General features: G+C 55.0%; 53 protein-coding genes and 1 pseudogene (1 of these 54 running past the window's edge). 21 read left to right on the top strand and 33 right to left on the bottom strand.

The genetic code is table 11. The features are described 5' to 3' along the window. On the bottom strand, window positions 1–343 hold the 5' end (the start) of the coding sequence (gene hflK / locus FIV35_RS02530) for a protease modulator HflK (protein ID WP_034139883.1). The gene continues 1,583 nt to the left of window position 1, outside the view; 343 of the gene's 1,926 nt are visible here — the first part of the coding sequence; its start codon is at window positions 341–343; its stop codon lies off the left edge, out of view. Between the two features lie 269 nt (window positions 344–612). Between hflK and FIV35_RS02525 the strand changes: the two genes are divergently transcribed. From FIV35_RS02525 to pbpC, 8 genes are all read left to right on the top strand, one after another. Next, window positions 613–1,236, top strand: a complete 624-nt coding sequence (locus FIV35_RS02525) for a CDP-alcohol phosphatidyltransferase family protein (RefSeq protein WP_034139884.1) — start codon at window positions 613–615, stop codon at window positions 1,234–1,236. 11 nt (window positions 1,237–1,247) lie between these two features. Next, window positions 1,248–3,002: a bifunctional alpha/beta hydrolase/class I SAM-dependent methyltransferase gene (locus FIV35_RS02520; protein WP_083377929.1), complete on the top strand. Its 1,755-nt coding sequence runs from the start codon at window positions 1,248–1,250 to the stop codon at window positions 3,000–3,002. 2 nt (window positions 3,003–3,004) lie between these two features. Then, window positions 3,005–4,303 carry a phosphatase PAP2/dual specificity phosphatase family protein gene (locus FIV35_RS02515; RefSeq protein WP_034139886.1) on the top strand — a complete coding sequence of 433 codons (1,299 nt, stop codon included), beginning with the start codon at window positions 3,005–3,007 and terminating at the stop codon, window positions 4,301–4,303. Then, window positions 4,293–4,736 carry a hypothetical protein gene (locus FIV35_RS02510; protein ID WP_034139887.1) on the top strand — a complete coding sequence of 148 codons (444 nt, stop codon included), beginning with the start codon at window positions 4,293–4,295 and terminating at the stop codon, window positions 4,734–4,736. Before FIV35_RS02515 ends, FIV35_RS02510 begins: the two co-directional genes overlap by 11 nt. Before the next feature lie 9 nt (window positions 4,737–4,745). Next, window positions 4,746–5,366 (top strand): lysophospholipid acyltransferase family protein, encoded by a 621-nt coding sequence (locus FIV35_RS02505; RefSeq protein ID WP_034101581.1) that lies wholly within the window; start codon window positions 4,746–4,748, stop codon window positions 5,364–5,366. Window position 5,367: 1 nt separating this feature from the next. Continuing rightward, a complete protein-coding gene (locus FIV35_RS02500) occupies window positions 5,368–6,300 on the top strand; it encodes a phosphatidate cytidylyltransferase (protein WP_034101582.1) in 933 nt (310 codons plus the stop codon). 112 nt (window positions 6,301–6,412) lie between these two features. Beyond that, a complete protein-coding gene (locus FIV35_RS02495) occupies window positions 6,413–12,229 on the top strand; it encodes an alpha-2-macroglobulin (RefSeq protein WP_034139888.1) in 5,817 nt (1,938 codons plus the stop codon). After that, window positions 12,210–14,507, top strand: a complete 2,298-nt coding sequence (gene pbpC, locus FIV35_RS02490) for a penicillin-binding protein 1C (protein ID WP_034139889.1) — start codon at window positions 12,210–12,212, stop codon at window positions 14,505–14,507. The genes FIV35_RS02495 and pbpC overlap by 20 nt, the downstream gene beginning before the upstream one ends. A gap of 257 nt (window positions 14,508–14,764) precedes the next feature. On the opposite strand, the gene FIV35_RS02485 is transcribed toward pbpC, so the two are convergent. Together FIV35_RS02485 and FIV35_RS02480 are read right to left on the bottom strand one after the other, a co-directional pair. Then, window positions 14,765–15,205 (bottom strand): DUF6957 family protein, encoded by a 441-nt coding sequence (locus FIV35_RS02485; RefSeq protein WP_130205488.1) that lies wholly within the window; start codon window positions 15,203–15,205, stop codon window positions 14,765–14,767. A gap of 321 nt (window positions 15,206–15,526) precedes the next feature. Then, complete coding sequence (locus FIV35_RS02480) at window positions 15,527–16,165, bottom strand: antitoxin Xre/MbcA/ParS toxin-binding domain-containing protein (protein ID WP_231980882.1); 639 nt, start codon at window positions 16,163–16,165, stop codon at window positions 15,527–15,529. 227 nt (window positions 16,166–16,392) lie between these two features. Here FIV35_RS02480 and FIV35_RS02475 point away from each other — a divergent pair, with 227 nt between their 5' ends. Beyond that, complete coding sequence (locus tag FIV35_RS02475; RefSeq protein ID WP_010565120.1) at window positions 16,393–16,941, top strand: 3'-5' exonuclease; 549 nt, start codon at window positions 16,393–16,395, stop codon at window positions 16,939–16,941. A 28-nt stretch (window positions 16,942–16,969) separates the two neighbouring features. Here FIV35_RS02475 and FIV35_RS02470 read toward each other — a convergent pair whose 3' ends face one another. The 12 genes from FIV35_RS02470 to FIV35_RS02415 form a co-directional block, all read right to left on the bottom strand. Further along, window positions 16,970–17,452, bottom strand: a complete 483-nt coding sequence (locus FIV35_RS02470) for a Mov34/MPN/PAD-1 family protein (RefSeq protein WP_034139891.1) — start codon at window positions 17,450–17,452, stop codon at window positions 16,970–16,972. Further along, the gene (locus tag FIV35_RS02465; protein ID WP_034139892.1) at window positions 17,449–19,233 is read right to left on the bottom strand and encodes a ThiF family adenylyltransferase; all 1,785 of its coding nucleotides are present in this window, start codon (window positions 19,231–19,233) and stop codon (window positions 17,449–17,451) included. Before FIV35_RS02465 ends, FIV35_RS02470 begins: the two co-directional genes overlap by 4 nt. Then, window positions 19,217–20,467: a nucleotidyltransferase domain-containing protein gene (locus FIV35_RS02460; protein WP_034139893.1), complete on the bottom strand. Its 1,251-nt coding sequence runs from the start codon at window positions 20,465–20,467 to the stop codon at window positions 19,217–19,219. Before FIV35_RS02460 ends, FIV35_RS02465 begins: the two co-directional genes overlap by 17 nt. After that, window positions 20,468–21,634, bottom strand: a complete 1,167-nt coding sequence (locus tag FIV35_RS02455; RefSeq protein ID WP_034139894.1) for an SAVED domain-containing protein — start codon at window positions 21,632–21,634, stop codon at window positions 20,468–20,470. A 355-nt stretch (window positions 21,635–21,989) separates the two neighbouring features. Continuing rightward, window positions 21,990–25,133 carry an efflux RND transporter permease subunit gene (locus FIV35_RS02450; RefSeq protein ID WP_034139895.1) on the bottom strand — a complete coding sequence of 1,048 codons (3,144 nt, stop codon included), beginning with the start codon at window positions 25,131–25,133 and terminating at the stop codon, window positions 21,990–21,992. Beyond that, window positions 25,130–26,614, bottom strand: a complete 1,485-nt coding sequence (locus FIV35_RS02445) for an efflux RND transporter periplasmic adaptor subunit (protein WP_020302972.1) — start codon at window positions 26,612–26,614, stop codon at window positions 25,130–25,132. The genes FIV35_RS02450 and FIV35_RS02445 overlap by 4 nt, the downstream gene beginning before the upstream one ends. Beyond that, entirely contained in the window at window positions 26,611–27,867 is a 1,257-nt protein-coding gene (locus FIV35_RS02440; RefSeq protein ID WP_020302971.1) for a TolC family protein, read from the bottom strand. Before FIV35_RS02440 ends, FIV35_RS02445 begins: the two co-directional genes overlap by 4 nt. Window positions 27,868–27,966: 99 nt before the next feature. Next, entirely contained in the window at window positions 27,967–28,308 is a 342-nt protein-coding gene (locus FIV35_RS29840) for a hypothetical protein (RefSeq protein ID WP_080761501.1), read from the bottom strand. A 74-nt stretch (window positions 28,309–28,382) separates the two neighbouring features. Next, window positions 28,383–29,321, bottom strand: coding sequence for a copper homeostasis membrane protein CopD (gene copD, locus FIV35_RS02430; protein WP_016963494.1), 939 nt, complete (start codon window positions 29,319–29,321; stop codon window positions 28,383–28,385). Between the two features lie 3 nt (window positions 29,322–29,324). Further along, window positions 29,325–29,708, bottom strand: a complete 384-nt coding sequence (gene copC / locus FIV35_RS02425) for a copper homeostasis periplasmic binding protein CopC (protein ID WP_008437424.1) — start codon at window positions 29,706–29,708, stop codon at window positions 29,325–29,327. Window positions 29,709–30,067: 359 nt separating this feature from the next. Beyond that, window positions 30,068–31,456, bottom strand: coding sequence for a copper resistance membrane spanning protein CopS (gene copS, locus FIV35_RS02420; RefSeq protein WP_032905000.1), 1,389 nt, complete (start codon window positions 31,454–31,456; stop codon window positions 30,068–30,070). Next, window positions 31,453–32,148 (bottom strand): heavy metal response regulator transcription factor, encoded by a 696-nt coding sequence (locus tag FIV35_RS02415; protein WP_008437429.1) that lies wholly within the window; start codon window positions 32,146–32,148, stop codon window positions 31,453–31,455. Before FIV35_RS02415 ends, copS begins: the two co-directional genes overlap by 4 nt. A 204-nt stretch (window positions 32,149–32,352) precedes the next feature. On the opposite strand from FIV35_RS02415, the gene FIV35_RS02410 reads away from it, so the two are divergent. From FIV35_RS02410 to FIV35_RS02390, 5 genes are all read left to right on the top strand, one after another. Continuing rightward, a complete protein-coding gene (locus tag FIV35_RS02410) occupies window positions 32,353–32,706 on the top strand; it encodes a co-regulatory protein PtrA N-terminal domain-containing protein (protein WP_016963496.1) in 354 nt (117 codons plus the stop codon). Between the two features lie 166 nt (window positions 32,707–32,872). Further along, a complete protein-coding gene (locus FIV35_RS02405) occupies window positions 32,873–33,409 on the top strand; it encodes a cupredoxin domain-containing protein (RefSeq protein WP_016963497.1) in 537 nt (178 codons plus the stop codon). A gap of 94 nt (window positions 33,410–33,503) precedes the next feature. After that, on the top strand, window positions 33,504–33,749 hold the full coding sequence (locus FIV35_RS02400; protein WP_146374936.1) for a DUF2933 domain-containing protein: 246 nt from the start codon (window positions 33,504–33,506) through the stop codon (window positions 33,747–33,749). A 2-nt stretch (window positions 33,750–33,751) separates the two neighbouring features. Then, entirely contained in the window at window positions 33,752–36,109 is a 2,358-nt protein-coding gene (locus FIV35_RS02395; protein WP_080761503.1) for a heavy metal translocating P-type ATPase, read from the top strand. Window positions 36,110–36,220: 111 nt separating this feature from the next. Then, window positions 36,221–36,421: a heavy-metal-associated domain-containing protein gene (locus tag FIV35_RS02390; RefSeq protein WP_034139896.1), complete on the top strand. Its 201-nt coding sequence runs from the start codon at window positions 36,221–36,223 to the stop codon at window positions 36,419–36,421. Between the two features lie 30 nt (window positions 36,422–36,451). Here FIV35_RS02390 and flgB read toward each other — a convergent pair whose 3' ends face one another. Next, window positions 36,452–36,865 (bottom strand): flagellar basal body rod protein FlgB, encoded by a 414-nt coding sequence (flgB, locus tag FIV35_RS02385; protein WP_080761504.1) that lies wholly within the window; start codon window positions 36,863–36,865, stop codon window positions 36,452–36,454. Window positions 36,866–37,250: 385 nt separating this feature from the next. Here flgB and FIV35_RS02380 point away from each other — a divergent pair, with 385 nt between their 5' ends. From FIV35_RS02380 to FIV35_RS02360, 5 genes are all read left to right on the top strand, one after another. Next, window positions 37,251–37,457 (top strand): co-regulatory protein PtrA N-terminal domain-containing protein, encoded by a 207-nt coding sequence (locus FIV35_RS02380; protein ID WP_010565102.1) that lies wholly within the window; start codon window positions 37,251–37,253, stop codon window positions 37,455–37,457. A gap of 178 nt (window positions 37,458–37,635) precedes the next feature. Continuing rightward, complete coding sequence (locus tag FIV35_RS02375) at window positions 37,636–39,564, top strand: copper resistance system multicopper oxidase (protein WP_034139897.1); 1,929 nt, start codon at window positions 37,636–37,638, stop codon at window positions 39,562–39,564. 12 nt (window positions 39,565–39,576) lie between these two features. Next, complete coding sequence (locus FIV35_RS02370; protein ID WP_140915309.1) at window positions 39,577–39,822, top strand: hypothetical protein; 246 nt, start codon at window positions 39,577–39,579, stop codon at window positions 39,820–39,822. After that, window positions 39,794–40,858, top strand: a complete 1,065-nt coding sequence (locus FIV35_RS02365; RefSeq protein WP_019334905.1) for a copper resistance protein B — start codon at window positions 39,794–39,796, stop codon at window positions 40,856–40,858. Before FIV35_RS02370 ends, FIV35_RS02365 begins: the two co-directional genes overlap by 29 nt. A gap of 162 nt (window positions 40,859–41,020) precedes the next feature. Further along, entirely contained in the window at window positions 41,021–41,488 is a 468-nt protein-coding gene (locus FIV35_RS02360) for a DUF411 domain-containing protein (protein WP_019334904.1), read from the top strand. 325 nt (window positions 41,489–41,813) lie between these two features. Here FIV35_RS02360 and FIV35_RS02355 read toward each other — a convergent pair whose 3' ends face one another. The 13 genes from FIV35_RS02355 to FIV35_RS02295 form a co-directional block, all read right to left on the bottom strand. Then, window positions 41,814–41,996 (bottom strand): DUF1289 domain-containing protein, encoded by a 183-nt coding sequence (locus FIV35_RS02355; protein ID WP_017341650.1) that lies wholly within the window; start codon window positions 41,994–41,996, stop codon window positions 41,814–41,816. Window positions 41,997–42,039: 43 nt separating this feature from the next. Then, a complete protein-coding gene (gene dmeF, locus FIV35_RS02350; protein ID WP_034139898.1) occupies window positions 42,040–43,005 on the bottom strand; it encodes a CDF family Co(II)/Ni(II) efflux transporter DmeF in 966 nt (321 codons plus the stop codon). An 11-nt stretch (window positions 43,006–43,016) separates the two neighbouring features. Next, a complete protein-coding gene (locus FIV35_RS02345; protein ID WP_034139899.1) occupies window positions 43,017–43,292 on the bottom strand; it encodes a metal/formaldehyde-sensitive transcriptional repressor in 276 nt (91 codons plus the stop codon). Window positions 43,293–43,585: 293 nt separating this feature from the next. Further along, window positions 43,586–44,911 (bottom strand): OprD family porin, encoded by a 1,326-nt coding sequence (locus FIV35_RS02340; protein WP_034139900.1) that lies wholly within the window; start codon window positions 44,909–44,911, stop codon window positions 43,586–43,588. Between the two features lie 216 nt (window positions 44,912–45,127). Continuing rightward, window positions 45,128–45,460, bottom strand: a complete 333-nt coding sequence (locus FIV35_RS02335) for a DUF2790 domain-containing protein (protein ID WP_033902856.1) — start codon at window positions 45,458–45,460, stop codon at window positions 45,128–45,130. Window positions 45,461–45,777: 317 nt separating this feature from the next. Then, complete coding sequence (locus FIV35_RS02330) at window positions 45,778–47,040, bottom strand: hypothetical protein (RefSeq protein ID WP_017341663.1); 1,263 nt, start codon at window positions 47,038–47,040, stop codon at window positions 45,778–45,780. A gap of 2 nt (window positions 47,041–47,042) precedes the next feature. Next, complete coding sequence (locus FIV35_RS02325) at window positions 47,043–48,176, bottom strand: nucleoid-associated protein (RefSeq protein WP_032901562.1); 1,134 nt, start codon at window positions 48,174–48,176, stop codon at window positions 47,043–47,045. A 302-nt stretch (window positions 48,177–48,478) separates the two neighbouring features. Continuing rightward, window positions 48,479–48,901, bottom strand: a complete 423-nt coding sequence (gene arsC, locus FIV35_RS02320; protein ID WP_032901560.1) for an arsenate reductase (glutaredoxin) — start codon at window positions 48,899–48,901, stop codon at window positions 48,479–48,481. Between the two features lie 25 nt (window positions 48,902–48,926). Then, window positions 48,927–49,640: an arsenical resistance protein ArsH gene (gene arsH, locus FIV35_RS02315; protein WP_032901559.1), complete on the bottom strand. Its 714-nt coding sequence runs from the start codon at window positions 49,638–49,640 to the stop codon at window positions 48,927–48,929. Window positions 49,641–49,686: 46 nt separating this feature from the next. Continuing rightward, window positions 49,687–50,157, bottom strand: coding sequence for an arsenate reductase ArsC (locus tag FIV35_RS02310; RefSeq protein ID WP_032901558.1), 471 nt, complete (start codon window positions 50,155–50,157; stop codon window positions 49,687–49,689). Window positions 50,158–50,173: 16 nt separating this feature from the next. Further along, the gene (locus FIV35_RS02305; protein WP_034139901.1) at window positions 50,174–51,457 is read right to left on the bottom strand and encodes an arsenic transporter; all 1,284 of its coding nucleotides are present in this window, start codon (window positions 51,455–51,457) and stop codon (window positions 50,174–50,176) included. Between the two features lie 25 nt (window positions 51,458–51,482). Next, entirely contained in the window at window positions 51,483–51,839 is a 357-nt protein-coding gene (locus FIV35_RS02300) for a metalloregulator ArsR/SmtB family transcription factor (protein ID WP_032901556.1), read from the bottom strand. After that, entirely contained in the window at window positions 51,836–52,258 is a 423-nt protein-coding gene (locus FIV35_RS02295; RefSeq protein WP_080761505.1) for an arsenate reductase ArsC, read from the bottom strand. The genes FIV35_RS02300 and FIV35_RS02295 overlap by 4 nt, the downstream gene beginning before the upstream one ends. 379 nt (window positions 52,259–52,637) lie before the next feature. Here FIV35_RS02295 and FIV35_RS02290 point away from each other — a divergent pair, with 379 nt between their 5' ends. Further along, the gene (locus tag FIV35_RS02290) at window positions 52,638–53,135 is read left to right on the top strand and encodes a MarR family winged helix-turn-helix transcriptional regulator (protein ID WP_032901576.1); all 498 of its coding nucleotides are present in this window, start codon (window positions 52,638–52,640) and stop codon (window positions 53,133–53,135) included. Window positions 53,136–53,188: 53 nt separating this feature from the next. Next, window positions 53,189–53,746: an arsinothricin resistance N-acetyltransferase ArsN1 family A gene (locus FIV35_RS02285; protein ID WP_019334872.1), complete on the top strand. Its 558-nt coding sequence runs from the start codon at window positions 53,189–53,191 to the stop codon at window positions 53,744–53,746. Between the two features lie 385 nt (window positions 53,747–54,131). Here the strand turns inward: FIV35_RS02285 and FIV35_RS02280 are convergent, their stop codons facing one another. The 4 genes and pseudogenes from FIV35_RS02280 to FIV35_RS02270 all read right to left on the bottom strand — a co-directional run. Beyond that, window positions 54,132–55,805 (bottom strand): TniQ family protein, encoded by a 1,674-nt coding sequence (locus FIV35_RS02280; protein ID WP_080761506.1) that lies wholly within the window; start codon window positions 55,803–55,805, stop codon window positions 54,132–54,134. Window positions 55,806–56,121: 316 nt separating this feature from the next. Continuing rightward, complete coding sequence (locus FIV35_RS02275) at window positions 56,122–57,324, bottom strand: TnsD family Tn7-like transposition protein (protein WP_231980940.1); 1,203 nt, start codon at window positions 57,322–57,324, stop codon at window positions 56,122–56,124. A 9-nt stretch (window positions 57,325–57,333) separates the two neighbouring features. Next, window positions 57,334–57,618: pseudogene (locus tag FIV35_RS30220) on the bottom strand (TniQ family protein); the annotation flags it as partial. Further along, window positions 57,575–57,671: transposase domain-containing protein (locus FIV35_RS02270; protein WP_146374934.1), on the bottom strand; the 97-nt coding region annotated here is incomplete at its 5' end. The pseudogene FIV35_RS30220 and the gene FIV35_RS02270, both read right to left, overlap by 44 nt.

Raw genomic sequence — 57,671 nt, 5'->3', positions numbered from 1 at the left:
AGCGCTCGAACAGCCGCGCCGACCAGCCGTCGGACGCCTCGGAGGAGGCGCTGGGCTCAGCCGTCGTCGGCTCCAGCGCCTGCGCGCGCCAATCCGCCACCCACCATGCCGATTGCAACCCAGCCACCAGCACCAGCAACGCCGAAGCGCAATTGATCAACACCACCGGCCAGATCGACAGCGGCGCAAACAGCGCGACAAACAACGCCAGTACCCAGCCGGTCACCGCCAGCACCGTCAGGCTGATACCGGCCTGGCGCAATCGACGGGCATGGAACAGCCCCTGCTGAAAACGCGGCAGGCCCTCCACCGAGGCGCCGTCAGCTTCTAGATCCACTTGCATCCCAACACGCCTGCTCGTACACAATTCGTTACGATATAACACAGAGCGTGAAATTTTTGTTCGCTTTGGGAGGGGCTTGCCCCCGATGAGGTTGGGTCAGCCTACACATGCATCGACTGCCAGGCAGCTATCGGAGGCAAGCCCCCTCCCACCGTTGAGTGTCAGTCAAGAGCGTGATTAAACCCCCATAAACACGCGCTATCACTGGTGCAGGCCCGGAATAATCGGCACACTCCAGCGGGCTCACGGACAAGGAAGCGTCACCTCCCATGATTTCGATCTATCAGCTCAAACCGCGGTTTCAAAACCTGCTGCGTCCCCTCGTGCAGCGCCTCTACGACAACGGCACCACCGCCAACCAGATCACCGTGCTGGCCGGTGTTATTTCACTGCTGGTCGGCCTGTTGATCGCCGGCTTTGCCCAACACTTGTGGCTGTTTGCGCTGATCCCGCTGTGGATGATCCTGCGCATGGCGCTCAATGCCATCGACGGCATGCTCGCGCGGGAATTCGGCCAGCAGTCGCGCCTGGGTGCATACCTCAATGAACTGTGCGACGTGATCGCCGACAGCGCGCTGATCCTGCCGTTTGCGCTGATCCCCGGCGTCAGCCTGGCGCCGGTGTTGCTGGTGGCGTTGCTGGCGGTGTTCAGCGAATACGCCGGCGTGCTGGGCCCGATGGTCGGTGCATCGCGCCGCTACGACGGGCCGATGGGCAAAAGCGACCGGGCCTTTGTGCTGGGCGTGTTGGCCACCGGTGTGGCGCTCGGCTGGTTGGGGGCCGGTTGGGTCGACACGGTGATGTGGCTGGTCGCCGCGCTGCTGGCCTACACCTTGGTCAACCGTGTGCGCCAAGGCATTAAAGAAGCTCAAACCACCTCCCCTTCTGCATAAAGGATTCTGCGATGCGCGAACAGCAAGAGCACACCTTCAGTACCCATGATGGCGTCGAGCTTTTCTATCGGCACTGGCCGGCCACCGCCCCAGCGGGCGGCGAGCCGCGTAAGGCAATCGTGTTGTTCCATCGCGGCCATGAGCATTCGGGGCGTATCGCGCATTTGGTCGACGAACTCGACCTGCCTCAGTTCGACTTCTTCGCCTGGGACGCCCGTGGCCATGGTCAGTCACCCGGCGAACGCGGCGACAGCCCCAGTTTTGCTACCAGTGCTCGCGATGTGCAGACCTTTTGCGACCATATCGGCGTCACCTACGGCATTGAGCAAGACAACTTCGCCGTGGTCGCCCAAAGTGTCGGCGCGGTGATCGCTGCCACCTGGGTACATGATTACGCGCCGAAAATCCGCGCGCTGGTGCTCGCCTCCCCGGCGTTCAAGGTCAAGCTGTATGTGCCGTTCGCGCGGCCGGGCCTGGCCTTGATGCGCAAGTTTCGCGGCAACTTTTTCGTCAACAGCTATGTGAAGGCCAAGTTCCTCAGCCACGACCCGGAGCGCGTGGCGTCCTACGACAGCGACCCGCTGATCACCAAGGCGATTTCGGTCAACGTACTGCTGGGCCTGTACGAAGCTGCCGACCGGGTAGTAGCCGACGCCCAGGCGATCCAGGTGCCAACTCAGTTGCTGGTGTCCGGCGCCGACTTCGTGGTGCACCGCAAACCCCAGCAGCAGTTTTTCGACCGCCTCGGCAGCCTGAAAAAAGAACTGCATATCCTCCCCGGTTTCTTTCACGACACCCTCGGCGAACGCGACCGCGCGGTGGCGGTGAGCAGCGCACGGCGGTTTATTCTGCAGAACTTCACCCAACCGCTGGACCGCGCTTCGCTGCTGGATGCCGACAAACTGGGCGCCACCTGCGCCGAGTCCGAAGCCCTCGCCGCACCGCTGCCGCGCAACTCCCTGCGTGACCTGTACTGGCGCATGACCCGCGCCAGCATGGGCCTGGGCAAGAACCTGTCCGAAGGGGTCAAGCTGGGCTTCGACACCGGTTTCGACTCGGGCAGCACCCTGGATTACGTATACCGCAACACCCCCACCGGCAAAGGCGCCCTGGGGCGGATGATCGACACCAATTACCTCAACTCCATCGGCTGGCGCGGCATTCGCCAACGCAAGTTGAACGTCGAAGAACTGCTGCGCCTGGCCATGGCCAAGTTGCGCGATGAACAGCGCGCGGTGCGCATCGTCGACATCGCCGCCGGCCATGGCCGTTACATCCTAGAGGCGTTGCAAGGGGTGACGCCGCTGCCGGAATCAATCCTGCTGCGCGACTACAGCGACATCAACGTGCGCGACGGTGGCGCGCTGATCCGCGAAAAGGGCCTGGGGGATATCGCGCAGTTCGTCAAAGGCGACGCGTTTGACCGCCAGGATCTGGCGGCGCTGGACCCCAAGCCGACCCTGGCCGTGGTGTCCGGGCTGTACGAATTGTTCGCCGATAACGCCATGGTCGGCGGCTCGCTGGCCGGCTTGGCCGAGGCGGTGGAGCCTGGCGGTTATCTGGTCTACACCGGCCAGCCATGGCACCCGCAGCTGGAGCTGATCGCCCGTGCGCTGACCAGCCATCGCCAGGGTCAAGCCTGGGTCATGCGTCGGCGCAGCCAGGCGGAAATGGACCAACTGGTGGAGGCCGCCGGTTTCCGCAAGATTACCCAGCGCGTGGATGAGTGGGGCATTTTCACAGTGTCCCTGGCCCAGAAGATCTGATCATGCGCGAACCCGGCCTGTTAAAGCCTGCCGTTCTGTGGCTGCTACTGTTGGCACCGCTGTTTTTCAGCACCTACGGCTTTGCCACCTGGGTCACCAGCCAGCGCAGCGATGTCGGCACACTGGTGTTCGATTGGGAAAGCCATATGCCCTTTTGGGCCTGGACCATCGTGCCCTACTGGTCCATTGACCTGCTGTATGGCTTCTCCCTGCTGCTGCCCAACAGCCGCCATGAGTTGAAACAACACGCCCTGCGTTTGCTGTCCGCCCAGGTCATCGCTGTCAGTTGCTTTTTGATCTGGCCGCTGCGCTTCACTTTCGAGCGGCCCGAACTGGATGGCGTATTCGGCTGGTTGTTTGCCGTACTGGCGGGCTTCGACAAACCCTTCAACCAGGCGCCCTCGCTGCATATCGCGCTGCTGGTGATTCTGTGGGTGATGTACCAGCGGCACGCTCAAGGCGTGTGGCGCTGGGTGGTGCATGGCTGGTTCGCCTTGATCGGTATTTCGGTACTGACTACTTATCAACACCACTTTATCGACTTACCCACAGGCGCCCTTGCCGGCTGGCTGTGCGTGTGGTTATGGCCGGTGGAGCACCCGAGCCCGCTGCTGAATGCCCACCTGGCCCGCGACCCTAAGCGCTGGCGACTGGGGTTGTGCTACGGGCTGATGGCCATGGCCCTGGCAATACTGGCCTTGGCGTTTGGCGGCGGCTGGTTATGGCTGCTGTGGCCGTCGGTGTCGCTGGCGTTGGTCAGTACGAACTATTGCGCGCTGGGCGCTGCCGGTTTTCAAAAACGCAGCGATGGTCGACTGACGCCAGCCGCTCGCTGGCTGTACGCACCTTACCTGGCCGGGGCGTGGATAAATTCGCGGCTGTGGACACGCAAACATCCCCAGCCGGATCTGATTGTGGATAACGTCTGGCTCGGGCGAATTCCCACAATTGGCGAGCAAACTTCCTTCAACGCCATCGTCGATCTATGCGCAGAGTTACCGATTCATCCACAGGGTCGTGCCTATCAGTGCATTCCGGTGTTGGACCTGACCACGCCCACACCCGCCGAATGCCTGCAAGCGGCCCAGGCCATCGAGCGTTTGCACGACGACGGCCCATTGCTGGTGTGCTGCGCCCTGGGTTATTCGCGCAGCGCCACCGCCGTCGCCGCCTGGTTGCTAAACAGCGGGCGCGCCGCAACGGTGGATGAGGCGCTGGCTATGATTCGTACAGCGCGGGCCGAAGTGGTCCTGCATCCTGCTCACCGTTTAGCCCTGGAGGGTTTGCCCCATGCCCGCTGATATGGAACTCCAGATCGTCGCCAGCCTGCTGCGCCGTGGCCGCTCGCTGGATCAGTTATCCACAGGCCTTACGCTGGTCGGTGTATTGTTCGGCCTCGCTCAGTTGCTGATGGCCAGCGTGTCGCCGATCTGCCTGTTGATCAGCCTGTGGATGATTATTCTTGGGTTGCTGCAAAAGTATTGGGCGCTGCGCGTGGCCTTCGATGCGGACCTGTTTGCGTTGCTGGCCCGCGACACCGAACGCACCGCCGACCTCGACCAAGCGCTGCAAAGCCTGGGCCTGCAATCGGCCAAGCGCGCCGGCCGGCCTTGGGCCGAGCGCCGGCGCGGTGCCCTCAAACTGCTGCGCAAACAAGCCTGGTTGCTAGGCGCGCAAGCCCTGCTGACCCTGGCCGTGATCCTCGCCAGCCCTTGGCTGCCTTTTGCCGGATAAGGAATTCCCATGTTCGAACCTGTGGTTGCCACGCTGATTACCTCCATGGCCCGCACCGTCACCGGCGCCCGCAGCCTGTGGCTGGGTTGCGCGCCGGTGCCGGTGCAACGTATCTACTTCGCCAACCACAGCAGCCACGGCGACTTTGTGCTGCTGTGGGCCTCGCTGCCGCAAAATCTGCGCGCATTCACGCGCCCCGTGGCCGGTAGCGACTACTGGAACAAGAGCGCCCTGCGTCGCTACATCATCAACCGCGTATTCAATGGCGTGCTGATTGATCGGGAGCGCAAAGAGCCTGTGGATAACCCCTTGCAGCCGATGCTCGATGCCCTTGAGGGCGGCGATTCACTGATCATTTTTCCCGAAGGCACGCGCAATCTGGAAGACGGACTGCTGCCATTCAAAAGCGGCCTGTACCACCTGGCAAAAAGTTACCCACAGGCCGAACTGGTGCCGGTGTGGATAGCCAACCTCAACCGGGTCATGCCCAAGGGCCGAGTTCTGCCGCTGCCGCTGCTGTGTACCACCAGCTTCGGCGCACCGCTGCACCTGGAGGACGGCGAAGACAAAGCCACGTTCCTCGCCCGTACCCGCGATGCCTTGCTCGCCCTCGCCCCGGAGCATTTCTGATATGCCTAGCCAAACCCTGATGTTGTTCGGCGGGATCGGCGCGATCCTGGTGCTGGCGTCGTTGATCGGGCTGATCCTCAAACTGCGCACCCGTGGCACGCCAAACGCGGTGATCGACAACCTCAACGCACGCATCAATGCCTGGTGGGTGATGGTGGTGGTGATCGGCATTGCCTTCTGGCTCGGCACCGGCGCGGTGATCCTGTTGTTCTACGCCGTGTCGTTCTATGCCCTGCGCGAATTCCTGACCCTCACGCCCACCCGACGCAGCGACTACCCCGCGCTGGTGGCCGCGTTCTACCTGGCGCTGCCGCTGCAATACCTGCTGATTTACTCGGACTGGTACGGCTTGTTCTCGATCTTTATCCCGGTGTACGTGTTCCTGCTGCTGCCGATCCTCGCGTCCCTCGGCGGCGACAGTACGCACTTTCTGGAGCGCGCGTCGAAAGTGCAGTGGGGGCTGATGATCGCGGTGTTCTGCGTGTCGTTCGTGCCGGCGCTATTGACCCTCGACATTCCCGGCTACGAAGGCCGCAACCTGCTGCTGATCGCCTACCTGGTGATCGTGGTGCAACTGTCGGACGTGCTGCAGTACGTGTGCGGCAAGTTATTCGGCAAACGTAAGATCGCGCCCAACCTGTCGCCGTCCAAAACCGTGGAAGGCTTCGTCGGCGGCATTCTGCTGTCCTCCTTGATCGGCGCGGCGTTGTGGTGGACCACGCCGTTCAACCCGTGGCAGTCATTCCTGATCGCCTTGCTGATCAATCTGCTCGGCTTCGCCGGCGGGATTGTGATGTCGGCGATCAAGCGCGACCGGGGGGTGAAGGACTGGGGGCATATGATCGAAGGTCATGGCGGCATGTTGGATCGGCTGGATTCGGTGTGTTTTGCTGCGCCGATTTTCTTTCATCTGGTGCGCTACTGGTGGACCTGACATCACCGCACTTAAACAGCTAATGATCAAAAAGTGGGAGGGGTAAAACCCTCCCACTTTTTGTTACAAAGACCCGTGTAAGATACGCCGCACTCAGCCAGGGATGCTCACCATGTTCGATTCGCTTAAAGCCATCAGCCGCCGTGTTGTGGGTGTGTTTCTGACACTGGTGGGGGCCGTGTTTGGCCAGTGGCATCCGCCGCGCTGGCTGCGTGCTATTGGCCATGGCCTGGCGAATCTGGGCCGCAAGGCGCGTGCTTATCCACGCCAAGCCGGTGCCGGGATTTTGGGCCTGATGCTGCTGGCGGCCATGGGCTTTTATGGTTGGCAGTGGTATTCCAACCTGCCGCAGCCGCACACCGTGGGCTATTCGCTGCACAAACCCAATCTGACCGACTACACACAGCCATCCCCCGTTGTGGATAACTTGCAGGTGCGTTTTGCCGAATCGGTGGCCCCATTGGCGGCCATCGGCAAACCGGTGAGCGAAGGCATCAGCCTCAAACCTGCCGTGGCCGGCACCTGGCGCTGGGCCGATGACCGCACCTTGTTGTTCGTACCGGAGAAAGACTGGCCTGTGGATGCGGGTTACACCCTGGACCTGGCTAAGAAAAACCTGCTGGCCGATGGCGTATTGCTCAGCCAATACAGCAGCCAGTTTTCCACCCAGCCCTTCCGCGCCACCCTGGCGCAAAACGAGTTGTATCAAGACCCGTCCAACCCGACGCTAAAACAGCTGGTGGCGACCTTCCATTTTTCCCACCCGGTAGATGAAGACAGCCTACGTAAGCGCGTGTCGGTCATCCTCGGCAACGGCCTGGCGTACCGTGATGCGCAGCTGCCCAATCGCCCGGAAATCACCTTCGACGAGCACAAACTCAACGCCTACGTGCGCTCCGCCGCACTGGCCACGCCGCTGGAAAGCACGCCCGTCAGTGCCAAGTTGGATGAAGGCATCAAGGCCCGCGACGGTGGCAACGCCAGCACTGCACCGCTGATAGCGGAAGTGACCGTGCCCGGGCGTTATCGCCTGACGTTTACCGGTGCCGAAGTGAGCTTTGTGGACAATGCGCGCGGCGAGCCGGAGCCGGTGCTGATGTTCAGCAGTTCCAGCGCCGTAGCCGATGACACCATCGCCGGTAAGGTACAGGCCTGGCTGTTGCCAGAAAAAGCCGAGGACGACACCCGTCCCTACACCACCGTCGACATTGACGATGCCCTGCTCGCCCGCAGCACCAAAGTCAGCCTCACCCACGTGCCCAGCGTGGAACCGCTGAACACCCTGCACGCGTTCAAGTTCAAGGCCCCGGCCGGCCGGGCCCTTTATGTGCGCGTACCCGCCAATTTGGAAGCTATCGGCGGCTACTTGGCGAAAAATCCCACGGCGTCCTTGGTAAGCATGCCGGCGTATCCGCGCACGTTGCAGTTTCTGTCCGACGGCGCGTTGCTCAGCCTCAACGGCGAAAAGCGCTTGGGCTTCATGGCCCGTGGCGTGCCCGGCGCCCATGTGGAAATTGCGCGCCTGCTGCCTAATCAACTGCAGCACCTGGTGGACCAGAGCAGCGGCAGCTTCGCCCGCCCTAATTTTGGTAATGAGTACTTCGATCGCATGGTCGAGCGTCAGGCTCTGGACATTCCCCTGTCGTCCAATGACCCGGCCAAAACCGTCTACGACAATGTGGACCTGAGCCACTACCTCACCGCCAACGGCGGCCGGCGCGGTATTTTTGTACTTAAGCTCAGCCCCCAGGATGAACAGGCCGAACGCACCTTCGACTATGACCGCAGCGGCACCCGCGACCTGCGGTTTATCGTGGTGACCGACCTGGGCATCATCGCCAAACGTTCCAGCGATGGCAGCCACGATGTGTATGTACAATCCATCGGCAGCGGTTCTCCGGTGGCCGATGCGCAGGTCGACATCATCGGTCGCAACGGCCTGCCGGTCGCCAGTGGCCATTCGGATGCCGAAGGCCACGCGCATTTCGCCAAGCTCGATGAACTGCGCCGTGAGAAAACGCCGCTGATGTATGTGGTCACTCGCGGCAATGACCAGTCCTTCCTGCCCATTGCCCGTCAGTCCCAACAACTGGATTTATCGCGTTTTGATGTAGGCGGTTTGGAAGAAGACGGTGCGATCGATCGCCTCAGCGCTTACCTGTTCACCGACCGCGGCCTGTACCGGCCCGGCGAAACCGCGCACCTGGGCATGATCGTGCGCAGTGGTAACTGGAAAGGCGCCCTGCAAGGCTTGCCGGTGGAACTGCAAATCACCGATCCACGCGGCCTGGAAGTGATCCGCCAGCCGCTGAAGCTGTCCGCCAGCGGTTTTGAGAGTTTTGATTTCCCCAGCAGCGAAGTCGCCCCCGCCGGGGATTACACCGCGACGCTGCAGCTGATCGGCCAGAAACAGACGCGCACCGACCTGGGCAGCGTCAACTTCAAGGTGCGTGACTTCGAACCGGACCGCATGAAAGTCAGCCTGAGCCTGCACGACACCCCGGTGGCGGGTTGGATTGCGCCGGACCAAGTGGTGGCCAAGGTCACTGCCATGCACCTGTTCGGCGCACCGGCGGCGGACCGTCGCGTCACCGGCAAAATGTCCCTGAGCCCGACGCTCGCGGCCTTTGATCGCTACCCCGATTACCGCTTCCGTCTTAACGACTCCTTGGAGGACGCAAGCACCGAAGACCTCGCCGAAAGCACACTCGACGACAACGGCCAAGCCGTGCTCGACCTCAACCTGCAACGTTTCGCCAACAGCACTTACCGCCTGCAAGTGATGACCCAGGTGTATGAAGCCGAGGGCGGTCGCAATGTGGCAGCGCAGAGTGCCTTGCTGGTGTCGTCCGCGCCCTACCTGGTGGGTGTGAAAAGTCAGGATTCGCTGTCGTACGTCGCCAAGGATGCGCCGCGCCAGGTGCAATGGCTGGCCGTGGCGCCGGACCTCACGCCGCTGGCGGTGGATGGCCTGACCAGCGAAGTGGTCGAGCACCGCTATGTCTCGGTGCTGGTGAAACAATCCAACGGTACCTACAAGTACGAGTCGCGCATCAAGAACATCAGCCAGCCGGCCTCACCGCTGGCGATGACCAAGGACGGCGCCACACAGACGTTGAACACCGCGACACCGGGCGACTTCACCCTGCAAGTCAAGGACGCCAACGGCAACCTGCTCAACCAGATCGACTATAGCGTCGCTGGCCATGGTAATACCTCACGCTCTCTGGAGCGCAACGCCGAACTGCAATTGCGCTTGGATAAACGCAGCTATGCCACCGGTGACGAGATCGCCATCAGCCTGCGGGCGCCGTACACCGGGGCGGGTCTGATCACCATCGAACGCGACAAGGTCTACACCCAGCAGTGGTTCAAGGCCGACAGCACCACCAGCGTGCAACATATCCGCGTACCTGCGGGCCTTGAGGGCAATGCCTACGTTAACGTGCAGTTCGTACGCGATATGGGCTCGCCGGAGGTGTACATGAGCCCGTTGTCCTACGGGGTGGTGCCGTTCAGCATCAACCTGGATGCACGGCGCATGGCGTTGAAAGTGGAAGGCCCGGCGAAGATCGAGCCGGGGCAGACATTGGACATCAAAGTCAGTACCGATCGGCCGGGCCGTGCAGTGGTGTACGCGGTGGACGAAGGCATCTTGCAGGTGGCGCGCTATCAGACGCCGGACCCGCTGGGGTTCTTCTTCCAGAAGCGCGCGTTGGAGGTCGGCACCAGTCAGATCCTTGACCTGATCCTGCCGGAATTCAGCCGCCTGCTCAGTGGGGCGGCGCCCGGTGGCGATACGGAAGGCGCCCTGGCCAATCATCTCAACCCGTTCAAGCGCAAACACCAGCCACCAGTGGCCTGGTGGTCCGGCCTGGTGGATTTGCCGGCCGGTGAAACCGTGCTGCACTACCAGGTGCCGGACAGCTTCAACGGCAAGTTGCACCTGTTTGCGGTGGCGGTAGACAGCGACAGCGTTGGCGTCAGCGAAGCCAACACCGAAGTGCGCGGCCCCATCGTGATCACGCCAAACGTACCCGCCTTCGTGGCGCCGGGTGACGTGTTCAATGTCAGCGCCGGGGTGTTCAGCAACCTCGATGCCGCGGCGGACGTGAAGTTTGAACTGCAAACCAGCACCGGTCTGGTGGTACAGGGTGACAAGGGCAGCACGTTGTCCTTGCAACCGCGCAAGGAAGGCACCGCCGAATTCAAGATCAAGGTCGGCGAAACCCTGGGTTCGGCAGACCTGCGCTTTGTCGCGGTGCTGCCGGACGGCAAACGTATTCAAGTGGCCGAAACCACGTCGATCCGTCCTCTGAGCGAGCATCGCGTGGCCCTGAGCCTGGGTCGCTTCGACACCGCTAGCAAAGAACTGAAACCGACCCGCGAACTGTTCGGCCAACTGCGCGACGTGCAACTGGGCGTGGCTGCTTCGCCGCTGGTATGGGCCAACGGCCTCAAGCATTACTTGGATGACTACGGCTACGCGTGCACCGAGCAATTGGTGTCCAAGGCCATGCCGGCGTTGATCTGGGGCGGCACGGCACCAGAGGCCGAGCAAGCCTTCGGCAGTGCGGTACGCATGCTGCGCCAGCGCCAGAACCAGGCCGGTGGCTTCGGTTTGTGGGCTGCCAACCCCGACGTGGCGCCGTACGCCAGCCTATACGCCACCGACTTCCTGATCGAAGCCAAGGAGCGCGGGCTGCCGGTACCGGAAGACCTGTTGGTTCGCTCGAATGCTTATCTGACAGACCTGGCCAATGGTCCTAGCGAAGGCCTGTCGGAATTGCGCAATCGCGCTTACGCCAGTTACCTGTTGAGCCGTCAGGGGATTCTGGTCAGCGGCGCCTTGAGCGATATCCGCGAACGTTACGAAAGCTACTTCAAGGACACCTGGCAGAACGACCTGGGCGCAGCTTACTTGGCCGCCAGCTACAAGCTGCTCAAGCAGGATCGGCAGGCCGACGCCTTGTTTCGCAAGATCCCATGGCGCGCCCTTGTGGATAAGTGGGACAGCGACGGCCTGTATTACGACCCGCTGATACACGATGCTGAGCACCTGCACCTGCTGGCCCGTCACTTCCCGCAAATGCTGGACGACGTACCGACAGCGTTGCTGGATAAACTCGGCAAGCGCCTCAACGAACAGCGCTACAACTCGCTGTCGGCGGCCCTGCTGCTGCGCGCCCTGGACAACTACGGCCAGCGGGCGCAAAGCGACATGACCCTCAAGGCCAGCGCCTGGTTGAGCGACAAGCAGCAACAGCTGTTGGAGATGGCCGGCCAGCCGCCGCGCGCTGCCGTGCCGGCGACCACGAAGAAGCTGGTGATGGAGAAGTCCGACGGCCCGGCGGCGTTTTACATGCTCAGCGAAGCCGGTTTCGACAAGGGTGCCAAGCTCAAGCCGATCAACAATGGCCTGGAAATCATCCACGAGTACCTCGACCTCAAGGGCGAGCCCGTAAGCAAGGTGGCCGTGGGCGATGAATTCTTGGTGCGCCTGCGTCTGCGTGCCACTGACCGTGACAAAGTGCAGCAAGTGGCGGTGGTCGATCTGCTGCCTGGCGGCGTCGAGCCTGTGTATAACTTGCCGCCGGAGCCGGAAGCGGCGAGCACTGAGGAAAGTGAAGGCGAAGGTGACGACGCCGAGTACGTGGAAACCAGTGAAGACAGCCAAGAGGCGGACACGTGGCAAGCCCCCATCGGCGAAACCGAGCTGAGTAATTGGCAGCCGGACTATGTGGACGTACGCGATGATCGAGTGGTGCTGTACGGCACTGCCCTGCGTGACGCAGGCACCTTCGTGTACCGCGTGCGCGCCACCAACGCGGGGACCTTCAATACCCCACCGGCCTACGCCGAAGGCATGTACGAAACCACCCTTCAAGGGCGCGGCAAAGTAGGCCAGCTTGAAATTACCAAGCCTTAAGCGCCTGACGCCGCTGCTCGCAGCGGCGGTGGTGGCGGCGGGGCTGCGCCTGTGGCCCCATGCCCCGCTGGAACAGGCCGCTACCTCATCGCGGGTGGTGCTGGCCGACGACGGTTCGCTATTGCGCATGACCTTGGCGGATGACGGCCAATACCGTCTATGGCTACCGCTGGAGCGGATATCGCCTTCATTGATCGAAGCCTTATTGCTCAAGGAGGATCGCAACTTCTACTGGCATCCGGGGATCAATCCCCCGGCATTGCTGCGCGCGGCCCTTGCTACCTACAGCGGCGGCCAACGCCAGGGTGGGTCGACCCTGAGCATGCAACTGGCGCGGCGCCTGTGGGACCTGAACACTCGCCAGGTACCGGGCAAGTTGCAGCAGATGGCCTTGGCGCTGTGGCTGGAGGCGCGCTACAGCAAGCACGACATCCTTGAGGCCTACCTCAACCTGGCGCCCATGGGCGGCAATATCGAGGGGGCCGAGGCGGCCAGTCGTATCTACTTCGGTAAATCGGCAGCGCAGTTATCGCTGTCCGAAGCGCTGGCGCTGGCGGTGATTCCGCAGCAACCGGGGCGGCGTGCGCGCTTCGGGCCGTCGCTGCAAAACGCACGGCTGCGCTTGATGGCCGACTGGCGCGAGACTTATCCACAAGACCCGCGCAACGACAGTCTGCTCGACCTGCCGCTGGAGGCGCGCAATCGCCAGCAGATCCCGTTTCTGGCGCCGCACCTGAGCGAACAGCTGCTGGCCTCCGAGACCGGCACGCAAATCAACAGCACCCTCAACCTGCCGCTCCAGCAATTGCTGGAACGTCTGATCAGCGGCTTTATTGCCGAGCGCCGCAGCACCGGCGTGGAAAACGCCACGGCCATCCTGATCGACAGCCGCGACCAGAGCGTCAAGGCGCTGGTGGGCTCGGCGGATTACTTATCCACAGGCATCCATGGCCAGGTCAATGGCGTGTTGTCGCGACGCTCGCCGGGGTCGACGCTCAAGCCGTTTCTATACGGGCTGGCGCTGGACCAAGGGATTATCCATCCCATGAGTATCCTCAAGGATTTGCCCAGTAACTTCGGCTACTTCCAGCCGGAAAATTTCGACGGCAGCTTTGTCGGCCCGCTGACGGCGCGGGATGCTTTGATCCGTAGTCGCAATATCCCAGCGGTGTGGCTGGCCAGCCAGGTCAAGTCGCCGTCGTTGTATGGTTTGCTGCAACGCGCCGGCATCAAAGGCCTGCGCGATGAGAGCCATTACGGCCTGGCCCTCGCCCTTGGCGGCGGCGAAATGACTCCGGAAGAGTTGGCGAGGCTGTACGTGATGCTAGCGGGTGACGGGCATCTGCGACCGTTGCGCTATGTGCAGGAACAGCCGCCATCCACAGGCGTGCAATTGCTCACCCCTCAGGCCGCCTTCATGGTGCGCGACATGCTGCGCCGCAACCCGCGTCCGGATGGCCTGCCCGCTCGCCATTGGCGCACCGCATGGAAAACCGGCACGTCCTGGGGCTTTCATGATGCGTGGAGCGCCGGCCTGGTGGGTCCGTATGTGTTGGTGGTGTGGGTAGGTAACTTCGACGGGCGCCCGAACCCGGCGTTTATCGGCGCCAAGACCGCCGCGCCGCTGTTCTTCCGTATCGCCGACGCCTTGCCCCTGGCCTTGCCCAACGTGGTGATCAAACCCGACAAACCGCCCGCCGGGCTGGTGCGCATCGACGTCTGCGCCGCCTCCGGCGAACTGCCCAACCGCTGGTGCCCGCAAACCCGCAAGACCTGGTACATCCCTGGCGTCTCACCGATTCGCGTGTCCAACCTGCACCGCCCGGTACTTATCGACACCCGCACCGGCAAAGCGGCGTGCCCACCGTTCGAGGCGCAATACACCCGCGAGGAAGTCTTCGAATTCTGGCCCAGCGACGTACAACGCCTGTACCGCGCCGCCGGCCTGCCGCGCCGCACACCGCCCAACGTGATGAAGAACTGCCAGCCCAACCGCATCAGCGACCAGAGCGAAGCGCCGCAGATTCGTTCGCCGTTGACCCAAGTGAGCTACCAACTGCGCCTGTCCCAGCCCCAGGAAAGCATTCCGCTGAACGCGAACGCGGCCAGCGACGCGGTGACCCTGTACTGGTTTGCTGACCAAACGTTGATCGGCCAGGGCCCACCACAGGCCACGCTGAATTGGCGACCGGGAAAGTCGGGGGAGTATCGGTTGCGGGTCAGCGACGATCAGGGGCGCAGTGCGAGTCGGGGGTTGCGGGTGGAGTTTGTGCCTTAGGGAGGGTTGGCAGTGGAGACCCGAACGGGCGTGGTTATCAACAACATAGTTTGACACAGCCCCTCCCGTAAATCGGGGTCTGTAGGATGATTCGGGGTAAAGGCAACAACAACATAGATTGACACAGATGGGTCGCACTTCAAATACGGGGCTCGATTGGTAACAACATAGATTGACACTACATCGAGAGCGTTCATTCAGGCCGAAATATTATGTGAGCGCGACCGGTCACTCACCTGTGCGGAAATAGCGTTTTTTCAGCACAGGCTCAGTGCGATGTTTAAATCCGTGCGCAACCTTCGACCGGACCCCATCAGCACATAAACTGTGTTTTTTGTTCGAAATAAGCAGTCGTGAGTGAAGGAAACACCCAGCGTTGTTCGGACCCAATCACCAGGCGGGAAGCGGCCTTTACTGTCTTGGATAACGGTCAAAGCGTAAACGAGAGCAGGAATTAGCTGTCTATCCGTAATGGCTTTTCGCTGACGTGTTGTAATGTCGAGATCCAAAATTGCCCAATCAGCAACAAGACAATAGGCACGGGAAGGAAAATGCAGACTGGCGAGGGACACTGCATCTGAGGGGGCGAGTTGGCATCCGTTTATTTTATCGCCTGCAGAAAGCACTGAAACATAATCTGCCAAATTCATTTGTAACTCCTGCCGATCAAAAAAACCGATTCGAACGAGAAGCATCATTCAGCTTAGCTCCCAGCGGATCACCAGGTTCCGATGCCGACGGATAGCAGCAGGGTGATCTCATGGCTGTTCCGTCTTCTCCCTTCATCTCACTGAACGGGATGATTTCTATCGAGCTGACACCAGATAAAGTGGTTTGCGCCAGTACCCAGCTATGCCATTGCCGTGCGTGAACCCTACCTAGCGGTAGGTGCCGATGTGGGTGAAACCTAGTGCTTCATGGATGCCCGTGCATGCCGGATTCGGCAAGGCGACGCCGGTATAGGCGCATGAAATCCATGTTACTTAAGGAGCGGTAGAAGCCGTTTGGCTGCGGCTGAATCAAAATGACATGCCCTCAGACACTTGAATCAGCATTTCTTCGACTAGATGTGTGCCAAAGGTTGTAGTGACCATCGCCGATGGGCTTTCTCCCAAAAAACGGGCTTTGGGTTTGGAAAGCCATTGTTTGGCCTTCCCTTTGTCACCGAAGATCACCTCGGCCATGGCGGTAATATGTGCAAACCGGAACAGGCGATCGCTCTCATGCAACGTTAAAAGCTGATTGGCTGACAGTTTTGTTTTGAGCGTTTTGGGTTGAATGATTCTGTCGCGTTCTTCGTCGCTGAGGGTTCCATCATCACAAAGCATTTTGATCAGGCTGACCGAGAAGCCAGCTACTATCATGTCGTGAATGTCCAGATCCGAAGCATTGACAGCGATATGAAGAAGCGTCTCCAGCCGCATGCGGTAAGCATGATAGGCATCCTGACGCAGGACGCCTGCAAACATGGGCCGCACTGATGTTGCGTTGCGCACGGGCGTCAGGACTAATGTGCCATTCAATACCGTTAGCTCCAGGTCGTCCCCAACACCTAACCTCATTTGGTCAAGCAACTCTTGAGGCAGATCAATGATGATGTCGCCAGTATCGTCCTCAGTTTTCTGGCATTTGACTATCCAGCGCTCAGTTTCACTCATGATCGTCCGGCCCTCATCCGCCATCAGAGAATGACACACATCATTATGCTTGGGCCCAGAGCTGACCAAAGGAACGTGCACTCCTCCGGTAGACATGCACTGCCGCTGCTCGAACGCCGGATAGCGAGTGCAACAGCAAAAAATGGGGCAATGGCTTTGCCGCCTTTCCACCGTCACATGGTTACGAGCTTGAGCGTGATCTGGCAACTACACGAAAAGGATATGACATGAACCCTGATGAGCTTTATGTTTCCGTCGACGTCGAGACTTCTGGACCTATACCAGGCGAATACAGTCTGCTTTCCATTGGAGCTTGCCTTGTAGATCAACCTGCCACGTCCATCTATCTTGAACTACGACCTGACAGTCCAAAACACGACCCAGAAGCACTGGCAGTATCGGGGCTGAGTCTGGAGAAGCTGGAGCGCGAAGGACTCACTCCGCAACAGGCGATGCTGACATTTGGTGAATGGCTGAAATCATCCTGCCAAACGGGGCAGAAGGTCATTTTCGTAGGACTCAATGCACCGTTTGACTGGTCATTCGTCAACTACTACTTCCACAAATACTTGGAAACCAACCCCTTTGGTTTTACCGCTATCGACATGAAGGCCTACTTCATGGGAGCTGTAGGTTGCAGCTGGCAGGAAACAAAATCATCCAAGATGACCGCTGCGCTGAAGCCACTCAGCGAACCGAACCATAACGCATTGGATGATGCTCGCTTTCAGGCAGAGCTCTTCGCGCTAATGCTGGCGGGTAAGGGTAACCGCTGACGTGCCTCCCATGGCACCGACTTGAAGCTTATCTAAGCCAGGTTGCCTCAACATATCTGCCGCCCCTGAACGACCAAGCCTTGATGCCTTCTGGTTTTTCGGACTTGCCAACGATAACGGCTATTGGGTGCGGCAGATCCTGTGTGTAACGCGCAGCAAATCTGGAGAAACTTCCTATGTCTGCCGGAGAAATCACCGGAACAGATTGGGGATGCGTATGCCAATAGCCCACCAGCCGTAACCCTTGTTCGTTGGCAGCTTGGATCTCCTGACGGCACCGCTCCGCATCCAACTCTAGCCAAGACCAGCCTGACCGATCGGCGCGATGAGGCAACGTGGCCAAGGCCAGCAGCAATCCTTTCGGATTAACCGGGTTGACGAATAACTGTCCCCCTCGCTCCACGCCAAAAAGGCCCTGCCGGTGACAATCCAAGATGTCCGCGACAGCTTGCGACACCAATAGCTCGGAATCCACCTCCGCCCATCTCCAGCGCCAAGCGATATCCGTCATACCATTTCATCCTTAGGTTCCGGCCATCCACGCTCGAGTAGGAGTTGCTGCGCCCCCTCTGGCAGTTTGGGCCCAAGGTATTGGCCTCCCAGGCTCAGCACATCTTCAGGTCTGTAAATGCTGCTGACCCAAGATGCAGTGGCGATGTTGCCAGTCAATGCGCGAAGGGCCGTGTGCGACACCATAGAGGCAATATTGGTCATCCCCAGTGATCCGCCTGGAATAAAGCTCTCCCCACACGCTGGCAGTGGAACCACACCTCCTCCCGGCCACTGTGTAAACTTATGAAGAAAATCGCCGATGTCCGTGAATAAATGACGGCCATCAAAGGTACCGGCTGGTGCGAATAGCGCGTGGCCTACCTGGGTATACGGTTCGCTCCAGGCTTGTAAAAGTCCCCAAGAAACGCCGCTGGATTTGGCTCGCCATACAGTGACCTCCGACTGCCAGTCCGCTGTCGTAATCACCACAAGATCTGCGTTATCGAACACTTCTGGTTTGCTGCTCATAACTACTTCGGCGAAAGTCGAATAAGCGGTGCATTCTGTAGTCGGAAGATCTAACAGAATCTTGTCCCTCAACGCTGAGGCTTTCAGCCTCCCTAGGCTATCCGCTCCCAGAACGTGCCTACCCAGATTGGCTGACACCAGAGTGTCAGGATCGATGAGGGTAAGGTGGCCGACACCGGAGCGTGCCAATTGTATTGCCACCGCACTGCCTAACGAGCCAACGCCAACACAAACAACCCGAGCATTTTCAAGGTGCTTTGCAGTGCCGCTTATATCGCGGGACAGAATGGACGCACGATCAAGCACGTCTAGGGCAGTTGCGCGGACAAGTGCCGGAGGATGTGCATTTGCGATGGCTGGCCGGCGGCGCGCTGTGCGCAAGCCAAACTTTGCCCCCCGCTCTTGCTGTACGCCAAGCGAGCGCACATTGAGGCAATAAGTTGGAGCATCCGTCCCCCCAGGAAGCTCCAGGACAATCCATCGACTCGCCAACGTTCCATGCAGCTCAAACCATGCCAGCAATTGCTCGGCATCGTCTGGTTGAAGGTGTGGCGTGAGCCACAGCAATAAATCTTCTGGATCCGGGGTGCGGATATCCGGATAAGTCTGAAGCTTGACGTAAAAACCAGGAGTTTCCGCCGCGCGAATGACAGCGGAGCGCCCGACAACCCGTCGGTAATGCCCTTTGAGTGCAGCTACGTTCGAAGCTAGCCAAACCGTTTCCTGACCGGATGGCACAGCCCGGCGCGGATCGCTGAGAGCAAACAACTGCGAGGCGGCCTGAGGTCGATCCAAAAGTAAGAGGTTCTGGAATGACTGACCGTGCTGAAAAGACCAGTAGGTAGTGATCTCATTCTGAAATTCGATATCGCGCGTTGCCTGGCTTGATCCCCTCTTGGACAACGAAACGATCTGGGCCAAGCGAGCAAGACTGTCCTCTACCACGACCTCCGGGGAGCCCATAATGGGGCGCTCCTGAAAGCCATGAAGGCAAAGCCCCGACTTGGTGGCATGCGGCCAAACCAGCCATGGAGAGGGTTCGACGTTCAGCCGCAGGAGCCCACGGGGAAAGTTGGAGGGGAAACCTATACGCAGTCGCCGCTCCTGCCCCGTGTAATCGATGGGCAAGGGGAAGTGAAAGCACGCCGCTTCGTCAGCCCGCATGGGTGCGGGCTGGAGCAATGCATCGGCAGCATCCTGACCTAGGGTGTCTCGCAGTGCGGCGATTCCGCGCTGCAATGGCGTCTTAATAGGGTCAGCCAAGGCGTCCAACTGGCTTTACGCTCGACTGAGAGGTTCCGCCACCGCTGGCCCCTCCGAAGAGCGAACCCATCGAAGCAGAGTTTCGAGTGGTGCCATCCGGTCGGCCGGGCATCGTCCAATTCGCAGGGATCTCATTGTTCACTGCCGTAATGAATGCCGGTGCAATACCGAAATTCTTTTTCATTGCCTCGGCAAAGGAATCGTTGGATTCAAAACTTTCCAAACCCAATGACAAAGATGCACCGGCATCCGCATGCCACTTGGCAAATGCTTGGCGATAGCCTTGCCCCTCACCCGGCCGATTCCACTTCTCTGCAAAGTTTTCGCCGTTATCGGCAGGGTTGCAGACATAGCAGTCGCTACCTCTATGCGCGATGTGCTGCGGCATTCTGCGAACGATTTCCAAAATTGCATCGAGCGGAGCCAGAGGCTTCGACTGCGACTCCTTTACGACATCAAGGTATGCGTGCGTGGCCAGGGTGGTGATGACCGCAGATATTGGGCGAGTATCAGCGCTCCTTGTCTTGATGGCCCATTCATCGCGATGACGCTTGAGTAGCTTAATGGTCGCACGCAGGGGATCTTGATCGATGTAATCCTGATAATGCGGCAAAGGATCTTGTGTCGCGGCATCAAGCATCCGCTGGCTCTTGGCAACTACCAAGCTTTCCAGAGAGATTTCTTGGGCAGAAGCAACCTGCAACCAGTTCGAGTAAGGGATAGGGCTGCTTGCTTTCCACCCTGTGACCCGATCCGGAACCTCCAGCTTACCCTCGCCGTTTGCTTCGCCGTTTCCGTTGATCGCGCGGGCAGGCGTGACATCGATGTGGAAACCTGGATTTTCGTCGGCATAAACGATCCGGATGCCACGACGTAATTGCTTAACTTCTTCTTGAACGCGGGAGCCTTCCCGAAAACGCTGCTCAATCGCTTCTAGAACTTCCTTTGCACCAGCGCCCTGAGCGTGAGGGAGCCAAATAATCGCGTCCGCATCAATGGTGTCCAGATCCGCAGGCGCGCCGGGGATTGGCTTGATGGTCGTTCTCAGCCGCATCGAGCCTTGAACGAAAATATGGGCCTCAGCGAGCAGCGGGTTGTCGGAAGCCGAGAGGATTTTTTCCAGTTGGGAGTAGCGGTCATTGATTTTTTCGTACTGCGCTTCCGACAGCGAGATTTCCCGCGCGGCGCGAAGCAGAAAATATTCCCAACTGCTGCGCTTGGTCTGTTCGTTGCTCAAAAGCATTTACCTAGCCTCCTGGGCCACCAAGCCCAATTGCAGTGTTTGCGTAAACCGATCTTGGTTTTCTTTGTCCCGATCGAAGATCAGGTATGTATGTTGATGCTGTGTTGTGAGCAACGCGCCAAACTCGATGGCCAATGCCGCAGGAATGGCGGCGAAGACGTGGATAGGGTCAGGAGTGAGAGCCTCAAGCTGGCTCAGTCGTATTTGAAGTACGTCGCGAAAGGCATGAATCACCCGACGGTTCTGTACCATCGCGTAGCTTGGTTCTGGGATCGACAGCTCTGCAATACGTGCACCGGGTAGAGCGTCGATCACGTCGCGAACTGGAACTTGCGCAGAAATGGAGAGCACCAACGCCAGTGGGCCATCGCCGTTGGGTGGAGGCGTAAACAGAAAACTAGGCGGCTCAGCAGACTGATCGGGCCAGCGCAAAAGATGCTCGCGGTGAAAAGAGAAGATCAGGCGTTTGGAACGGTCGCCGATACTCTGGCCCAACATCATCAAGGCCGGAATGTCGGCCAAGCCGACTACTGCTAGCGCGGGCGAGTCGCCATAGGTGCCGCCGCGACGCTTGAGTTGCTGCTCCAGCTCATACTGGATGCTGTCTTTGACGTTCTGCCAATAGGCAGCGTCCCTGCCGCGCGGTCCGGGCGCAGGGAAGGCAATTTTGATGCCTTGATCGAAGGCGGTTAATCCCTCCGCAGACATCGCAGTCAACAGATCGCGAACGGGAATATCGTTGATCGTCTGGAAATGCTGACTCTGGACAATGAGAGGAATCGCTCTGCCACCATCAGGGGTCGTTGCGGCGATTCGGATGCGCTCTAGGTATGCTTGGTGTAAACCACTCAAATCATTTTCAGGATAACCGTCTGCGTCACGATCAATTTTGTCATGACAGCCTGGGCACAGGAGCATCAGGTTAGCAGTATCGTTCGTGTGCGCCTCAGCATCATGATCCGCGCGTCCCCGAGGGCCTTTGGGACTGGCGGGCAGGATATGCGCCACTTCGCCCCATTTCATTGGCTTGCCGGCACGATAATCGAACGTCAGATCCGTGCCGCACAGTTCACAATGACCAGCGGTCTGTGTCCATACGATCCGCTTCGTCTCATCATTTGTGTTGAAACGCCCGCTTGCGGGTTTAGCGTCTTCTTGTTCTGCCATTCCGACCGACCCCAGAGAAACATCCATGATTGAAAATGATGATGGCAAGATAAAATCATATTAAGGTCATTCGCCTCGATTTCAAGAGTGATCTGAGGGTGACGAATGCTGAGTCGGCTTTGAGCAGGATGCTGTTTTTGGCTCATCGAAACGCAGTGGCGGCAGCGTTCGTTTTTCTGGCAAGTGCAGGTGGGTAACGGCACTGACCACAGCGTATGTATCGAAATTAGCGAGTTTATGCAAAAGACATAAACTTGCTAATTTCGATACATACCGCGCGTAGGACCGATGAAAACGGGCTGTGCAGCTCAAACGAGGCTGCAAGCGCAGCCCCTTTTGTATGCATTTTTACGCGTCAGTGCTTGCCAGACTCAACGGACAAGTGTCGACGACGCATGAGGTGATAGGCCGCCGGGATCACAAACAGCGATAGCAAGGGCGCCGTAACCATACCTCCAATCATCGGGGCGGCAATGCGGCTCATCACCTCGCTGCCGGTACCGCTTCCCAAAAGTATTGGTAACAAACCAGCGATAACCACCGCAACGGTCATGGCCTTGGGTCGAACGCGCTGCACAGCGCCTTCACGAATCGCGGCCATCAACCCGCGTTCTGTGTTGTCACCGAGGTCTTGACGCTCGGCCCAGGCATTTTTCAGGTAGAGCAGCATGATCACGCCAAATTCGGCAGAAACACCGGCCAAGGCGATGAAGCCGACCCCGGTGGCGACCGACAGGTTGAACCCCAACAGATAGAGGAACCATGCCCCGCCAGTCAGGGCGAATGGCAGAGTGGCCATGATCAGCAGGGCCTCATCGAAGCGGGCAAAAGTCAGGTAGAGCAGCACGAAGATGATCAACAGCGTGGCAGGCACCACCAATTTGAGTCGTGCGTTGGCCCTTTCGAGAAACTCGAACTGCCCTGAGTAACTCAGGCTCATGCCGGGCTGCAACTTGACCTGTTCACTGACGACCCGACGCAGGTCGGCGACTACCGAGGCAATGTCCCGGCCACGCACGTCGATGTATACCCAACCGGAGGGCCGTGCATTCTCGCTCTTGAGCATCGGTGGGCCGTCGCTGACCTTGACCTTCGCCACAGTGCCGAGGGTGATCTGGCTCCCTAGCGGGGTGTAGATCGGCAACTGCTCCAGGGCGCCGAGCGAGTCACGCCACTCCCGAGGGTAACGCACGTTGATCGGGAAACGTGCGAGCCCTTCAATGGTCTCCCCGACGTTCTCACCGCCGATAGCACCGGCCACGATGGATTGCACATCGGCGATATTCAGTCCGTAGCGGGCGGCGGCTTTGCGGTCGATATCCACATCGATATAGCGACCACCGGTCAGTCGCTCGGCCAGAGCCGAACTGACACCGGGTACGCCCTTAGCCACTCGCTCGACCGCCTGAGTCGCGGCATCGATCTCCGTCAGGTTGGTGCCGGCAACTTTCACCCCAATAGGACTCTTGATCCCCGTAGCCAGCATGTCGATTCGGTTGCGAATCGGTGGTATCCAGATATTGGTCAGCCCAGGAACTCGCACCACTCGATCCAGCTCTTCCACTAGCTTTTCTTGGGTCATGCCTGGGCGCCACTGTTCGTGTGGTTTGAATTGGATGGTGGTCTCGAACATTTCCAAAGGTGCGGGGTCAGTCGCGGTTTCAGCGCGGCCGGCTTTTCCGAAAACGTGTTCGACCTCTGGAACTGTCTTTATCAGACGGTCAGTCTGTTGAAGCAGTTGCGCGGCCTTCTGCGCCGATAATCCAGGCAGAGCTGATGGCATATAGAGCAGGTCGCCTTCGTCCAGCGGGGGAAGAAACTCACCACCCAGACGAGAGATCGGCCACAACGCGCTGACAAAGACTAGCAACGCAACCAGCAGTGTTATTTTAGGTCGACGTAATACGGCGTCCAGAGCGGGCTCGTAGATCCGGATCAACCAGCGATTTAACGGATTCTGTTGCTCATTGGGAATTCGTCCACGGATCCAATACCCCATCAACACCGGTACGAGAGTTACCGACAGTCCAGCCGCTGCGGCCATAGCGTAGGTTTTGGTAAACGCTAACGGGCCGAATAGACGTCCTTCCTGGGCCTCCAGCGTGAACACCGGAATGAACGACAGGGTGATGATCAGCAGACAGAAGAACAATGCAGGTCCTACCTCGGCAGCCGCTTCAGTCATCACGTGCCAATGACGTTCACCTTTCAGTTCCTCCCCAGGATTGGCCACGTGCCAAGCCTCGACCTTCTTGTGGGCATTTTCAATCATCACCACGGCAGCGTCGACCATAGCGCCGATGGCGATGGCAATCCCGCCAAGGGACATGATGTTGGCGTTGATACCCTGATAGCGCATCACGATGAAGGCGATCAGCACCCCAACCGGCAGGGAAATGATTGCCACCAGAGATGAACGCAGGTGCCAGAGAAAGATTCCGCAAACCAACGCGACGATGATGAACTCTTCGATCAGCTTGTGGCTGAGGTTTTCCACGGCACGATCAATCAACTTGCTGCGGTCGTAGGTGGTGACGATTTCAACCCCCGCCGGCAGACTGCTTTTCAGCTCGTCGAGTTTGGTCTTGACCGCCGCAATGGTTTCACGAGCATTCTTCCCGCTGCGCAGAATCACCACGCCGCCGACGGTCTCACCTTCACCGTCGAGTTCGGTAATGCCTCGACGCATCTCAGGCCCTAACTGAATCGTGGCAACATCGCCCAACGTGACCGGCACACTGCCCGTGCCCAGTTTGAGCGGGATAGCGCGAAAGTCATTGAGCGTCTTTAGGTAGCCGGAAGCTCGTACGATGAACTCTGTCTCCGCCATTTCCAGCACGGCTCCACCGGTTTCCTGATTGGCTTTGCCGATCGCCTCGGTCACCTCAGACTGCGTGATACCCAAGTTCGCCAACTTTAGCGGATCGAGCTGGACCTGATACTGTTTGACCATGCCACCTACGGTGGCCACTTCCGCAACGTTCGGCAGCGTCTTGAGCTCGAATTTGAGAAACCAGTCCTGTAGGGCTCGCAGTTGCGCCAGATCGTGCCCACCGCTGCGATCAACCAACGCGTACTGGAAAATCCAGCCAACGCCAGTGGCATCAGGTCCTAAGGCTGGCTTAGCACTGGCTGGTAGGCGGCTTTGTATCTGGCTCAGGTATTCCAACACCCGCGAGCGGGCCCAGTACAAGTCAGTTCCGTCTTCGAACAGCACATAAACGAAGCTTTCGCCAAAGAAGGAGTAACCGCGCATAGTCTTGGCCCCAGGTACTGAGAGCATGGTGGTTGCCAGTGGATAGGTCACCTGGTTTTCGACGATCTGTGGGGCTTGGCCTGGGTAAGGTGTACGGATAATTACCTGAACATCCGACAGGTCTGGCAATGCATCGATGGGCGTACTTTGAACCGCCCAGATCCCCCATGCCGTGACGAACAGCGTCGCCAGCAACACAAGAAAGCGGTTGGCCACCGACCAGCGAATAAGGGCCGCAATCATGGCTGGCCCCCAGAGCGTTCCAGACGTTCAACACGCAGACCATCATCCGTCTGGCTAACAGCGATCCGAACCTTGTCGCCCGTTTTTAGGCCTTTCATCAGAGCTGGCGTGGCGAGAGGGAAAGTCATCGTCATGCCTGGCATACCCAATGTCTTGAAGGGACCGTGGGCGAGCGTGACTTCTTTGTCGTTGATCTCAACGATCTGACCATCGGCCTCATGCAAAGCGCCAACGGGCATAGTAGATGGCGAAACGTCCAATGAGCTTGCGACAACGCCCTTGAGACTGGCCTCCGAGTCGAGCAGGAACTGGCCAGAGGTCACCACTTTCTGCCCCTCTTCCAAGCCTTTCAATATCGCCGTCTTGCCATCGTTATCCTGGCCTAGCTGCACCTCCACCGGGCGATATCGACCAGCGTCTTCAGAGAGCATGACCAACGCACGTCGACCGGTACGAATGACGGCCTCGCTCGGCACCCACAGAACACTTTGCTCCGTTGAACGATTGAGGCTTACCTGTGCGGTCAAACCTGGTCTGAGTCGGCCATCTGGATTGGGTAACTCAACTCGAACGCGAAGTGTGCGACTGTCCGAACTGGTTTCCGGAAGAATCGCACTGACGACGCCCTTGAGCACAACTCCAGGGAATGCGGATAAACGCGCTTCAGCTGCTTGCCCTACTACGATTGACCCAGCTTCCGCCTCTGGTACAGCCACGGCCAGCCAGACACTGCTCAAACCATTAACACGAGCCAACGTCTCGCCTGCGGCCACCGTCATACCTTCACGCACACTCAGCTCTTGAAGCACACCACCAATAGGGCTGGTCAGCGTCAGGTTCGATTGAACTTTGCCAGTGCGCTCAACTTGAGCAATTAACGTAGGTGGCATTCCGGTTAGCCGCAATCGCTGCCGGGCCGCTGTCAGCAAGCCAGCATCGCCACTACGCTTGAGGGCGAGAAATTCCTCCTGAGCAGCTGCCCACTCCGGCACCAAGATGTCTGCCAAGGCGGCATTCGCTTTCAGTACATCACCAGGTGCATGGGCATACACACGCTCGACAAAACCCGCCGTACGGGCCTGAATGACTGCAACGTCCCGTTCGTTGAAGGCCAGCACACCTACCACGTTCAGTGTCGAGGCAAATACGCCTCGACTGACACTAGCCAGTCGCACACCAAGGTTCTGAGTCAGGCTTGGATCAATTCGAATGGCAGCGCTGTCCCCCTTGGTATCTGCGTATTGAGGGATCATCTGCATGTCCATGAAGGGTGACTTACCCGGTTTATCGAATTTCTGTTGTGGGTACATGGGGTCATACCAATACAGAACTTTTCGATCGGCAGAGGCTTTGGGTTCATGATCCGGTACGACACCAGCTACTCCGCTCATTCGCGGTTGGGCTAACCAGTAACCCCCGGCAACACCCAAGGCAATCGAGATGCCGATGATTAAAGTCCCTTTCCATAATTTAAAAATCATTGAGCGGACTCCCCGTAAGAGAAATACAGGCGAGCGCTGGTCAGGGCACGTTGCTCTTCAACGTCAACCTGCTTGAGACGGGCTTCGATAAGTTCGCGTCGGGCGGCAACAACCGAGTTCAAGTCACCCTTGCCGGAGCGGTAGCTGGCCATCGTGAGTTCGACCTTTTCTTTAGCCAACGGCAACAAGCTTTCCTGATTACGGTTGACTGCACGATTGAGGCGCTCGTAGTCAGCCAACTCATCCTCCAATAGCTGGGTATGCTCGCGTGACAGGGCTTCGCGCTCAGCCTCAAGCTGGTTTAGTTCGGCGTGCTTGGCCGCAATCTTGGGGTTTTGCCGAGAGTTAGGGAACAGCGGGAGATCCCATGAAAACTGCACGCTGACCATGTCACCGAATTGTTGGCCTCGATGCTGATAATCGAATTCCCAGCTCCAGTCAGATTGCTTTTCCGCCTCAGCTTCACGGATCTTGGCTTGTGCTTCACGGGTCATCGGCACAAAAGCCGCTAATTCGGGGTGATGTTGCAGCTTATGGGAGTAACCTGAGGTCTCAATAGGCCAATCAGGCAAGTTGCCTACCGGTTTGTCATCGGCGGCAGGGCCAATCCAGCGCTTGAGGGCGGCCCGGGCCTGTGCACGTTGGCGAACTAAATCATCCTGCTGCTCAGCCAGTTGAGCAGCTTCCTGTTTAGGTGTGACCGCATCGGCGGGTTGGGCTCGGCCACCCGCAACCTGAGCTCTGACGGTATCGGTCAGAAGACGGTTTTCTTTGTAGAAGTCCTGGAACAACGCATCTTTACGCTCAACCGAGTAGCTTCTGATCCAGGCTAATGCCGTGGACTGTCGGACGTTCAGACGCGCCACTCGACGCTCGGCGGACGCTCGATCAACAGCCGCATCCGCGACCTCAATACGTGCTTTGCGCTTGTCGCTGTTGGGCATCTCCTGCCTAATCCCGACCACTTGCATGGTCATGAAATCTTGGTCGATGCTCCATCTGTCGGGACCACCAATGGGGTAGTTCTGCACGCCCAGCAGTAGCTTGGGATCGGGTAGTTCGCCGGCGGGAATGGCCGCGCTAGTGGCTGCTTGAATTTTGGCGTCTTGTGCGGTCAACGATGGTGCATTGTTTTCGGCCAGCCGCAGCGCTTCATCGAATGTCAATGCGCTAGCGAAGCTCGGCAATGCCAGTACGCTTGCCGCCAGGCCGGCCAGGAAGGACCAACCTGTGCAACAGCACTTGGAGTTCATGTTCACGATTCCTGTGATGATCCACCGCGCGCTTCATAAGACATGCGCGCAGATATGCCATCCCGCTAACGCGGAATGAGGCTCAGTGTGGTACAGGAATCAAGTACGTGGGGGTCGCCATACCCCTGAAGAGGTTTGTACGAGCGGGAGATGGCTGGAGAATGATAGAGCGAGAGGACTGGACAGGGTGATAGGAGGCTTGATGATCGATACTTGCAGCATGCCGCCAGTTTTGCATTCCTGACCCGGCTTACAAGGTTTGCCATGCTCGGTGGGACTTTTCATGTCGTGGCAGCAGTCTTGCCCCATACCATCCATCATCGCCATGCCCATGGTTTTCATCGGGCATGGTTCAGTCGATGCCTGAACACCCGCCATCCCGCTGAGGGGAAGCGCCAAGCTAATCAGGAAAATTAGGCAAAACCGCAGGTAGCGTTTCATGAGCTGGAGTGTAGACGGTGCAAATGGCCCTTACAATTCACCCTTGAGACTCCTTTGTCGGCTGTCACCAACCGCTATGCCGCGCTCATTTCCATGACCGGGCTTAAAGTACCTAACCATGCGACTAGACAAACAATGATGACTGCCATCGAAAATTCGAGCTTCATGCTACGGCGCAAGGCATTGACCGCGACAGCATAGTCTCCATTTCGAACAGAACGTTCCAAGAGCGGGCTTAGGTGAAACCGGTTTAGCGTCGCTAATACGATCATCCCGGCAAATAACAGGACCTTTAAAAATAGCAACTCGCCATAAGTGCTGAGCATCACCTCATCGAGGTTTGGCCCAACGATAAATAGGTAGTTCGCCACTCCCGTAATGCTGATGATCACTACAATCACCGCGCCGGCCGATTCAAACCCTGTCAGTACCCGAGCAAGAATTCGTGCTTCCTGATCACCTTTTAGTGATTTTAAACGCAGAAGCAGGGCAAATGCCGCTAGCGCACCCAACCAACCGCCTGCGGCCAAAAGATGGAAGATATCGCTAGTAAAATGCCAGTAGCGACGGCTACCCTCGTCCATTGCTCCGTGCCCTGTCCATGCCAAGGTTGCTAGCGCAATCGCGCCACACACGGTGACAATCCACAGACTGAGTGTCGGAAAGCGCTTGTTTAGGGAAACGCCAATAATGGCCGTCACCAACGCCCCTATTCGGACCATCCAGGTCAAACCGACGTCAGTCCCCATGAGAACCATTTGAAAAATATGGTGATGTAGCTCCATGAAACCCGACACGCCACTCATTGCTTTCGCAAGCAACAACATCGCGGCAAGGGACAGAGCTACGCCTACAGCAGAAGTACTGTAAAGAAGCGACTCAAAATTCAAAACTGTTCCCGATATTCTTTCTTTTCCCCTGAGGCTATAAAGACCAAAAATTGCCAGTCCAAATAACAGCATCAGGTCGAAATAAAGAGCAAAGCGAACAACGATATTTATTGAGTCGCTCATGAATCATTTCACTTTAAAAGAAAAGTTGCCGGTAATCGGGTGAGTGTCCGAGGAAACGGCACGCCATTCGACTTTGTAAGTACCCGTGGTCAATGGCGATGCGGGTGTAATAACCATCGTTTTCGGATCACCGCCACCTGCAACGTTAGCTTTTACGCCCATAGGTGAATTCGGCATACCAGGCATATCGGTCATGATCAGTTTTGCACCAGAGAACTGAGTCGTTAGATTCTCAGAAAAGTGCAGTTCAATTTTAGACGGAGCCGCCGCATCCGATCCTTCAGCGGGAGTAGAAGAAACCAGCTTTGGATGCGCCTGAGCAACTGCACTCAGAAGCAAACCCGCAGTCAGCGCAACAGCTACGGTGGTAGTTTTAAGGAATGACATGCAAGACTCCTGACAGCAAAAGCTGTTGGTTCTAGGTTTTTAGGGAATATCTAGTTTTTTACTTTTTGACGCTCGTTAAAACCACTGACGAATACCTAGCAAATTCCGTGTCCTAGGGCCGGCTGGACAGGGAGGAATCACAAGATTTCCAACGTCACAGTGCGAGTACACGATGCCACATGAACGCAAACTGTTCGATTACATTTCAGTCAGCTTGGGGCGGGTTTTTGGCACTGATCTGCCCGGATACGGCGCCAAATACGCGACTCTCTTTGGAACGCTCCAAGAGTTTTTTTTCATCCAAAAACGATCCTATTGAGCTAACCACATGTTGCCTGCATACATATGAACAAGGTGTCTTAGGCCTTTCTTGCATCAGCACATGGGAGTTCAATATGAAAGGCTGTTTTTCCGTTTAACGACGTACACCATATTTTTCCGTCATGCGCTTCAATAATTGATCGAGTAATCGATAAACCTAGCCCTGCATTACTTGGACTTCCTTCTCTGCGAGCTGGGTCCACGCGATAAAATCGATCAAACAGCTTTTCAAGATGCTCGGGCGCAATGGGCTCTCCCGGGTTCTCCACAGACACTGATATTGAAGTTCCTTTCTGCCGTATATCGACAGTAATACACTTTCCTTCGGGGGTGTACCGGAGCGCATTTGAGAGCAGATTAGAGATGGCCCTGTCGAGCATAAGTACGTCACCTCGGACGCTACCCCTGCCTGTAACCTTGAGGTCGATCCCTCGCTCATCAGCCAGCAAACGGTAGTACTCGAGTAATTTCTCTACTACTGCTACCAGGTCTATCGGTTTGTTTTCATGTGTAATTAGACCGTTATCTGATTTCGCTAGAAAAAGCATTTCATCAATCATACGCCCCATACGTTTCAAGTCATCAAGATTTGAGTACAGATTGTCCTCGTAGTCCTCAATATTTCTTTTTCTAGATAAAACCACTTCAGTGTGAGTCATCAAATTGCTAACGGGTGTCCGTAATTCGTGAGCAATGTCCGCAGAGAAGTTCGATAAACGAACAAACGCATCGTCCAGTCTAGATAACATTGCGTTGAACGAGAGCACCATCTGCTGGAGCTCTTGGGGAACGGGACCTAATGGAATACGCTCTTTGAGCGATTTAGCTGACATTGAAGCTGCTACCTGAGTGACGAGGCGAATAGGTCGCAGTCCACTACGCGCTACCATCCAGCCCAGTGCAGCACTGACCAGCGCGCTTATCACCAGCCCTATCCAAAACCATCGTTCAAGTGTCTCGAAGAAGGCCATATGTTGAGTGACATCAAAGATCAACATCACTGTCAATGGTTTATCCTGCCCCGTCACAATGGCTTGCGCCGTCACGCCTCGAAATATCTGCTCCTGGTCTCGCCACTCCCAGACATTGCTGTTTGTGATTGTTCGGAAGTCTTCAGGAACCACGATTGGACCTGGGTCAGCAAACAGGAGCTTACCGTCACCATCGATGATAAGGGCTGTCAAATCACGATGAGCACCAAGCAGTGCCTCCAGCTCAGGCTTAACATCACTGAACTGATCAATGCTGTTCAACCCAGTCAAAATTCTTTGCGTCGAGTGAAGCTTTTCGTTCAGCGCCTGCTGATCCAGCATCTTGAAATGATGCCGGCTGAGGTTGTTAAAACTGAGTCCAGCGACGGTGAGCACAGCCGTTACAGCTAGCATGAACATCAGGCTCATGCGCGTAGTCAGGGACATTCGCTTCATTCCGACCCCGTCCCCGAATCCGGCGCATCCAGCATGTACCCCATGCCTCGAGAGGTGTGGATAAGCTTGACCTCAAAATCATCATCAATCTTTGCTCTGAGCCTCCTGACAGCAACCTCGATGACGTTAGTATCGCTGTCAAAGTTCATGTCCCAGACCTGGGAAGCAATAAGCGACTTGGGCAGAACCTCACCTCGACGACGGAGCAGCAATTCGAGCAACGCAAACTCTTTGGCCGTTAGATCTATACGTTTGCCTGCGCGGATAACCCTGCGCTTGAGGAGGTCCACCTCCAGATCAGCCAATTTCATATGGGTTTGGGAGGGTGCAGTGGTGCCTCTACGCAGCAGCGTTCTGACGCGAGCCAGCAGTTCAGAAAATGCGAAGGGTTTGATCAGGTAATCGTCTGCGCCCAGCTCAAGTCCTTTTACTCGATCCTCAACGCGGTCTCGCGCCGTGAGGAAAAGCACTGGTACATTTTTTCCGGATGCTCTCACTTTTTGAAGTACTTCCCAGCCATCCAGCCCAGGCATCATCACATCGAGAATCAGCAGGTCATACGCCTCGCTCAATGCGTGCTGAAGCGCGTCTTTGCCATTGGTAAAGCGATCAACATTGAACCCCGCCTCAGTGAGTCCTTGCTGCAAATAAATACCTATTTTGGGTTCGTCTTCCGCAACCAGAAGTCTCATGAGGATGGCTCTCGAATAATTGTGAGGCTGAGTCTGCAATGAAATGCCTCTGCCAACCAGCAGCTGACAGAAAAGTAATATTGGCTTCAGGTAGATGTCAGCGAGTGCTGTCTAGGGTTCGAGCATGAGTACTTCCTGGTGCTCGACCGACTCTTCAGCATGAAACCTAGAGGAGCCGGAGAACAAATCAAAAGGAGCTGCCTCATGAACCGTTTAAAAGCCCTATTCTTTGTTAGTTCGATACTCATCTCTGCGTCTGCGTTGGCTGAAGGTGGTGCAGATCGGATTCTGGAGCGCATGGAAAGTCTGCGCGACAAAGCCGAAGCGACCTTGGTACAAGCTGAAAAAGCTCCTGAAGGGCAACGCCATGTGCACATGGCCGAGCATATGAAAATACTGGGCGAGATCATGGACCAGCTTCATCTAGATCATCCAAAAGCATCAATGTCACCTCAGGAACATCTCGCCTGGATGGAAAAACACGACGCCATGGTTGATGACGTTTTGAACCAAATGCAGCGCGAGCACAAACTGATGCTTTCTGAGAACCATCAGTAACCGAATAACTCCCACGGGGCTCTTTGAACCGCCCTGCTAGACACGGCGTCATCTGGGCGCCGTGTTTTCTCAGGAAAACTGACAGAAATGTAGTGTTCAAGTCAGTTAACGGGCAGCTCTATCCCTTTAGCATAGCTAGTGTTTTCCACTTGCTCTCGAGGTCACCATGAAAACTAAGCTCATTACCCCAGTTATTGCGGCAATCACCCTACTCCTCGGCGCTACGGCGATGGCCAGCGTAGGTCATGGGAAAGAGGATATCGGTCAGCCTGGAGTCGCCTCAGAGGTCACTCGCACGGTTGATGTGGAGATGGGCGATATTTTCTTCAAAACTAAAAGCGTCGACGTAAAGCCCGGTGAAACGGTTCGCTTTGTACTTCACAACAAAGGGGCGTTGCTGCACGAATTCAATATCGGCCAAGCCGCTGCTCACGCGGCGCACCAAAAAGAAATGGCGAGCATGTTCCAGAATGGAACGCTTACACCCACCGGAACTGGAAAAATGTCGGGCAACATGGGCCATAGCATGGGAGGCATGAAGATGGTTGGAATGGAACACAACGACCCAAATAGCGTGCTGATCGAGCCAGGAGCAACCAAGGAGTTGATCTGGACCTTCAACAACACAACTGGACTTCAATTTGCCTGCAACGTGCCAGGTCATTACCAGTCTGGGATGGTCGGTCAGTTTGACTTGAAGTAAGCCTGAACCGACCGCTAAAACCGCGTCGACGCAAGAGTTCGCTATGCTCTGAGGCAGAGATCAGAGCAACACGCTCACACACTGGGTCTAGATCATGGATAACCAGCAGCATCCGGCTGGAAGCACCTCCCCACCATTTTGGAGGCGCAAAACAGGCGTTGTACTGATCATGCTCATTGCGATCGGTGCCTTTTACGGAGTGCGGGAACATTTCACCCACGTTTATCCGTATTTGCCCTATCTCATCCTGTTGATCTGTCCATTGATGCATTTTTTTGGGCATGGACATGGCGGACATGACCATGGCGATCAGGCAGGAACCAACGAGGAAGAGAAATAGCTATGCCCACTACACCGAGCCACCACGATCACGGTCCCGCCCACGCTGCCTCGCCCCATGACGGTGATCTACGTGACCCGGTGTGCGGTATGGCGGTTACACCTCCAAGTAAATTTGGCGAGTCTTACCAAGGACAGACGTATCAATTTTGTAGCCAGAAATGCCAAGAGAAATTTCGGGCAGATCCAGAACGCTACATTGGTAATCATCCCAGCGCTGAACCCAGCAGCGCCGCTATAGAGCCCGCGCTACAGGTAGCCACTGAGTTTACCTGTCCTATGCACCCGGAAATAAGACAGCCAGGGCCCGGCAATTGCCCTAAATGTGGCATGACATTAGAGCCGGTCATGCCCGCGCTTGATGACGATGACAAAACCGAGCTCCTGGATTTCACCCGCCGCTTTTGGTGGTCGCTGCCTTTAACCGTAATGGTGGCCCTTCTAGCCATGGCGGGTCACTCATTACAACTCTTCCATGGTTCGATTCAAAACTGGATCGAGTTCGCTCTTGCCACTCCGGTCACCTTATGGGCAGGTTGGCCCTTTTTTGTAAGAGGCATAGCATCTGTTAGAAATCGCAGTCCAAACATGTGGACTCTGATTGGTTTAGGTACTGCCGCAGCCTATCTTTACAGCGTCGCGGCAACCCTATTTCCCCAAAGTTTTCCCACCACCTTCATGCAAGATGGACGCATCGGCGTATACTTCGAAGCCGCTGCGGTCATCATCTCGCTCACCTTGCTTGGGCAAATTCTTGAGCTCAAAGCACGTTCACAAACCTCTGCCGCCATTAAGTCCCTTCTAGGCCTGTCTCCCAAAACTGCACGCAAGATCAATGATGATGGTCAGGAGGAAGACATTCCTCTTACCCATGTTCACTTGGGAGACCATTTGCGGGTCAGACCTGGTGAAAAAGTGCCAGTAGATGGCTCTGTACTCGAGGGAGAAAGTGCGGTGGATGAATCCATGCTCACTGGTGAACCTGTGCCGGTCATGAAAAGAGCGGGGGATAGTCTGATCGGTGCCACGCTTAATACTCATGGAAGCTTGGTGATGGAGGCGCGAAAGGTCGGCGCTGACACTATGCTGTCGCAGATAGTACAAATGGTCGCACTAGCCCAACGCTCCAAAGCGCCCATGCAACGAATGGCCGACTCGATCGCCGGCTACTTTGTGATGGCGGTTATCGCGATTGCGTTGCTGACCCTCTTAGGCTGGGGACTGTTCGGCCCTGAACCCAGCTGGGTCTTCGGCCTGATCAACGCTGTCGCCGTACTTATCATCGCTTGCCCCTGTGCACTGGGTCTGGCAACGCCCATGTCGATCATGGTTTCGACGGGTAAAGCCGCCAGTATGGGTGTGCTGTTCAGGGATGCCAGTGCCATCGAAAATCTCTGCAAGATCGACACACTGATTGTCGATAAAACGGGGACCCTGACAGAGGGACGGCCGGTATTTCACAGTGTGGAGGCCACACCAGATTTCAACCCACACGATGTGCTTCAACTGGCCGCTAGCCTTGATCAAGGCAGCGAACATCCTTTGGCTCATGCCATCGTCGATCACGCCCGAACTGAAAATGTTGCGCTCACCAAGCCTGAATCGTTTGAGTCCGGATCAGGGATTGGAGTCAGTGGCCTCGTTGGTGGCAAGAAAGTACAGCTGGGCAACACTGCACTTATGGAAGCTGCCGGCGTGAGCACTAAGGTCTTACAAGACCGTGCAGAGTTGTTGCGCCTTGAAGGCATCAGCATCATCTATCTAGCAGTTGACGGGGTCTTGGCGGGGTTACTGGCGGTCTCAGACCCGATAAAACCAACCTCTAAAGAAGCAGTCACCAAGCTTAAGGCTGATAACGTAAAAATCATCATGGCCACCGGAGACGGGATCACCACCGCACGTGCTGTCGCCAGGGAGATGGGTATTGAAGAGGTTCATGGTGAAGTGAAACCTCAGGACAAGGAGCGTCTGGTAGCCGACCTCCAGCAATACGGTCGAAAGGTTGCCATGGCCGGCGACGGTATCAACGACGCACCGGCCTTGGCGCGAGCTGATGTGGGCATTGCCATGGGGACAGGGACTGACGTCGCGATGAATAGCGCGCAGCTCACGCTGGTAAAAGGCGACCTGATGGGGATTTTACGGGCACGGGCACTTTCGGTTGCAACGGTAAAAAACATGCGGCAAAACTTAGGTTTCGCCTTCCTTTACAACTCAATGGGTATTCCCCTCGCCGCAGGCCTGCTCTATCCACTGACGGGACACCTTCTGTCGCCAATGATCGCTGCGTTAGCCATGAGCGTCAGTTCTGCATCTGTAGTTTTCAATGCTTTGAGATTGAGGAATACCCGAATAGATTGAGAGTAACCGATGCTCGCAGCCCGCAATATATAACTCTTGACCTTACCGTGGTGTCAACGTTGATGCTGTTGTTGCGGTGAAAAGAGACCGCCCAGCACAAGAGGAATAACCATGTTCGTCTTAAACGTATCAGGCATTGGTTGCGGTAGCTGCGTCAGCAAAATCATCAAAGCGATCCAGTCACTGGACAGCGAGGCTACGGTTTCCGTAGATCGCGCTGCCGGTAAAGTGAGCGTCGAAAGTAGCGAAAACCCAGAGCAGGTCCGTAAAACTGTCGAAGCACTCGGGTTCCCTTCCCAAATCAGCGCCTGAGGCGCTGATTCCCTAGCTGGGTAAAGTTTATTATTCACCTCGCAGAGCTTTAAGTAGCCCCTTAAATGCTCCATTTAATCTAGTAAAGGCGGTTTCGAAATGAATTTCATTTTCCGTATACTTTGCGACCTCGACCTGTTGATCCACAGTATTTTGATCAATGGAAGGTTGGTTCGGCGTACTGTAAAGCAAAGCACCGCTGTGAATATCACTTGCTAATTCGTTTACGGCAATATGTCTCGGGTTTGTTGTTTTTAAAGAGAACGGAGTAGCCAAACCTCCCTCTGTTTGGCTAGCCAGTACAGCAGAAAAGTCCAAGTCTCTGGCCTTAAAGTTAGGAGTGTCGGCATTAGCGATATTATTGCTAAGTACCTCAGCTCGTTGGCTGCGAAAAAGTAATGCTCTTTCTGCGGAGCCAAGCGCTTTTTCAAAATTAATACTCACCGGTGGCCACCTTTAGTTACGCTGCCATTTAATTCCCACCTATCGAACACTCAAGTGCTTAACGTAGTGCGTCCGAGCCGATGTATGATTTCAGCGAAACCTCAAAAACGCCACGCCATCGTGCAGTGACCGGAAACTTACAACACCGCACAGGTAAATTTTAGATGGTGGATGGCGGTTATGTGTCGTTGGATAGCTTAGACCTTACGGACTAATCACCCTGTATCTCAAGAGAAATATCGCAACCTGACACAACTGTAATATTGGCCTAAGCTTCCTGACAGGGGATGAGTCTTATAGTCCTATTGAGCCTCAAGCTCACCCCCCAAGAGTCAACGATTGATGTGGATTCAGGGGTTACCAATAATCATCCGAGGACCCCCAAATGAACCCTATCAAAACCTTGTTCGTCATCGCGGCTCTGACCGTCTCTTCTTTGGCTATGGCTGAAGGCGGTGGTGACCGGACTTTCGCACGCATGGAAGTGGCCAGGAATAATTCGATGGAATCGTACCGAGTAGCTCAAACGCAAAATGCCCAACCTCCCGTCGCTGAAAGCAAAGCCAAGGCGATGGATCACAAAAATTGCTAAATAGCTGGGCCCTCCAAGCTGACAGAAATGTAATCACTGCGGTGGTTTAAATGTGGCAATTTCTGAGCTCGCTTGCCGTAAGAGTTTGTCTTTTGTGACGGTGGGCAAAGCTGATCCGGGCAACTCATGATCGGTTGTTTCGCACGGCTTCCCTTTTGACTGATTGGAAATAAACGGCATGCATTCCAAAACCTCTAGACGGACATTCGTAAAAGGCTTGGCCGCTGGTGGCATTCTCGGCGGCTTTGGCCTTTGGCGCACTCCTGTATGGGCGGTGACAAGTCCAGGTCTGCCGAGCGTACTCACTGGCAATGAATTTGATCTGTTTATTGGTGAAACCCCTGTAAACATTACCGGCTCGGCGCGAACAGCCATGACCATCAATGGATCATTGCCAGGGCCTTTGCTGCGTTGGCGCGAAGGAGAGACAGTCACCCTGCGTGTAAAAAACCGCTTGGACCAAGACACCTCAATCCATTGGCACGGGATCATTCTGCCGGCCAATATGGACGGTGTACCTGGCTTGAGTTTCCATGGCATCGCACCCGACGGCATGTACGAGTACAAGTTCAAGGTTCATCAGAATGGTACGTACTGGTACCACAGCCACTCGGGCTTACAGGAGCAGGCAGGGGTTTACGGGCCAATCGTTATCGACTCGAAAGAGCCTGAACCTTTTCAATACAACCGCGACTACGTGGTGATGTTGACTGACTGGACCGATGAAGATCCTAGTCGCGTCATGGCCAAGCTTAAGAAACAGTCGGGCTACTACAACCACCATAAACGCACCGTTGGTGATTTCATCGACGATGTCAGTAAGCAAGGTTGGTCAGCAACAGTAGCTGACAGGAAGATGTGGGCTGAAATGAACATGAGCCCAACCGACCTTGGAGACGTCAGCGCAGATACTTACACCTATCTCATGAATGGCCAGGCGCCCAACGGTAACTGGACCGGTATTTTCAAGCCGGGTGAGAAGCTACGACTACGCTTTATCAACGGCTCGGCGATGAGCTATTTCGACGTCCGCATTCCTGGTTTGAAAATGACCGTTGTGGCCGCCGACGGCCAACACGTCAATCCAGTGAGCGTTGACGAATTCCGCATCGCCGTAGCTGAAACGTATGACGTGATCGTAGAGCCTGCCAGTGAAGAGGCTTACACCATCTTCGCCCAGTCTATGGATCGTACAGGTTACGCTAGCGGAACACTTGCAGTGCGTGAAGGCCTAAAGGCACCGATACCTGCAATTGACCCACGTCCTATAGTAACTATGGATGACATGGGGATGGGCGGTATGGCTGGTATGGACCATGGCAGCTCGGCTGGAATGGGCGGTGGCGACATGGCCGGCATGGATCACAGCAAGATGGCAGGGATGAACCAAGGTGACATGACCGGGATGACCGGCATGGACAGCGGTGACATGACTAACATGGCTGGTATGGATCACAGCAAGATGGCTGGCATGGGCAAAGGCGACATGTCCAACATGGCTGGCATGGACCACAGCAAGATGGCAGGAATGGGCAGTGGTGATATGTCAGGGATGGCTGGCATGAGCGGTATGGGTGGAGAAATGCAGACTCACCCAGCCTCTGAAACCAACAATCCCTTGGTTGACATGCAAGCCATGAGTCCAACGCCAAAGCTGAACGATCCGGGCATAGGCTTGCGGAACAATGGTCGTCGAGTGCTCACTTACTCCGACTTGAAAAGCACTTTCCAAGACCCTGACGGCCGCGAGCCAAATCGTACCATCGAGCTTCATTTGACCGGTCACATGGAGAAGTTCTCGTGGTCGTTCAACGGCATCAAATTCTCTGACGCCGAACCGCTGCGCCTGAAGTATGGCGAGCGTCTGCGCATCACCTTGGTGAACGACACCATGATGACCCACCCCATCCACCTTCACGGCATGTGGAGTGACCTCGAGGATGAGAACGGCAAGTTCATGGTGCGCAAGCATACGATCGATATGCCACCAGGTACCAAACGCAGCTATCGAGTCACCGCTGATGCCTTAGGCCGTTGGGCATATCACTGTCACCTGCTTTTCCATATGGAAATGGGCATGTTCCGTGAAGTACGGGTAGATGAGTAAAGGAGACGATCTGTGAGCACATACCTAAATCGTAATTCCCTCGTGGGTTGCCTCTTTGCTGCTGTCCTGCTGAGTGGACTCTCGTCCACGGTGCTGGCAGAGGAAAATGGCAGCGACCATTCAACCACTGTTCCTGCTACAGCAACGGACAAGCCAGCAACGGCAAACGATCCGAAGCTAGATCACGGGTCAATGGACCATAGCCAGATGAGCCATGAGTCGATGGATCATGACCAAAAAACCAAAAAGGCAGATTGAGATCATGACCAGTAAGTTTTTACGCCCAACGCTGATGGCACTTGCAGTCTCTACCGGTCCAGCATTCTTTTTCATGGCTCAAGCCGCTGAAGAGATGGATCCGTCGATGGCGATGCCATCAAGTGCGGACGCAAAGTCTTCAACTGCACAAAAATCCAAACCAGCCAAAGCGAAAGATGCCGCGATGGATCACTCCAAGATGGACCACGGCTCAATGGGATCCATGGACCATAGCAAGATGAGGGCTATGGATCACAGCAAGATGAGCATGGATAACGGGCAAATGGACGGTATGGAAAGCATGGATGGAGGGGCGACTACCACAAGCCGAACCCCGATCCCCGTACTTACCGACGCTGACCGGGCCGCCGCTTTTCCAGACTTACCAGGCCATGGTGTGCACGATAAAAAAATTAACTCGTTCATCCTCCTGGATAAATTTGAGTACCAAGACGCTGACAACGGTAGTGCGCTGGCTTGGGATGCAAAAGGGTGGATCGGCGGTGACGTCGATCGCCTATGGTTGCGTTCGGAAGGCGAACGTACCAATGGCGTAACCGAGAACGCTGAACTTCAGGCTCTGTGGGGACACGCCATCGGTCCTTGGTGGGATGTCGTCACCGGCATTCGACAAGACTTCAAACCTGGGTCACCTCAAACATGGGGAGCGCTCGGTATTCAGGGCATGGCCCTCTATAACTTTGAAGCTGAAGCGACTGCTTATATTGGTGAGAACGGTCAAACCGCAGCTCGGTTTGAAGGCGATTACGACATCCTGTTGACCAATCGCCTGATCTTGCAGCCGACCGCCGAAGTAAACTTGTACGGGAAAAATGATCCTCAGCGCGGCATAGGATCTGGATTGGCCAACACTGAACTAGGCCTGCGGTTGCGCTACGAAATTACTCGTCAATTCGCACCCTACATTGGTGTTAGCTGGAATCGCTCATATGGTAAGACGGCTGACCTGGCCAGCGATGAAGGGGAAAAGACAAACGAGGCCCGGTTTGTAGCTGGTATTCGGATGTGGTTCTGAGCGATTTGAGCACTAGCCCTACGAATTCAAATGATCGGGGAGTTGGCTCCCCGACTCTAAAGTAGATCCTTCAATGTAACCTTTGCAGCGGCATGAACGCTTGAGTGGGGTTCTATTGCTTCGTAGAACATCTCGCCGTCTCCAAGGGAAAAGGAAATATTCATGACAGGTAGCTTCCGACTTTCAAGTCGATTTCTGCGTATCACAACATTCACCGCGCTGTTCATTGGCTCAACGGCTCAAGCGGCGCAGACCCTGACCATCGATGTGCATCGAGATGCAAACTGCGGATGTTGCAAAAAATGGATTCAGCATCTTGAGGCCAATGGCTTCACCGTCATTGATCATGTAGAAACCAACATGAGTGCTGTCAAACAAGATCTAGGTGTCGCTCCACGACTCTCGTCTTGTCACACTGCGATGATCAACGGGAAGTTTGTTGAAGGTCATGTGCCAGTTGAGCAAATAATTGCGATGAGTAAGCGTGACGACCTTCTCGGGATCGCTGCTCCTGGCATGCCAGCAGGTTCTCCAGGAATGGAAGTCGACGGAGTGCATGAGGCCTACCAGATAATCGGCCTGACCAAAGCTGGCACAGATCAGGTGATTGCTGAATACCCCGAAAACTAATCCCACCCCGTCCATCCCGTCACAGCATGGTCACCGTTCATGGCCATGCAGCGGGACATGCTCTGTCGATTTCATTCTCAAACCATTCGCTAAGGACATCAGCAACAATTGTAAAGGCGCTCTTGCACCGAATTTGATAACCCCGTACTGCTGTCCTCAATAACAATTTGAGATGACGCCATGCTCCGTATACTGCCACGCATTGGGCAGCAGATTGCTGATCGGGATAGTGCTAAGTTTGGGAACGGCGTTGCCTCTCAGCTTGCCCTTTCGAATTAGGGCATCTGTCTCGGCTGAAAAAGTAGAAAAGGTAAATGACTGTGGTTTAAGAGTTCTTTTTTTGCAGGCTTTTCAGACGCAGGGTGGCGCGTTGTACAGCGGCCATTTTTTCTGGACGTTTCATTCGTTTCCATTTTCTGATGTCTTCCTTGGTACGACCGCAGCTGACGCATAGTTCGCTGTTCAGCTGGCAAACAGAAATACAGGGATTTTCGATGTCCTTGGCCATTGTTCAATTCCTCGTCGAACTTATGCGTGCTACGGGTTCATTGCTAAGCCAGAACGGCGACCTGATCGGGTGAGTCAGCGCCCAACTTCGTGCGGTACTCAACTGTCAGATGAGTGATCTCATGAACCGTCGCCAGCCGTTCTCGTATGTTTTCTGCATTCACTGCTGGGCTGCCCAGAACACTCACAATCGCGGCGCGGGCTTGCGGCCCCACCTGCCAGACATGAAGATCAATGATCGAAGCATCTCCCGGTCGCTCAACCAGTTCACGAATCTCTTCAGCGACATGATCATCTGTCTGGTCGAGCAATACACCCGAAGTCACCCGCATCAACGACCAAGCCCAGCGTGCAATCACAACGGCACCCACAATCCCCATTGCAGGGTCGAGCCATACCCAACCAAGGTATCGACCAGCAAGAAGGGCTGCGATGGCCAGAACCGAAGTCAGTGCATCTGCAATGACGTGAACGTATGCAGAGCGCAAATTATTGTCGTGACCATGCGCATGGTGAGACTCATCGTGGCCGTGGTCATGCCCATGGTGATGATCATGACCGCCAGACAGCAAAAGCGCGCTCACCACATTCACTGCTAGTCCGACAATTGCGATTAGAGTCGCTGTCCCGAATTGCATTTGAGTCGGTTGAAAGAGACGAAACAGCGACTCTCCAGCAATTCCCAAGGAAACCAGTCCCAAAATCAGAGCAGAAGCGAAGCCACCCAAGTCTCCCACCTTGCCAGTTCCAAAACTGTAGCGAGCACTTGAGGCATGTCTTTTCGCGTAACCGTAAGCAGCTGCGGCTATGCCCAGTGCACCTGCATGCGTTGCCATGTGAAAACCATCGGCAAGCAACGCCATTGAGCCAGTGAGATAACCTGCGGTGATTTCAGCAACCATCATTACGACGGTCAGGGCCACCACCCACAAGGTACGCTTGGCGTTTTCTTCATGTGATTTCCCAAGGAACATATGGTCGTGGGAATAGTCGGTGTACGAATTACTCATCTGGGCAAATCCTATTTGGAATAGCGGCGAATGGCTTCGAGAAGCTCATCGACGCCTTTCGCTCTTTCTTCGTTGCTGAGTGTTGGATTCGCGACGTGTTCACGAGCGTGGTCTTCGATGATTTCATCCATGAGCCCATTGATCGCGCCACGAGTCGAAGCGACCAAAAGCAAGGTTTTCGAGCAGTCATCATCAGAGTCGAGTGCTCGCTCAATCGCCTGGATTTGCCCAGCGATCCGCTTTACGCGCTTAAGAAGATTGTCTTTGCTCGATCTCATATGCCCCATACCATACCCCCCCTACCTATAGTTGAAGTATAATCACACGTTCCACCTAGCCATACAACCCAGGACGGAAATACACCTGCTCGTGCAGAACCTGTGTACGCAATAGATTGTGCGAGAGCTCATGAGGGGCAGCATCAGCACTGGAATGACGGCCGGGGATATACCGATAGTTATGTCAATATCCATAAAAAAAGGCGCCACTAGGGCGCCTAAGCCGTCTCCAAAACCAAAGGAGAAAAAAGAGACGGGGTGTATCTGGCAATCGGACGCTTGATGCCTACGGCCAGCGTCCGTTAAAGCATTTGCAGTGGATACTCGACAATCAGTCGGACCTCGTCCAAATCAGATTCGAAATCCGTGGCTCGTGTCGTTGCCTGGCGAACACGTAAAGACATGTCCTTCAGAGAACCTGACTGGATGACGTACTTAGCCTCGATGTCTCGTTCCCAACGCTTTTGATTCTGCAATGGGGCGCCATCCGCTCCACGACGCATGTACACGCTGTTCGCGTTGGAATAGTCCGCATCCCAACCCTTAGCGTAGCGGGTCATGAAGCTGAGACCGGGGATGCCGAAGGCCTGCATATCTAGATCGTAGCGCAGCTGCAAGGATTGCTCTTTCGGTGAGTTGAAATCGCTGTACTGAATAGAGTTATCCAAGAAAATTGAGTCGGATTGGCGAAGGTAGTCAAAGTCGTCGTTACCATTATTGCGCTGGTACCCAACGGTCACGACGTGCGCTCCGAATTTGACCCCGGTCTTGCCGCTCCAGATGTTGTTATCGAAGCTTCCCAGAAGTTTTTTACCCTCATCCACCGCTCGGTAGTAATTAAAACCACCGATTAGCGATACGCTATCTGAGAGCGGATAGCTCAATGTGGTGCCTGCGTAATACTGGTTCCACACATCCTTGAATTGGCTGGTGTAAAGACTCACACCTACGTGCTCATTGACTGTGTAATCGCCCCCTAGATAAGCGATCCACGGAGCATCTACCGCACCAGCGTAGAAAGTCGAAAAGCCGTCACGCATGCCACTGGAATTGGGTTGGCTCATCGCATGCAGCCGACCACCCTGAAGGGTAAGGTCTTTGATGCTGGTATTGGTAAACGTTGCACCACGAAAACTCTCAGGGAGGAGTCGGGAATCCCCATAGGCCACGACAGGCGTCGATGGAAATACGTCCCCTACCTTGACGACTGTATCCAGGAAACGCACTTTTGCGGCTCCGCCTACTTTTGAGTAGGAGTCTTCAGGTTGGCCTTTGCTATTGTGCGGCAAGACATCGACTGAGCTACGAGCTCCCGAGCGACCATCACCTGAATCGAGCTTGAGGCCTTCCATTGCAAACGCATCAATGCCGAAGCCTACTGTACCTTGAGTAAAGCCTGATTCGAATCGGCCAATGATGCCATGAGCCCATTCGGCTGAGTAACCATTGCCCGTGGGGCTTGACTGGCCCTTTCGATAATCACGATTGAGATAGAGATTCCGATTGAGAATACTAAAGGTGCTCCCCTCAATGAATCCTTCAGGTCTTTGCTCAACAGCCACTGCAACTTGCCCCATGCTCATGCTAAGGGCAATGAGAGAAAGACCATAAATGCTTTTATTGTTCATTTAACACTCCAGGCTTTAGCTTGGCAGAGTTTCTTTATGAAATTTTTTATAATTATAAAAAGCCACCAGCACGTGAGGATTTATCCTACGTGCCGGCAGACATAATTTCATACAATAGATAACTCCAGCGTGACCTGAAAATTACTTCTATGTCAGCGAACAGTAAGCAGGCTCAAAAAATACCGAACAACCTTGCGCAGTTAGGGCCAACGCTAACTAGCTTCCGTGAGGGCAGTTAGTACCCATAACCTTGTATTCCAGGGTGTTGAGCTTGCCCGCCGAATCTTCATAGGTCATGCGCGAAGGGGCTACGCCACAGGTTTTATTGGCTTGAGTGGTACTGATTACCTTTTGGACATCGAGGTTCATTCCATATTCATAATGAACAACTTCAGGTGTCGTCTTTCCGTTTTCTAAGGCGTACTGCTCCATCGCCTTCTGGTTCTCTTGCATCATTCGACCATAAACGCGGTCACCACCTCCTTCAGCCATGGCCAAAGAAGACATGGTCAAGATGGTAACGGCAAAAAAAACTTTTAGTGATTTCATGATTTTCTCCTAGTGTTCACTTACTTCTGACTAGAGGATAACCAGTGATGCCTTTCAGAAAGCTGCCGCGAATATTACATATGCGTAAGGTGTTCCACAGTACACGTGAGCTCGACTATTAGAAATTTAACTTATTGGCGGAGTAGGCTGAATACGTCAGATAAGGCATTAGGGACCAACTCGAGCTCCTCATGAAGCACCCAAGATTTTTATTAAAGATACATCTCCTCTATATCATTGACAGCTGCTTGGACTGCTCCAGATGGATGAGTCGTTTGAGCGCAGTAAGATGAGACGAAGAACGTGTTAAAAAAGCCTCATGGGCTGAGAATATTAGGGGCTACGTTGAGTACCGAAAACACCATCGCTAGGATAGCCTTTAACAGCCATAAGAAATCGTCCCAGTATTTTATCGCGGCTAGCAGCAAAGCACCGACGATTGGAAGCAGGGACAACCCCTTCAGCAACCGAAAGGTCCTGGTGAGGGTTCGGCCTTGCTTGTCGACTTGATCGATGGTGATCCTGAGCAGCCCCTGAAGTTTAGGGGGATATGTTTTTATCTTGTCCTTGAAATCATCGAAAATGACATTGAAGCTGTGTAGGAGGCGCTCCGTTTGCAGCATTTGGTTGTGAAGGATTGCAAGCAGAACCACAGAAACCACTGCCAACCCAAGGACAAGGATAAAACCTTCGAATCTTGAGGTTGTTTTCTCCAGCACGACCAAACCCGCTAGCGATATCGGCAGGGCGAGCATCTTGCCGGCGATGTCGCCCAGCACCCCGCTAAGCTTGGTGCCATAGTCGATTTCAGCTTGGGCCACCTCGCGCCGGGCCCGCTCAAACGAGAAGCTATAGACGTAGGTTTGCAGATTCGCGCGGTATGTGGCGAGGACCTCCCGCCACTCCCGCACGATCACCAAGAACAGATTGGGCTCGCTCTCAAACTTCTCTATGACGCTAGCCACCGCCATCCGAATCATTAATTTTCGTTCGGAGAGGTGTGCCTTATTTTCGTTTTTTCGATTGAGTATTTCTTCCAACAAGCTCAGGTGATTGAGCTCATAGTCAAGTACCTTGGCGTCAACCTGAGTAGGCAACAGAAATGTTCTCGGCGGCTTAGCCCCATCAGGAGGCAAGGCAAAGAAAAGATTAAAACCATCTTGGCTGCTGTCTTTGTCGACACCGATCGCTAGCAGTGCAAGCAGCTCGATCAACCGACATACGCGCCTGAGCGCCTTAATCGTCGGAGGTTCGGTGTCATCACTATCTGCCCAACAGAGCTCAACAATGTACACGTTGCTCGGAAATTGGCCCTTGCCCAATGAGCCATTGCGAGCGACAAACTCGCCTAGGTTCGCGTAGAAACGGCCAGACTCGTTCGATGGCAAGCGAAACTCAATATCGAGAGAGTCTGCTTCTTCAGAGCAATGCTCGAACTTGCCATAGGCTGCGGGCAGGCCATCGCACATTCGCAACGTACCGATAATGTCGGGCGTTGGCATCCCCTCATAGCGGATGACTCCGTCCTCAATGGGGGGCGCTCCAATGGCGCGGTAGAGAGCTACCACATTAGAAAACATTCTTAGCCGACCCTGGCCAGCAGTTCTTTCTCGATCACACCAACCAGTTCGGCAGTCAGATTGGACAGTGTCAAATTTTTCCGTCCCTCATCATAATAAACGTCTGCGGCCGGATCCTTACCTAACGCTCCACGCTCGAATTGCAACGACCAGTTAGCCGCGTCCCCCTTGATACGGGTCTTCTCTTTCAGCGATTTCGCATTGACCGTAAAGTCGTCTGGCACCTTATGTTTCTCACTATTCAAATAGTCTTTCAGTCCAACAATTTCATCCACTAAGTCAGCGGGTACGTGTGCGACAGCGACGTGGCAGATAGCGTCCAAGCGCGCAGACTTGCCTGCTGCCAACTGTTCCTCCAGATACTTGATAACCGCCTCTTTGGCCTTATAACCAAAGCCTTTTAACGTTTTGTTGTCGCGAAAAAACCGTGCAACGTTATCAATGGCATTTTTGGTAGCGCGTCCGGAAGCTACTCCTTTCGCGCATCCCAGTGCAGAGATGAAATAGTCGGATGCCTGACTATCACGGCCCCGGCTGATGAAGCACAGGTAGGTTGAATCCACTTCATCCTCCGCGTCATCCTCATCCTGCTCAGGCGCAGCAGCGGCCGCGGCAGCCATAGCCTTTATGGCCACGAAGCTCGCTAAATTGATCCTGGCGGCCTGCTGAACCTTGTTGAGATCGACCTCTTGAATTTCCTTGGGCACATAGTTCTCGTCCAGCTGTATACCGCCGCGTTCCTTCATGCTGGCGACCAGGAAAAAGTCGGTTGCACCTGCGGTGTACTGAGCGCAAAGGATGTGTCCACCGGTCGATAAGACTTGATTACCTGCTTGCTCCACCAACTGGTCCATTGCCAAGTGGGTCAAGTCGATAAATCGCGCTTCATCATCTTGTACTTCTACGAACGCGGTGAAGCGCTCTGGAAACGGTCCCTGACGGTCATCATCGGCAAACTGGCCGTAGACCACGCTGTTGCCTTCTTTGCCGATGAGGCCGTGGATACCATTGACCAGAAAATGCAACGCGGGATTTTCAGTATCGAGCGCCACATCCTTCTTGACCACCTCGGAGATAAAGCTGGTCTTGGCCAGCTTCTTGAAGCTGTGAATAATGGCAGTTTTCAGCGTAATCATAGGTCGAATTCCGTTCCGATAGTATCAATATGGAATCACTGAAAATAGCACCTTACCCAGCAAACTTCAGGGCTTATCTCGATATCAGATATCACCGAAGGGCTCCAATACCTACCGATCAGTAAGGCTGCACGAACCCAACAACTGTATATGTATACAGCATCATAATCTATGCCATTCATCAGCACGAGGAGCGGAGGGTTGAAGCGCGGATTGGCCGCCGCCAATAACCACGACATCAAATTTCGGATTTTGACTCACCACCATCCCCCCTACGTTTGCTGCGCATCGCTTGCGTGGGTTCAGACTTTACGGCCCAGATCATCAATTACGACCTGTCCGTCCTCTTTGACGAAACTGCCGCGCTGCTCTTGTGAAAGCAGGTCGAGGACAGCCTCTGACGGGCGACAAAGGCGCGCCCCTAAGGGTGTAACGACGATGGGACGATTGATCAGGATGGGATGAGTCATCATGGCGTCAATGAGCTGGTCATCTGCAAGTGACAGATCACCTAACCCAAGCACTTCGTACGGCGTGCCTTTGATACGGAGCAGTGCCCGCACCTCTATACCCATATCCTTGATCAGTCTGATTAGCGTTGTACGATCAGGTGGGGTTTTCAGATACTCAATTACCGTTGGCTCTTCACCGCTGTTGCGGATCAATGCCAAGGTATTACGGGAAGTGCCACATTCCGGGTTGTGATAAATCGTGATCTGACTCATATCGGATGTCTCGCTGTCGAGAGGCTCAAATGGATCGCTGGTTGACGCGTGTGGATAGCTCCTCAGCGGACTCTTTACGCTCGGAGTAACGACCAACCAGGTAATCCTGGCGATCACGCAACAGCAGCGTGAATTTCATTAGTTCTTCCATCACGTCGACCAGGCGGTCGTAGTACGAGGACGGCTTCATCCGGCCCGCCTCATCGAATTCGGTGAATGCCTTAGCTACTGAGGATTGATTTGGGATGGTGAACATCCGCATCCAACGCCCCAGTACCCGCAACTGATTAACTACGTTGAAGGACTGCGAGCCGCCGCAGACTTGCATCACCGCAAGGGTCTTTCCTTGTGTAGGTCGTACAGCACCTATCGCCAGTGGAACCCAATCAATTTGAGCCTTGAAAACCGCACTCATGGAGCCGTGTCGCTCAGGAGAGCACCACACCTGGCCTTCCGACCATTGCATCAGCTTGCGAAGCTCCGCGACTTTGGGGTGCGTCTCGGGTGCATCATCCGGCAGCGGAAGGCCTGATGGGTCGAATATCTTTGTTTCAGCGCCAAACCGTTCCAGAAGACGGGCGGCCTCCTGGGTCACCAACCGGCTGAAGGATCGCTCTCGTGTCGATCCATACAAAAGAAGGATTCGAGGTTTATGGAGTGAAGACGTGCGAGGCGTCAGTTGCTCCAGGGTGGGAATGTCAAGCAGTTCGGCTTGGACATTCGGCAGCGTATCTTGCATACAAACTCCTAGGGATGCGCCAAGCAGGCACAACTTCCATTGCGCTTCAAAGCGAACCGATACGGTTCAGTTCTGCTTTGAGTTGGTCAGGGCTCATGGTTTTCAGCGGCAGCGCAAGAAACGCGCTCACCCGTTCGCGAATTTTGGCGAGAGTGGCTTCAAACGCTGTTGTGATCTCGATCTCCGACCCGATGGCTTCCGACGGATCGGCTAAACCCCAATGGGCCTTCAAGGCTGGCCCGAAAAAGATGGGGCATGCCTCACCCGCGGCCCGGTCACATACGGTTATCACGATGTCTGGTGGAGAGCGTTCGAAAGCATCCGAAGCTTTGCTGCTCAAGCCCGCCGTGGAAATGCCCGCAGCCTCCAGCGTTTGCAATGCCCGTTGGTTCACGCGGCCGCTGGGAAAGCTTCCTGAGCTGATCGCTTCCACACCCTCTGGCGCTAGGTCGTTGAACAGTGCCTCGGAGAGGATGCTGCGGCAGCTGTTGTGGGTACACATGAACAAGACTTTCATCAGTAGATTCCTTGATTCAGAAGCTGAGGCGCAATGCCAAGGCACAGAGGGTGGCGATAAGGATGGGCAAGGTCAGCACGATCCCGGTCTTGAAGTAGTAACCCCAACTGATCGTGATGTCCTTTTTGGCCAGCACGTGAAGCCACAAGAGCGTGGCCAGGCTACCGATGGGGGTGATTTTCGGCCCCAGGTCGCAGCCAATGATGTTGGCGTACACCATTGCTTGATGGATGACGCCATCGACTTCGGCAGCATGAATGGACAAGGCACCGATCAGGACGGTGGGCATGTTGTTCATGATTGAAGACAGAAAGGCTGTGAGCAGCCCCGTACCCAAGGACGCGCCCCAGACACCGTAGTCGGCAAATACATTCAGGATCTGGGCGATATGGTTGGTCAAACCGGCGTTCTTGAGGCCGTAGACGACCAGATACATGCCCAGGGAAAAGATCACCACCTGCCATGGCGCGCCCTTGAGCACCTTGCCGGTGTCGATGGCGTGTCCACGGGCCGCGATGACGTAAAGAATGAATGCGCAGGCAGCCGCAATGGCACTGATCGGCACGCCCAGAGGCTCGACGACAAAGAAACCGACCAGCAGCAGAGCTAGAACCCACCAGCCTGCTATGAACGTCGGGCGATCACGTATCGCCTCTTTAGGATGATGCAACTGAGCAAGTTCGTAAGTCTTGGGCAATTCCTTGCGGAAGAACCACATCAGCATCACCAGCGTAGCCGCAACGCTGACCAGATTCACCGGCACCATGACGGATGCGTATTCGCTGAACCCAATCTTGAAGTAATCCGCAGAGACAATGTTGACCAGATTCGAAACTACCAGAGGCAAACTCGCGGTATCAGCGATAAAACCGGCCGCCATGACGAATGCGAGGGTGGTAGCGGGCGAAAAGCGCAATGCAAATAGCATTGCGATCACGATGGGCGTGAGAATCAATGCCGCACCATCATTAGCAAATAATGCTGATACCGCAGCACCCAGTAGGATGATGAAAGCAAATAGCTTACGAGTGCTGCCTCCGCCCCAGCGTGCGACATGCAATGCTGCCCATTCGAAAAAGCCGGCTTCATCGAGCAGAAGACTGATGATAATCACCGCGATGAACGTTGCGGTGGCATTCCAAACGATGTGCCACACCTCGGGGATATCCCCAAGAGTGACCACTCCAGTCAAGAGCGCGAGTACAGCGCCAAAGGTTGCACTCCAGCCAACACCCAGCCCTTTGGGCTGCCAGATCACCAGGACGATGGTGGCAATAAAGATCAGTACGGCAATCAACATTTCAATCACTCGATTTGGAAGCAGATCAGCCACATACGAGCTGGTTGATAGGACGAGCATTCATGTCGCTTAGCCGTTTGGCTTCGGTATCTAGCCAATCCTGATTCGCATCCACGACGTCCTTCAGAATTGCACTCACCCAACTAGGAAGGCCGGGATTCAGGCGGTAGTAAACCCACTGGCCTTGACGACGATCCATCAGCAGTCCCGCTGAACGAAGCAGCGCCAAGTGGCGAGAAATCTTGGGCTGGCTCTGGTCGAGCGCAGCGGTAAGCTCGCATACGCACAGCTCTCCTTCGCTCACGATGAGCAGTGTGATTTTGGTTCGAGTGTCATCTGCCAAGCACTTGAATAGTGCCGTGGGATTCATGGGCTCTGTCATAGATCCTCCAAGTGTTTTGTCTTGACCAAGACGAAGAGCTTAATGCGCTCATGGATGTCATGAAGTGTGTGGCGAAACGCGTCGGGATGATCGCTGGTGACCGGATCTGCGAAATCCCAAGTGATGACTTCGCCAGCGACGGGCATCCATGCACATTCCCGTGCGGACTTGTCACACAGCGTGATGACGTAATCGAATTTTTCGTCGCGAAGCTCATCAATGGATTTGCTATGCAGTCCGGATGCATCTACGTCGACATTGGCCAGAGCAGCTACAGTACGCGGGTCGACGCTGGTTGGCTCCAAGCCCGCACTGTAAGCGGCAAAACGCGGATCTGTGTGCCGAAGCAATGCTTCTGCTAAATGGGAGCGGGCAGAGTTGGCAACGCAGATGAAAAGCACTTTGATTGGGGCAGACATGGCAACCTCGACACATACGTTGAATCGAATATATGATTTATCGCATATTCGGTAAAGCGTATATTTTTGCGTCGCCGGTCACCAGCGGGTAAGGGCAGCGCTCGTCAGATCGTCGGACGACTTTTCGTCGGAAGACGAGCTGATCACAACGCAAATCAGCTGTAACCAGTACAGCAAGTTCAACAGCAGCATTGGGCCGAATTTTCCAACACTAAGAGGTACCAGGATTGGGCCACAAAGCTCACTTGCTGAATTCTTTTTTGGCTGTTGGGCACAACATGCTAGTGCGACAGATTTCCTGTCGTCAACCAGCGCAGGCTTGTTGACGGTCAGCATCCCCAAGATTATTGTTGCAGCTAACAACGAATTTGTGACGATTATGCCGAAGCGGAAAAAAGACCAGTTGTCCCAGGATGCCGAGGATCTGTACGAGGCGTTGAATCAGCTCGTCCGTGTCTACCAGTTTCGAGATAGAGATCGGATTTGCTGCTACGACGTTTCAGTCACCCAGTGCTACGCGGTCGAAACGCTGGTCAAGAAAGGAGCCATGCGGCTTCAGGTCTTGGCTGAAGAGATGTTTTTAGACAAAAGCACGGCAAGCCGCGTAATCGATGCGCTCGAACGCAAGGGGTATGTGTCACGCGCTGAGGATAACGAAGACCGCCGTGCCGTGAAGATCCAGGCCACGGACGCGGGCAGGGAACTCTACGAAAAAATCAGGGGCGATCTCATTGCCGAAGAGATAACAATGATCGAGAACCTTTCAGCCGAAGCCAGGCAAGGAGCATTAACCTTGCTCAGGCAGATTACACGAGCTACCGAAAAACGCTGCGGCCTCACAAATGAGCGTGGCTCAGATCCAACGCAAGCCTATTGAATCTCCATTTTTTGATTCAAATGTTGTTACTACCAACATAATGGAACCCGATCATGCGTATCCGTCCTGCTGAGCCAGTTGATGCAACCTCGATAGCCACTATTTATAACCAAGGGATTGCGGAACGAAGTTCCACGTTCGAGACCACTCCGCGTAACCCTGATGACATGCTAGAGCGACTTGAGGCTCATGATCGTTATCCCGTTCTGGTGATGCTTGATGAGCACGATAAGGTCATCGGATGGGCGAGCCTTAGTGACTACCGCAATCGCGCGTGCTATGACGGCATCGCTGACTTTTCGATTTACATGAGCCGTGAGGTGCGAGGCCAGGGGCTGGGTAAGAATCTCCTTCAGGCGCTGCTTAAAGAGGCAGAAGCTCGCGGATTTTGGAAAGTCCTTTCTCGCGTGTTCACCTCTAACCGCGCCAGTCTCGCCCTGTGCGAAGCTTGCGGATTCCGCCAAGTCGGGGTTTACGAGAAACATGCATGCCTTGACGGTCGTTGGATCGACTGCGCAATTGTCGAGCGACTCATTCCTACGAATCAAATGCCGTGGCTAACACCAATGGCTGCAACCAAGACTGAATCAAATGGATTAAGCGGCTGTTAGGGTTCTCTATCACACTTAAAACCTTGTCAGTCAGGCTACGTACAGCGAAACAATCAATCACGGCCTAACTGGTCAAGTCGAATGCAAATATGTGGTCAAGTCTATGTAATTACGCAGCCCACTGGAGTGGATTGCGCTAGCGACGTAATTCCCCTGCTCATGCTTGAATCGACGTTGAGATAGATACCGATGTCTGCGGACATTGAATACGCGAAATCGACGTATGCGGTATAAGCCCGTGTCTGCGGAAGTCGCTGATATCGTTGCACGTCCAATGCCCGATCAATACGCAATAGGCGTCGGTATTAATAGTGACATCCAACGCGCAGCAATAAGCCTCAGAAATCACCGGATCCAGAGCAACTGCGCCACGCCATAAAAATATCTACTGGAGCTTTGAATTGGACGCGATCATCTCCATGTATGCATTGCCACCCATGGGAATATCATAACCTGGTGGCCCTTCCCATTGCCGCGAGACACCGGTATTTCTAAGCATAACGTCAACCTTAATGCCGTCCTTAACCATGCTGTCTAAATCCCACTCGAAGTGATTTATGAGAGCCTGGCAGGCCACATGAGGCACTGTTGTCAATAATCTCAAGCTGGAGTTGTTTGGGGGTAACTTAAGCCTCGCGATCTCCGACATCGTCCATATAAATCTCCGTAACCTAAAATGCCAAAGAGACTCAAGATGAAGTTCAAGTTGAGCTGACAGCAATGGGAAAGACTTACGAGTCGCACGCTCCCTACTTACTTTTCGCGGCAAAATTGCAAGCATGTTACTGATATTTACTCGCACCTGTTTTTGGGTGATGCGGTACAAGTTCTCAACGCCCTCTATAAGAATAGTTGCGTATTTTTCGTCCTCATCGTTTACCACCGGCTCGACACTACTCTTCTGCATTAAGTTCCCTGTAATTTTACTCAACAACCAGTCCTTATCGTTTTCGTTGAGCCAACGGGTTACTTGATAAGCACTTACCCAAAGATAGTCCATACCAATGCCTGGCTTCACTTCAAGTAGCATTGAGATTTTTTCTCGATAAGCCTTTTTCTTATGTTCTGGCAAAGTTTTCTCTTTAAGACGGACCGTCGGGTTTGCCGAGCTAGCAAGTAGAGACTCTTCTGCCAAGCATTTCTCAAACTTTTCTGCACATCCAAAAAGATGGAGAGATATTAAAAGATGCCTTGCCAACGGCATATCAATTTGACCTCTTGTTGTCGATAGCCTAATCCATTGACTTCGAATTCCAGCTGCGTATGCCAAATCAATTTTCGAAATAATTTCATCGCTGAACTTATCACGAATACTGCTAAATAATTTAGCTGTGCCAATTAGGTTCCCATGAACAAACCCTTGCTTCTTTGCTTGACGCCGATAACAAGCAGCCAAAACCGTATAATCTATCGATGGCAGATTGCGTTGCAGAATATCATTTACAAAAACTGCAAACTCGCGCTCTTCATTTGAGGCGGGTGAGCGGTTCGCAGGTTTAACAGCGTTCCACCCGCAAGCACAATCATCGGTCAACCCCGGTAACAATCGGTTTTTACGATAGAAAGGGTGAGAGCAATTAGGGCAAGATTGAAGAAGTTCTTCACCGTGTCGCCAGCACGCTGTAACGCCCGGTACATGATGAGCTCGGTGCCAATATGCGTAGCCACACTCTATGAGGTCGGCCTGCACACAGGCCAAGCAAATTTTAGCTCTGCTATTCCTCGTACCTTCTCTCCTAGGCACTCGAGCGACATCAGATAAAACCTTGTCTAATTCCCTAGAGGGTTCTTTTGATAGTCCTATAAAAGGTTTGTAGGCTGGGAACGTAGTGTTAATCTCAAGCAACTCAGCCAAGTTGCTTTCTTTAACTCCCGGCAATCGAGAAGCAAGGTTTTCTAATTGCTTTGGTATGATAGATAGTTGGAATGGTGCAACGCCAAAAAGATCACGAAAAGTTTCTGCCTCGGTTTTGTTTCCGGACAAAAAATGGTATCTCGTAATACGAGATAATAGTGTCTCGTCTGGCATTGACATTGGAAAAAACAGAATACTGGACATGAGTAGCCGACTTTCTAGCGTGGGTTCTGGTAGGACGCGAGTCCTGTGGATGGTGTTCTTTTATCACATACCACCGTGTACCCGGGTAAGGATTTTTGAAGATGAACGCCATACAGTAGCGAACAGCCAGCAACTATTTTATAAGAAAACAGCCGTTTTCACGCCATAGTCAAAATGCGATACACCACACATATAAATACGTTAACTGCACGCCTCGTCAAAATTCACACATCGAATCTACGTACAGCTCAAATATGGAGGCTTGTGTCGACGGCGTTACAGAGCAATATTCATACGCGGATCAGGGTGCATTCACTCATATTTGGAATTTTCTGAGACACGCTGTTCGATACAGCGCTGATTGAGTAATTGGTTTGCCGTCAAGTTTTAGCTTCCACTCGGCCCAGCTCAGGCGCCGCCGATGGAATGCATCAAGGGTTTCGCATTCGGCTGCCAGTGCAACCGCACAGTGCGGCAGCTTGTTGAGCTGCTTTTCAAACCTAGATAACACATGAAGCTCTCTGCCTATTTTTGTCCGAGAGATACGGACAGGTTTACCTGGAAGCGCTCGTAACATTTCAGCGCATTGAACCACTTCGTTGGCAAGGTTGAGGTCCAGGTCTTTGAATCTTTCTGCTTGCTGTCCGCGCAGTCTGTGGGCTTTACCTGGCTGTTGTGTACGCTCGGACAGCCATTGCCGATCGTTTCGATGAAGCCACACATAATCTCGACACTCATGAGCTAGGTGAGCTCTGTAATCCCCCTCAAATCGATTCCTCCTATCACCCAGCTGTTTCGAAAGCCTCGCCTCTTTCCATCGGTCAGGTCCATCGGAAATCGCGCGTATCATTCGGTAGACGCATGTAACCGAGTTCCTTGTTACTGACGCCATGGTCTTCGCGTCAGCCCCCGAGACCGCCAGCCTCCAGATCGTTTCAGATGCCTCACTCATATACTCATTGGTGCTTGAGCGACTGGTTGGAGATCCGTTGGCAGCTTGTTCACCAGGTGTTTCGGTATTGGCTGTTCGATTCAACGACTCGGTAATAGGCGCGTTCTGCCGAAGTATCCTTTCCATGTCGACCTTCAGCGCGCAGGCCAGCAGGATGAACTTCAGCGGATGATGGGTGCCCCTCGGCTTACGCAAAAGCTTCACAACCCAGGCCGCCGGTATATCCGCAGACGATTTGCTCAGTATCGAGTACTCCCCTGAGGAGGGGAGAACCTCAAAGAACGCAGACATGTGCCGCGCCAATCTACCTAAGTGCAGCCGACCAGTGTCGGAAGCCATTTCCAAGGCGGTAGCACCATCCAAAAACACCGAGCGAATCGCATCAGGACATAAAGGAGGAACATCGACCTCAAGCACCTGCATCGAACGCTGCGCTATTTCGTGCAGAGCACTTTGTAGATTTTGAGGGATGTCTAACGGAATGGAGTGAGACTGAACGTCCTCATCGTCCGGCAAGTGCATTCTTCGAGAATTTCGACTCAACCAGCGGTAATCAAGGTACTTCAACGGGGTTCCATGGTGGGGACAGATCAAAACGCCTGGCAGCTGATGCACACGGTGCCAGTACGCTGCTCCCATACGGGCTCTATCCTGTTCGATACAGTCGAAGCAAAATCGGACTCTCGAAGCGAACTCGAGTCGACTCGCGATCAACCCCAACCTGAGCATCAACCCCTTTCCGTTTCCCGCCATCAAGATATGAGCGTCGTCCACCTGTTGCTGGGTCGTATGCGTCCGGGCAACACGTCTTGCGTGATTAAACCGGCTGCCACTTATGCGGAAGCAGCTGCTCGATTTCACTCGCCCGCTGCGTCGGTAGACGCGTGAGAACATCCTTTAGATAGGCGTACGGA

The organism is Pseudomonas rhodesiae (genome assembly GCF_007858255.1).
In the GTDB taxonomy this organism is placed as follows: domain Bacteria; phylum Pseudomonadota; class Gammaproteobacteria; order Pseudomonadales; family Pseudomonadaceae; genus Aquipseudomonas; species Aquipseudomonas rhodesiae.
Note: the sequence above shows the minus strand (reverse complement) of the source record. Positions and strands in the feature narration are given on the sequence as shown.

Coding starts and splice junctions, on each gene's coding strand:
- FIV35_RS02485 (WP_130205488.1), bottom strand. CDS start 15,205: ATGATGCTTCTCGTTCGAATCGGTTTTTTTGATCGGCAGGAGTTACAA.
- copS (WP_032905000.1), bottom strand. CDS start 31,456: ATGAAGCGAATGTCCCTGACTACGCGCATGAGCCTGATGTTCATGCTA.
- FIV35_RS02405 (WP_016963497.1), top strand. CDS start 32,873: ATGAAAACTAAGCTCATTACCCCAGTTATTGCGGCAATCACCCTACTC.
- FIV35_RS02480 (WP_231980882.1), bottom strand. CDS start 16,165: ATGAGTGAAACTGAGCGCTGGATAGTCAAATGCCAGAAAACTGAGGAC.
- copC (WP_008437424.1), bottom strand. CDS start 29,708: ATGTCATTCCTTAAAACTACCACCGTAGCTGTTGCGCTGACTGCGGGT.
- FIV35_RS02510 (WP_034139887.1), top strand. CDS start 4,293: ATGCCCGCTGATATGGAACTCCAGATCGTCGCCAGCCTGCTGCGCCGT.
- FIV35_RS02415 (WP_008437429.1), bottom strand. CDS start 32,148: ATGAGACTTCTGGTTGCGGAAGACGAACCCAAAATAGGTATTTATTTG.
- FIV35_RS02325 (WP_032901562.1), bottom strand. CDS start 48,176: ATGATTACGCTGAAAACTGCCATTATTCACAGCTTCAAGAAGCTGGCC.
- FIV35_RS02495 (WP_034139888.1), top strand. CDS start 6,413: ATGTTCGATTCGCTTAAAGCCATCAGCCGCCGTGTTGTGGGTGTGTTT.
- FIV35_RS02525 (WP_034139884.1), top strand. CDS start 613: ATGATTTCGATCTATCAGCTCAAACCGCGGTTTCAAAACCTGCTGCGT.
- FIV35_RS02500 (WP_034101582.1), top strand. CDS start 5,368: ATGCCTAGCCAAACCCTGATGTTGTTCGGCGGGATCGGCGCGATCCTG.
- FIV35_RS02520 (WP_083377929.1), top strand. CDS start 1,248: ATGCGCGAACAGCAAGAGCACACCTTCAGTACCCATGATGGCGTCGAG.
- FIV35_RS02305 (WP_034139901.1), bottom strand. CDS start 51,457: ATGTTGATTGCCGTACTGATCTTTATTGCCACCATCGTCCTGGTGATC.
- FIV35_RS02450 (WP_034139895.1), bottom strand. CDS start 25,133: ATGATTGCGGCCCTTATTCGCTGGTCGGTGGCCAACCGCTTTCTTGTG.
- FIV35_RS02335 (WP_033902856.1), bottom strand. CDS start 45,460: ATGAAATCACTAAAAGTTTTTTTTGCCGTTACCATCTTGACCATGTCT.
- copD (WP_016963494.1), bottom strand. CDS start 29,321: ATGAGCGACTCAATAAATATCGTTGTTCGCTTTGCTCTTTATTTCGAC.
- FIV35_RS02310 (WP_032901558.1), bottom strand. CDS start 50,157: ATGAAAGTCTTGTTCATGTGTACCCACAACAGCTGCCGCAGCATCCTC.
- FIV35_RS02290 (WP_032901576.1), top strand. CDS start 52,638: ATGCCGAAGCGGAAAAAAGACCAGTTGTCCCAGGATGCCGAGGATCTG.
- FIV35_RS02280 (WP_080761506.1), bottom strand. CDS start 55,805: ATGTCCAGTATTCTGTTTTTTCCAATGTCAATGCCAGACGAGACACTA.
- FIV35_RS02470 (WP_034139891.1), bottom strand. CDS start 17,452: ATGACGGATATCGCTTGGCGCTGGAGATGGGCGGAGGTGGATTCCGAG.
- arsC (WP_032901560.1), bottom strand. CDS start 48,901: ATGAGTCAGATCACGATTTATCACAACCCGGAATGTGGCACTTCCCGT.
- FIV35_RS02375 (WP_034139897.1), top strand. CDS start 37,636: ATGCATTCCAAAACCTCTAGACGGACATTCGTAAAAGGCTTGGCCGCT.
- FIV35_RS29840 (WP_080761501.1), bottom strand. CDS start 28,308: ATGAAACGCTACCTGCGGTTTTGCCTAATTTTCCTGATTAGCTTGGCG.
- arsH (WP_032901559.1), bottom strand. CDS start 49,640: ATGCAAGATACGCTGCCGAATGTCCAAGCCGAACTGCTTGACATTCCC.
- FIV35_RS02380 (WP_010565102.1), top strand. CDS start 37,251: ATGAACCCTATCAAAACCTTGTTCGTCATCGCGGCTCTGACCGTCTCT.
- FIV35_RS02300 (WP_032901556.1), bottom strand. CDS start 51,839: ATGACAGAGCCCATGAATCCCACGGCACTATTCAAGTGCTTGGCAGAT.
- FIV35_RS02395 (WP_080761503.1), top strand. CDS start 33,752: ATGCCCACTACACCGAGCCACCACGATCACGGTCCCGCCCACGCTGCC.
- FIV35_RS02365 (WP_019334905.1), top strand. CDS start 39,794: ATGACCAAAAAACCAAAAAGGCAGATTGAGATCATGACCAGTAAGTTT.
- FIV35_RS02475 (WP_010565120.1), top strand. CDS start 16,393: ATGAACCCTGATGAGCTTTATGTTTCCGTCGACGTCGAGACTTCTGGA.
- FIV35_RS02505 (WP_034101581.1), top strand. CDS start 4,746: ATGTTCGAACCTGTGGTTGCCACGCTGATTACCTCCATGGCCCGCACC.
- FIV35_RS02410 (WP_016963496.1), top strand. CDS start 32,353: ATGAACCGTTTAAAAGCCCTATTCTTTGTTAGTTCGATACTCATCTCT.
- FIV35_RS02285 (WP_019334872.1), top strand. CDS start 53,189: ATGCGTATCCGTCCTGCTGAGCCAGTTGATGCAACCTCGATAGCCACT.
- FIV35_RS02440 (WP_020302971.1), bottom strand. CDS start 27,867: ATGAACTCCAAGTGCTGTTGCACAGGTTGGTCCTTCCTGGCCGGCCTG.
- FIV35_RS02390 (WP_034139896.1), top strand. CDS start 36,221: ATGTTCGTCTTAAACGTATCAGGCATTGGTTGCGGTAGCTGCGTCAGC.
- FIV35_RS02330 (WP_017341663.1), bottom strand. CDS start 47,040: ATGTTTTCTAATGTGGTAGCTCTCTACCGCGCCATTGGAGCGCCCCCC.
- FIV35_RS02340 (WP_034139900.1), bottom strand. CDS start 44,911: ATGAACAATAAAAGCATTTATGGTCTTTCTCTCATTGCCCTTAGCATG.
- FIV35_RS02360 (WP_019334904.1), top strand. CDS start 41,021: ATGACAGGTAGCTTCCGACTTTCAAGTCGATTTCTGCGTATCACAACA.
- FIV35_RS02400 (WP_146374936.1), top strand. CDS start 33,504: ATGGATAACCAGCAGCATCCGGCTGGAAGCACCTCCCCACCATTTTGG.
- FIV35_RS02295 (WP_080761505.1), bottom strand. CDS start 52,258: ATGTCTGCCCCAATCAAAGTGCTTTTCATCTGCGTTGCCAACTCTGCC.
- FIV35_RS02355 (WP_017341650.1), bottom strand. CDS start 41,996: ATGGCCAAGGACATCGAAAATCCCTGTATTTCTGTTTGCCAGCTGAAC.
- FIV35_RS02460 (WP_034139893.1), bottom strand. CDS start 20,467: ATGCTTTTGAGCAACGAACAGACCAAGCGCAGCAGTTGGGAATATTTT.
- FIV35_RS02515 (WP_034139886.1), top strand. CDS start 3,005: ATGCGCGAACCCGGCCTGTTAAAGCCTGCCGTTCTGTGGCTGCTACTG.
- FIV35_RS02445 (WP_020302972.1), bottom strand. CDS start 26,614: ATGATTTTTAAATTATGGAAAGGGACTTTAATCATCGGCATCTCGATT.
- dmeF (WP_034139898.1), bottom strand. CDS start 43,005: ATGAGTAATTCGTACACCGACTATTCCCACGACCATATGTTCCTTGGG.
- FIV35_RS02455 (WP_034139894.1), bottom strand. CDS start 21,634: ATGGCAGAACAAGAAGACGCTAAACCCGCAAGCGGGCGTTTCAACACA.
- FIV35_RS02345 (WP_034139899.1), bottom strand. CDS start 43,292: ATGGGGCATATGAGATCGAGCAAAGACAATCTTCTTAAGCGCGTAAAG.